The organism is Bradyrhizobium sp. CCBAU 45321, from assembly GCF_028128975.1.
Classification (GTDB): Bacteria; Pseudomonadota; Alphaproteobacteria; order Rhizobiales; family Xanthobacteraceae; genus Bradyrhizobium; species Bradyrhizobium yuanmingense.
In genome coordinates this window covers 1-40,529 of record NZ_LFKZ01000108.1, presented here as the reverse complement: position 1 = coordinate 40,529, position 40,529 = coordinate 1, and the positions used below count along the sequence as shown (strand labels likewise).

Annotated in this window: 30 protein-coding genes and 5 pseudogenes; 30 read left to right on the top strand and 5 right to left on the bottom strand. The window is 58.1% G+C overall.

The window, feature by feature from the left end; genetic code table 11:
• Positions 1–642: 642 nt before the first annotated feature.
• Positions 643–1,467 carry a hypothetical protein gene (locus ACM43_RS12790; protein WP_036031251.1) on the top strand — a complete coding sequence of 275 codons (825 nt, stop codon included), beginning with the start codon at positions 643–645 and terminating at the stop codon, positions 1,465–1,467.
• Between the two features lie 869 nt (positions 1,468–2,336).
• Here the strand turns inward: ACM43_RS12790 and ACM43_RS12785 are convergent.
• From ACM43_RS12785 to dctA, 4 genes are all read right to left on the bottom strand, one after another.
• The gene (locus tag ACM43_RS12785) at positions 2,337–2,723 is read right to left on the bottom strand and encodes a response regulator transcription factor (protein ID WP_036031300.1); all 387 of its coding nucleotides are present in this window, start codon (positions 2,721–2,723) and stop codon (positions 2,337–2,339) included.
• A gap of 87 nt (positions 2,724–2,810) precedes the next feature.
• The gene (locus ACM43_RS12780; RefSeq protein WP_036031254.1) at positions 2,811–3,494 is read right to left on the bottom strand and encodes a response regulator transcription factor; all 684 of its coding nucleotides are present in this window, start codon (positions 3,492–3,494) and stop codon (positions 2,811–2,813) included.
• Complete coding sequence (locus tag ACM43_RS12775) at positions 3,494–6,163, bottom strand: PAS domain S-box protein (RefSeq protein WP_271540366.1); 2,670 nt, start codon at positions 6,161–6,163, stop codon at positions 3,494–3,496. Before ACM43_RS12775 ends, ACM43_RS12780 begins: the two co-directional genes overlap by 1 nt.
• An 819-nt stretch (positions 6,164–6,982) precedes the next feature.
• The gene (gene dctA, locus ACM43_RS12770; protein WP_050996256.1) at positions 6,983–8,305 is read right to left on the bottom strand and encodes a C4-dicarboxylate transporter DctA; all 1,323 of its coding nucleotides are present in this window, start codon (positions 8,303–8,305) and stop codon (positions 6,983–6,985) included.
• Between the two features lie 1,125 nt (positions 8,306–9,430).
• On the opposite strand from dctA, the pseudogene ACM43_RS12765 reads away from it, so the two are divergent.
• From ACM43_RS12765 to fdxB, 28 genes and pseudogenes are all read left to right on the top strand, one after another.
• Positions 9,431–10,051 (top strand): annotated as a pseudogene (locus ACM43_RS12765) (molybdate ABC transporter permease subunit); the annotation flags it as partial.
• Between the two features lie 135 nt (positions 10,052–10,186).
• Positions 10,187–11,444 (top strand): annotated as a pseudogene (locus ACM43_RS38620) (serine hydrolase domain-containing protein).
• A 798-nt stretch (positions 11,445–12,242) separates the two neighbouring features.
• A complete protein-coding gene (locus tag ACM43_RS12745) occupies positions 12,243–13,343 on the top strand; it encodes a hydrogenase small subunit (protein WP_124163592.1) in 1,101 nt (366 codons plus the stop codon).
• 12 nt (positions 13,344–13,355) lie between these two features.
• The gene (locus tag ACM43_RS12740) at positions 13,356–15,146 is read left to right on the top strand and encodes a nickel-dependent hydrogenase large subunit (protein ID WP_271540364.1); all 1,791 of its coding nucleotides are present in this window, start codon (positions 13,356–13,358) and stop codon (positions 15,144–15,146) included.
• 4 nt (positions 15,147–15,150) lie between these two features.
• Positions 15,151–15,846: a Ni/Fe-hydrogenase, b-type cytochrome subunit gene (gene cybH, locus ACM43_RS12735; protein WP_271540363.1), complete on the top strand. Its 696-nt coding sequence runs from the start codon at positions 15,151–15,153 to the stop codon at positions 15,844–15,846.
• 30 nt (positions 15,847–15,876) lie between these two features.
• Positions 15,877–16,461 (top strand): HyaD/HybD family hydrogenase maturation endopeptidase, encoded by a 585-nt coding sequence (locus ACM43_RS12730; protein WP_036031270.1) that lies wholly within the window; start codon positions 15,877–15,879, stop codon positions 16,459–16,461.
• A gap of 16 nt (positions 16,462–16,477) precedes the next feature.
• Complete coding sequence (locus ACM43_RS12725; RefSeq protein WP_036031272.1) at positions 16,478–16,768, top strand: HypC/HybG/HupF family hydrogenase formation chaperone; 291 nt, start codon at positions 16,478–16,480, stop codon at positions 16,766–16,768.
• Between the two features lie 615 nt (positions 16,769–17,383).
• The gene (locus tag ACM43_RS12720) at positions 17,384–18,241 is read left to right on the top strand and encodes a hydrogenase expression/formation protein (protein ID WP_271540362.1); all 858 of its coding nucleotides are present in this window, start codon (positions 17,384–17,386) and stop codon (positions 18,239–18,241) included.
• Positions 18,242–18,326: 85 nt separating this feature from the next.
• Positions 18,327–19,418, top strand: a complete 1,092-nt coding sequence (locus ACM43_RS12715; RefSeq protein WP_158626802.1) for a hypothetical protein — start codon at positions 18,327–18,329, stop codon at positions 19,416–19,418.
• Positions 19,411–19,752, top strand: coding sequence for a hydrogenase maturation nickel metallochaperone HypA (hypA, locus tag ACM43_RS12710; RefSeq protein WP_036031281.1), 342 nt, complete (start codon positions 19,411–19,413; stop codon positions 19,750–19,752). The genes ACM43_RS12715 and hypA overlap by 8 nt, the downstream gene beginning before the upstream one ends.
• Positions 19,752–20,699 (top strand): hydrogenase nickel incorporation protein HypB, encoded by a 948-nt coding sequence (gene hypB, locus ACM43_RS12705; RefSeq protein ID WP_050996257.1) that lies wholly within the window; start codon positions 19,752–19,754, stop codon positions 20,697–20,699. Before hypA ends, hypB begins: the two co-directional genes overlap by 1 nt.
• Positions 20,696–22,951, top strand: a complete 2,256-nt coding sequence (gene hypF / locus ACM43_RS12700) for a carbamoyltransferase HypF (RefSeq protein WP_036031286.1) — start codon at positions 20,696–20,698, stop codon at positions 22,949–22,951. Before hypB ends, hypF begins: the two co-directional genes overlap by 4 nt.
• A 1-nt stretch (position 22,952) precedes the next feature.
• Positions 22,953–23,189, top strand: coding sequence for a HypC/HybG/HupF family hydrogenase formation chaperone (locus tag ACM43_RS12695; RefSeq protein WP_074448267.1), 237 nt, complete (start codon positions 22,953–22,955; stop codon positions 23,187–23,189).
• Positions 23,186–24,328, top strand: a complete 1,143-nt coding sequence (gene hypD, locus ACM43_RS12690; protein ID WP_271540361.1) for a hydrogenase formation protein HypD — start codon at positions 23,186–23,188, stop codon at positions 24,326–24,328. Before ACM43_RS12695 ends, hypD begins: the two co-directional genes overlap by 4 nt.
• Positions 24,325–25,371, top strand: coding sequence for a hydrogenase expression/formation protein HypE (gene hypE / locus ACM43_RS12685; protein WP_036031295.1), 1,047 nt, complete (start codon positions 24,325–24,327; stop codon positions 25,369–25,371). The genes hypD and hypE overlap by 4 nt, the downstream gene beginning before the upstream one ends.
• Positions 25,372–25,752: 381 nt before the next feature.
• Positions 25,753–26,862 (top strand): annotated as a pseudogene (ald, locus tag ACM43_RS12680) (alanine dehydrogenase).
• A 729-nt stretch (positions 26,863–27,591) separates the two neighbouring features.
• On the top strand, positions 27,592–27,795 hold the full coding sequence (locus tag ACM43_RS12675) for a 4Fe-4S binding protein (protein ID WP_036014930.1): 204 nt from the start codon (positions 27,592–27,594) through the stop codon (positions 27,793–27,795).
• Between the two features lie 330 nt (positions 27,796–28,125).
• On the top strand, positions 28,126–28,758 hold the full coding sequence (locus ACM43_RS12670; protein ID WP_225134524.1) for a cupin domain-containing protein: 633 nt from the start codon (positions 28,126–28,128) through the stop codon (positions 28,756–28,758).
• A 32-nt stretch (positions 28,759–28,790) separates the two neighbouring features.
• Positions 28,791–29,105: pseudogene (sufC, locus tag ACM43_RS12665) on the top strand (Fe-S cluster assembly ATPase SufC); the annotation flags it as partial.
• Positions 29,106–29,164: 59 nt separating this feature from the next.
• Positions 29,165–29,821 (top strand): annotated as a pseudogene (locus ACM43_RS38925) (aminotransferase class V-fold PLP-dependent enzyme).
• A gap of 316 nt (positions 29,822–30,137) precedes the next feature.
• On the top strand, positions 30,138–31,640 hold the full coding sequence (nifD, locus tag ACM43_RS12660) for a nitrogenase molybdenum-iron protein alpha chain (protein ID WP_036032034.1): 1,503 nt from the start codon (positions 30,138–30,140) through the stop codon (positions 31,638–31,640).
• 65 nt (positions 31,641–31,705) lie between these two features.
• Positions 31,706–33,262: a nitrogenase molybdenum-iron protein subunit beta gene (gene nifK, locus ACM43_RS12655; protein WP_036032032.1), complete on the top strand. Its 1,557-nt coding sequence runs from the start codon at positions 31,706–31,708 to the stop codon at positions 33,260–33,262.
• Positions 33,263–33,356: 94 nt separating this feature from the next.
• Positions 33,357–35,000, top strand: a complete 1,644-nt coding sequence (nifE, locus tag ACM43_RS12650; protein ID WP_271540360.1) for a nitrogenase iron-molybdenum cofactor biosynthesis protein NifE — start codon at positions 33,357–33,359, stop codon at positions 34,998–35,000.
• Positions 35,001–35,009: 9 nt separating this feature from the next.
• On the top strand, positions 35,010–36,419 hold the full coding sequence (nifN, locus tag ACM43_RS12645) for a nitrogenase iron-molybdenum cofactor biosynthesis protein NifN (RefSeq protein WP_036032028.1): 1,410 nt from the start codon (positions 35,010–35,012) through the stop codon (positions 36,417–36,419).
• Positions 36,416–36,811 carry a nitrogen fixation protein NifX gene (nifX, locus tag ACM43_RS12640; protein WP_036014919.1) on the top strand — a complete coding sequence of 132 codons (396 nt, stop codon included), beginning with the start codon at positions 36,416–36,418 and terminating at the stop codon, positions 36,809–36,811. Before nifN ends, nifX begins: the two co-directional genes overlap by 4 nt.
• Before the next feature lie 6 nt (positions 36,812–36,817).
• Positions 36,818–37,282 carry a NifX-associated nitrogen fixation protein gene (locus ACM43_RS12635; RefSeq protein WP_036032024.1) on the top strand — a complete coding sequence of 155 codons (465 nt, stop codon included), beginning with the start codon at positions 36,818–36,820 and terminating at the stop codon, positions 37,280–37,282.
• 12 nt (positions 37,283–37,294) lie between these two features.
• Entirely contained in the window at positions 37,295–37,495 is a 201-nt protein-coding gene (locus ACM43_RS12630; protein WP_036014914.1) for a CCE_0567 family metalloprotein, read from the top strand.
• An 11-nt stretch (positions 37,496–37,506) separates the two neighbouring features.
• Entirely contained in the window at positions 37,507–37,806 is a 300-nt protein-coding gene (fdxB, locus tag ACM43_RS12625) for a ferredoxin III, nif-specific (RefSeq protein ID WP_124163606.1), read from the top strand.
• A gap of 23 nt (positions 37,807–37,829) precedes the next feature.
• Here fdxB and ACM43_RS12620 read toward each other — a convergent pair whose 3' ends face one another.
• A complete protein-coding gene (locus ACM43_RS12620) occupies positions 37,830–37,988 on the bottom strand; it encodes a hypothetical protein (RefSeq protein WP_157786094.1) in 159 nt (52 codons plus the stop codon).
• A gap of 1,079 nt (positions 37,989–39,067) precedes the next feature.
• On the opposite strand from ACM43_RS12620, the gene ACM43_RS12610 reads away from it, so the two are divergent.
• A complete protein-coding gene (locus ACM43_RS12610; protein ID WP_271540359.1) occupies positions 39,068–39,943 on the top strand; it encodes a host specificity protein in 876 nt (291 codons plus the stop codon).
• The last annotated feature ends 586 nt before the right edge of the window (positions 39,944–40,529 follow it).

Genomic DNA, 40,529 nt, shown 5'->3' with positions numbered 1-40,529 from the left:
CTCTCATCCTGATTGTCGCGCCATACCAACCTCTTCGCCGGTGAAGAAGGTGAGGGCCTCAGCTGATCTGGTCTCGTCCCAAGCTCGGAACGGCGACTGAGCCGATCCGCGACGCTTCGCCCGGCTGGCCCGGGCGGGGCATCGCTAAGCTCAAGAGCTGGCCGCGCAGAGCTTGGCGAGCCGGTGCGCATGCCGGATCGATCCCGATCAGTGAGCGCGAGCCTGACCGCCTTGATCGGCCGTCTTCGATTGGTCTCCAATACGGTTGGACGATGTCTCCCCAGTCGGGGCAGATTGCGACGAGACGATCCAGCACCGTAGGATCCCGCTCGATCTGGCCAAGCGCCTGAGATATGAGGCGACGCGGCGGAACTCCGGCTTCAGCAGGTCAATCATCGGTCGACCCGATTCTAATGAGGAGCATCTCCGAAGTGCTCGCGGCCTCTCATCAAACCTGATGAATGCCAATGGCACGAGCGTGCCGCCGTGTCGCTCAGAAGGAAGCCCTGTGACAAGCCAGCGTGAGGGCGACCGGCAGGACCACGTCAGGTTTTCGTAAGGCAGGTTGCCTATCAGCGCCGCAGGGCCTAGCAAGCCTGAACTAGATGCGGAAAAGAATATCCGACGGGAGCACCAATTGCCATGTATAATCGGATCGATGGCTCGTCCTATTTCACATCCTCTCCGCTTGACGAGGCTGATGAGCAAAACGACGCAGACAGTTTCGCGGATGCGTTTCGGCAACTGCGCTTAGCCCCGCCAAACTCCAGCGGCACTTCGTCTTCGGCAACACGGCCCTATTGGCTTGATTCAAGCCCGCCTGTCGTAGAGATCGATAAGAGGTCGTTCAGAAAAGCAGCAGAGGGCTATCACAGCGACGAAATCAGGAAAATCGCCGATAACCCACAAGAATATTCGGACTTCGTCTCTCAGAAAGCGGCGCGAACTGCAGAGGTTGCTGAGGAGTATGGAACAACTCGAGATTCTGATAACGCGCGATACTTCAGCTATCAATTGGGAAACAAGAGTGTCGGCCTTCTACGAATGGAAGGGGGCGACAGCATGACGAATTTCGACGTGGAAAAGTGGCAGGAGCTGTTTCCCGGGCGACCTGGGACGACCGCCACTGTAGATCTCCAGGTCGTTCATCCGCTTGTCGAGAACGCCGGCGATATTCTGCTCGAGCATCAACTTGGAATGGCCGGTGAACGGCCACTGCTGAATTTGCGTCCGGCTAATCCGGAGGCAAGAGCCCGTGCTGCAAAGATGGGGTTCGTCGAGGTTGACGCCGATAACATGGTTCTCGACCCAGTGAAATCAGACAAGTGGGTGAGGAATGGCGACGGCAAGTGGCAGCGAGAAGGCACCGCTTCGCGGTATCTTCGCAAAGCTGACGACAGCCAAGACCGTAAAATCGAGATGCCAGCGAGTGCTTCAACATACGATTATGAGGATGATTTCATGTGACCATGGAATCACCGGGCATTTGGCCTGGTGGAAAAAATCGATCTAGCCTGCTCCGCACTCCTCTGCGGCGGCGGCGGCGTTTAGCTCAGAGTTCCTCGTTTGGTTCAGAATGCTCTCTCCTCAGTTCACCTTGGCTTAGCAGTTGCTGATTGTTCGCGCTTGGGAAGTAGGGGCCTATTTACAAGCCTATTGCTGAGAATGCTCGCTGCGGCGACGACGTGTTTTGACTCCCGGCCGAGCGGCCGGGACGTGTGGCGCCGAGCACGTTGGACGGCTGGGACCACAACTCTTCCGCAGATGAAGCTTGCGAAGAAATAATGGCGTGGACGCCTGACGATAGTCGGTCGCAACAATGTACAGCGAAGCGGCCGCCCAATGGACAAGCCGGGCCCGCAAGCGTCAACGGACGTAACGATGCGGTGAGCACGAGCATAGTGCAGAACGCTCTCACCAGAACAGGGGTGCCCAATACATGGGGGGCTGCTGAGCGAAGCTCCATTTTCATCGTCACCGCGGTGGGGCTGCACAGTCAATCTCGTGCTTGCCGGGCCATCTCGGCGACTCCGCTCTGCAACGGAATATATAGCCTCGCTCCAGATGGAGCTAAGAAGTGCTTAGGCGCAAAGACGGCTCTGGGTCAGCGTTACCATGAGCGTTGGCGGAATGAGTCGAGTTGGCGTGCCAGCGTCTCTCGCAGGATAGTCTGTTCTGCAGCCGCCCATATCCGTAAAGCGTGGACGGGCAAGAAATTGCTGGTCGCTAGCATATTTAGACTAAGCCGGGGTTCGGACTGCGAAGACGTTGCCAGGTGGCGTGATTGCCGCCCACGAGGTTTTAGATCGGACATGAACTCAAGCTGCAGGTTGGAATCAGATACCGCCTCGGGCGCCATATGCCTTCAGTGCGCTGTCGAGGCACTTAAGTAACTCTTGTCCGCCAAATGGTTTGGCGAGGAAGCCAATTGCTCCCGCGTCCAGGGCTGACGTGCGCACACGCTCGCTGGGGAAAGCGGTAATGAAAATGAAAGGTGCTTCGTAACCACGCGTCCGCATCTGTGCCAGCAGCTCGAGCCCGTTCATAGTCGACATCTGCACATCGGTAATGACACAGGATATCTCGTTCAACTGCGGCGACCGCAGGAGCGCCTCGGCCGAAGCAAATATCTGCACGACGTAGCCACGCGATTTCAAGAGGTTCCCTGTCGCCGCACGGACTGAGGCGTCGTCGTCAACGACGGAAATCAAAGGCGTGGACAAGATGAGCCCTCCTGACTCGGGAACAGCGGCTGCCAAAGCACTAGCCACCTTCGGCGAAAGATGGGCTGGAGAGATGAAGCTGTAAAATCAAACTTGCGTTTGTTCAGGACGATTTGCGCGAAGCCCCAGCGTCTCGCTCATTCTGATCAGCTCGGCGAGCGACCGGGCACGCATCTTTTTCATTACGTGACCCCGGTAGATCTTGACGGTAATCTCGGCGAGCCCAAGTTCGGCGGCTACCTGCTTGTTCATCAGGCCGGCCGTGACCAGTTTCATCACCGCCTGCTCTCGCGGGCTTAAGGTCTCAAATAAAGACTGCAGGTTCGCGACGGTTCGCTGAGCATCCCGTCTTTTGCGATCGCGTTCGGTCGCCGCAACCACAGCATCAAGCAGTTCCTGATCGCGGAAGGGCTTGCTGAGAAAATCGACCGCGCCTCCCTTCATGGCCCTGACGGTCATGGGAATGTCGCCATGACCGGTGATGAAAATGATCGGGATGTGTATGTTCAACCTGGCGAGCTCGGTCTGGTAGTCAAGGCCGCTCAGGCCTGGCAGTCGGACATCAAGAACTAGACAGCTTGGGACGTCCGGAATTGTGCTCTGCAGCATTTCCCGGGCCGATCCGAACGCAACGACCTCCAATCCTACCTGTTTAAAAAGGTTAATAAGCGAGCGGCGCACGGAGATATCATCCTCAACGACAAAGACGATCGTCTTCGTCGAGGCCTCGGCACTGCTACCCTGACCTGGCGAGTCAAATGGTCCTGTCACTAGATGGCCTCCTTATGCACGGGCAGGACAAACTGGAAGGTCGCGCCCGGTTCATTTTTCTGAAGAAACGATAGCCGCCCTCCGTGAGCTTCCACGATAGAACGGCAGATCGAAAGTCCCATTCCAAGGCCACTCGACTTGGTGGTGAAGAAGGGATCCAAGACGTGGTCAGCGTCCTTCTCAGCGATCCCGACGCCGCAATCGGCCACGGCAAGCTGCACGCGCCCCAGATCGTCCTTGGATGATTTAATCAGAAGTTCGCGCGGCCGGTCTGTAATTGCGTCCATCGCCTCGATTCCGTTCATTACCAGATTGATGATCACCTGTTGTAGCTGAATTCGATCACCCAGGATCCTAGGCAGCACGGCCGTCAACTCGGTTCGCAACGTCACCCGGTGGCTCACCAGCTCTCGTGTTATCAGCGCAATGACGTCCCTGACGACATCATTAATGTCGAGCGGCACCATCTCAATCTCGCCTTTCTTCGCGAGTGCGCGAACACTACGGATCACCTCGCTTGCCCGGATCGCGTCTTCGATGATCCATTCCACTGAAGAGCGCGCTTCGGCAAGATCAGGAGCTTCGCGAGCCATCCATCCGATGCACGCATCGGCGTTGGTGAGAATAGCGGCGAGTGGCTGGTTTATCTCGTGCGCGATGGAGGTTGTCAGTTCTCCTAACGTCGTTACGCGCGTCACATGGGCAAGCTCCGCCTGTGCCTTTCGCAGGTCTTGTTCGGCCTGATCGGCGCGAATAATGGCTGTGATGTCAGTGCTGACGCCACGGTAACCCAGAAAATTGCCGTTTCCGTCGAAGAAAGGTTTGCCACTTGTGCGCACGTAGATCGGAGATCCCGTCCTATTCACCGTGCGGTAGACCAGATCCCGAAACGGCTGATGCGCCTGCAACGTCGCCCGGTGCTGCCGCCACTTTTCGGGCTCGTCTTCGACGTCGCACGCAATCTCCCAGCGAAGCAGGTCTATCAATCCTGTGGCCAAAATTCCTGCAGTGCTGGTGTGCTCGGATAAGCGAGTGACCCGATGATCTGGACCGGTCTCCCAGAGCCAGTCGGAAGCTGTCTCGGCGTAGTCGCGAAAGCGCTGTTCGCTTTCGCGCAGCGCGACAAGTGTGTTTTCCAGGCGTTCCCTAGCTGCGTGTTGATCGGTGACATCCATATGTGTTCCAATCAGCTCGCTGACCTTACCATCGCTAGCGACGACAACATGCGCAACGGAGTGTATACGCCGTATCCCGCCATCTGGCAGAAGAACACGGAAATCATACTCGAACCGCTCCTGCTCCTTTTCTCTCGCCTGGCGCTGCACCTCCTGTAACCGCGGCAAGTCTTCCGGATGGATGCGCGAGCGAATGGTCTCTATCGATACCGGCTCTTGCGGGTTAAAGCCAAACAGTCGATCAACTTCCGCGGAGCGATAAACGAAATCTAGACCGTGGACGTCCCAAGACCAGCTGCCTGTGTGGGTGAGATGCTGGGCCTCGGCCAGATAGGCCTCGCTGCGACGCAACTGCTGTTCTGCTCTCCTCGCTGCCGTAATATCGGTAGCTGCCCCAACAAACTCGATTTCACCAGAAGCGGTTCTCGTAAGCCGTGCCTTCGCATGGATGTGCTTCACAGAGCCGTCTGGTAGCCGCAATCGATATTCGTGCTCGAAATCGCTCAACTCCCGCATCGCTCCATCGATAACCTGTTTAACCGAAGCCCGATCATCTGGGTGAGTGCGAGCAACGACAAGCTGCGGCGAGGGAGTCGTTTGAGGATCCAATTGGAAAATCCGAAATGTTTCCTTTGACCAGAACGCCTCGCCAGTGGTGGCGTTCCAGCTGAAGCTGCCTGTATGACTCAACTCCTGCGCTTGAGCCAAATGCGCTTCGCTCCGCTGCAGGGCAAGTTCGGTCTGCTTTCGCTCCGTGACATCTTCGCAGGCGATAAGGACAATAGGCCGGTCGTCGGCCCAAAGCATGGCCTTGGCGTTTTCACGTACCCACAATACGGAGCCGTCCTTCCTGACTTTCTGGACGTCCCACGTGCGCGATTGTCCAATATCCTCAAGGCACGCCCGAATGCATTTGTGAACGAATGCGCGATCCTCCTCAAGAAATATGCAGAGCACGGAGTGGCCGATCAGTTCTGCAGGAGCATAGCCGAGTTGGGTCGCGCCGAATGTATTGACGTTAAGGACAGTGCCGGCTTCGTCGACCATGAAGTACATGGCCGGATTGTGCTCGAAGATTGCTCGCCACCGTTTTTCACGATCCTCCAAATCCGCCGCACTCCGCTGAAGCTTGACCGCAGCCACACGCGCAGCCTCTCTTTCCTGGCGGAGCTTTCCGATCAAGTACGTTCCTACGATTGACACAATAAAGAATGCGACAACCACTCGAAGATCGCGGGGGTCATCGATTTGTAGGCTGAACGCCGGCGGCGCAAAGTAGTATGCGAGAGCAGCGATTGCCATGATGCAAAGCGCGGATGACGCGATGAAGCTGCCCATCAACGAAAATAGCAAGACTACTAACAAATAGGCGAACGCCGTCGCGGCGAAATGGGCATTAAGGTACACGCAACTCAGTGTAACAGCGGCTAAGGTTATGCCGCCGAAGGTCAACTGAGGGGCTGAACGTTTAAGACTGCTGATCTGGATAGACATTTTGAGACCGTCCGGCCTGTTCTCCGGCGGGAGAGCTATAGCATTTTAGGCAAAAATGGGGCAATCCTCGACGCTTGGATCGAGCGTGTCCGAGATTGATCACCCGCGGCCGAACTCAGCACGCGCGGGGAAAAAACGCATCATAAACGTACGTATAGTTGTCCTAAATTTTTCGATGAGGCGTCGCTGACCCTGCGGCAGTCGAAGCTGAAACCTCTGCTTTGCTCCCCTGCCGATAGCCTTGCCGGCAGTCGCTCGAGCCTGCGAGCCGATGCACCCCCTTTAGGCCCGCGGACGAGGACAGCGGTTTTTGTTCAGCCGAGAGGTTGAAGCGAAACGATCAGGCGGGTCTCCGGACCGGCAACGAACAGAAACAAGCGGGCGAACCACTCATCTCGCCGGCACAGTCGGTTCTGCGGAGGAAAGCGCAACGTTCATGTGCCGAGACAGGAAGGCCAAGTTGCGCGAACCACCTGGCGATTAGGCCATCACGCCTAGCTGCGGAGGAGTCGTCTCCAATTGGTTTCGGTGGAATCGAGCGCCGACATGACACCGAACCGACGGTGTGGACGACTCGCCGCATTCAGATGGACGGTAGCCGTGACCACCCAAGGAGGCGCCTTGAAGAAGCCCCTAGTTCTTTGATCGCGTGCTTTTCAGGGGCAGCTGCCTGGCGGCGACGCGGAGCAAGAGCTGTGCACTGGAGAGCGCACGAGACAGTGCCGGCTCACCTTAAGTCGGCTTGGCCGATTCGAAGTACGAGAAATGTGTCTCTTGCATTCAGTTCGTGTTCGGATGGTGGCGGTTAAGATCCGGGACCTACTTCATTGTGCTTGTAGGGTCGATAGTGGTCGAAACTGTGGGCTGGTTGAGCCGAGCCTGCAGCGTTCCGTGCTCTAGCTCGTCTTCCCACCAGGATACGAACACGGCTGCGATACCATTGCCGATGATGTTCGTCAGGGCGCGCACCTCGCTCATGAACTTGTCGATCGAAAATACGATTGCCATGCCCGGCACAAGCGCTGGGTTTACCACCGACAATGTCGCAGCGAGGGTGATGAAGCCAGCCCCGGTGACGCCGCTCGCTCCCTTCGACGTTAGCATTGCCACGAGCAAGATCGTGAGCTGCTGGTTAAAGGAGAGATCGACCCCGAGTGCCTGGGCAATGAACAAGGTTGCAAGTGTCATGTAGATGTTGGTGCCGTCGAGGTTGAAGGAATAGCCAGTTGGCACCACCAGTCCGACGACCGTCTTCGAGCAGCCCAACCGCTCGAGCTTCTCCATCAATTGCGGCAGCGCGCTTTCGGAGGATGACGTACCGAGCACGATCAGAATCTCGTCTTTGATATAGACAAGAAACTTGAAAATCGAAAAACCGACGAGGCGCGCGATCAGGCCGAGCACCACCACAACAAACAGCGCGGCTGTTGCGTAAAACAGCGCGATCAGACCGATCAAATTACCGAGTGCTGCCGGCCCAAACTTGCCGACCGTGAACGCCATGGCGCCGAAGGCGCCGACCGGGGCCGCTTTCATTACAATAGCGATTACGCCGAACACTGCGTGCGCGACGTCGTCAATCATGCCGCGCAGCCGCTCCCCACGTTTTCCCAGAGCCATCAGAGAAAAGCCGAAAAGGATCGCGAACAGTAGAACCTGCAGAACATCCCCGCGAGCGAAGGCGCCGACCACGCTATCGGGAATGATGTTGAGAAAAAAGTCGACGGTCTTCGAAGCTTCCGCCTGCTTGACGTAATTGGCGACCGCCGCAGCATCCGGCTTGACCGCAAGGCCATGGCCGATTTGGACGAGATTGCCCATAACAAGGCCCAACAGCAAGGCAAAGCTGGACACGATCTCGAAATAGAACAGCGCCTTCACGCCGACGCACCCCACTTTCTTCGCATCCTGAATATGCGCAATACCAGATGTGACGGTGCAGAAAATAATCGGCGCGATCACCATCTTGATGAGCTTGATGAACCCGTCACCGAGGGCCTTAATCCAGTCGTTGGTGGCTAGAGATGGCCAGAGGCAGCCGACCACGGCGCCCATAAAGATCGCGATCAGCACCTGAACGTAGAGTATCTTATACCAAGCTTGCGACGCGCGTGCAGGCGCCGCAGTTGCCATGGTGGTCATGACGCTTCCTTCCCGAATATACTCGAATGTGAGCCGCCGCGCTTCAGAGGCGGCAGCGTCATACGAGACTCATCATTTTAGCCGTGTCCGATTGAAGACGGTTCCGGGAGCCGGCGCGTCCTTCCAAAGGCAGGCGTGTAGTTACGTTGTCCATTCTCGTTAAGCAAGATATGCACCAGATGCCTAAGCGGCGGCCGATTGATCAGTCGTGGACAAGTCGTCTGCCTGGGCGGGATTGGCTGAGTCGAGCGCGGACCGCATTCGCAAGGTCGAAAAAATAATTGCAGCGTAGCGCGCATTGGCGGAGTTACGTCTCGACTGGGAGCCTTAGCGTGCTCGATATGCACACAGTGCTGAGATCGATGCAACAACCCGTGGCATCGGTAAAATCGATAGTTTGGATTGCACGCATTTGCCGGATGGAAGCGCGGCTTGGAAAACAAGATTGTTCGTAAAAGCCATTGATGTAGGAACTACCGGCAAAGCTCGATGTGCACGGGGGCGTTTGTCTCCAGGCCTGTGCTGACGATCCGCATTGGCCAGGGCGGTCACGAGGCCGGCTTCGCTCACGGCCCCTCGCGCCTTTTGCGCCGTCGCAGAAGCAGCTTACAACGAGTTATCGGCTACCCGTTCCTGTTGCTGCCAAACGACGGGCTTCCTGCGGTCCGCTCCACTACCGGCGCGGCGAGCCGTCGACCAACCACACAGGGATCTCTTCGGCTGACAATTTCTAACGCTTCCTTGCAGGGCCGTCGCTGTCTGCTCGCAAACAAAGGTGCCGGAAACCTAACAGAGTGTTAGGTCCACTCCAAAGTGACGTCGCCGTCCACGCGAATTTCTCTCGCTGAGCATAGAGCTGCCACTGTTCGTACCCGGCACAGGAATTGCTGATGACAAATGAGAAGTTGCCGCCGTCATATGAACCGAAGCGGACCTGCCACAGGAGTTGTCGATGAGGCTTGCAATGCCGCTCTTGCTTGCACAAACGAAGCGCGTGAATTTGGCGGCCGCCACGAGCTGCCGCGCGACCAACGGGCGATTCGCGCCACCGCGCCGCGTGAGCCGCACGTGCAGGCCATCACTGTCAGGATACGTCGGCCCGCGCTCCCTGGCGGGCTGACGCAGATGGATGTGGTTTGGGCAGAGATTTCGCAATCCCTTGCGCTCACGATTGAGCTCGCCAGCTTGACGACCGTGATCCTTCTCTTGATTGGTGTGCCCCTGGCTTGGTGGCTAGCGCGCTCAAAGACCTTTGCGAGCGAGGCGGTGGCCACGTTGATCGCCCTGCCGCTGGTGCTGCCGCCAACGGCTCTCGGCTTTTGCGTCCTCGTTTTGCTCGGCCCCCACGGACCGGGTGGCGTTCTCGCCTCTTTCTGGGGCGAGCGCACGCTGGCCTTTACTTTCGCCGGAATCGTGGTCGGATCGGTCCTCTCGGCGCTGCCGTTAGTCGTGTAGCCGATCCGTAACGCCTTTGTTGCGATAGGCGATTTCCCCTTGGAGACGACCGGGCGCGTTTCGCCGTTGTATGCCTTCATCCCCATCACCGCGCCACTGGCGCGATTGGAATTTGTTAAAGCCGCCGTGGTTGGCTTTTCTCATACGATCGGCACATTCGGCGTCGTGATGATGATCGGCGGCAATATTCCTGGGCGCACTAAGGTGTTGTCGGCCTACGTCGTAGACTACGTCCAAGCGTCGCGCTGGCGTGAGGCAAGTGTGATTGCTGGTGGTATGGTGATGTTCGCCGACAATCTTCACTTTAGCGCTCATCGACAGACACTGTGCCAGGAGGGGCACCTAATCGTCTTAGGACTGCCGCCCGACATCCTAATGCGGGCGGCAGTCTTGCAAACTGGGCCCATCCATCCTTCCGAGGGTACAATGAACAAGCTTGCTATAGCCACGGCAGCTGCTGCATTCGCTCTCAATTCGGTGCACTCCGCGCCTCTGCCCGAAGCAGCGGCCGATGAGGTCGGCGTTTCTCAGCAGCGCCTTGCCAAGCTAGACGAGTTCTTCGCTCGCGAGATTGCAAGCAAACGCGTGCCGGGCGCGGTGATTGCAATCGCGAGAGACGGCAAGCTGATTCACTACAAAGCGTACGGCCAACTCGACCCCGTAAAAGGAAGCCCGATGCGGCTCGATGCGATCTTCGCGCTTGCTTCTATGACCAAACCGATGGTGGCCGTTGCTGGGCTCATCCTTATGGAGGAAGGTCGCCTTCCTCTACACGCCAAGCTTACGGATTACTACCCGGAATTCGCAAACATGAAGGTGGCAGTGCCACAGCATAAGGGTCATTAATATTTCAAACGCAGAGTTCTGCGATCTGCATCCACGATCTTTATCGCCACACAACCGGACTCACCTACGGTGCGCCCGACAGCTCAGACCAAGTGGCGCGTCTCTATCCCGGTTTCGCCGACCCGCCCCTAAGGGGCGATAAGCAGGCTTTCATCGAAGCGATTACCAAGCTGCCGCTAGCGCACCAACCGGGGACGGAATTCGAATACGGCTTCTCGACCGATGTGCTGGGAGCTGTCATTGAACAGGTCAGCGAACAGCGATTGGGCGACTATCTCATCCGCAACCTATGGAAGCCCATCAAAATACAAGATGCCACTTTCCGTTTGTCGGAATGGCAACGCGAGCGCCTCGCGCGTCCATTTTCGGAGGACCCGCTGACGGGAAAGCCGCAAGACATCGAACTCCTCGAAAGCCAGACGAAGTTTGACCGCGGGGGAGCATGCGCATTTGCGACAGTCGGTGACTACGTGCGCTTTGGACAAATGCTGCTCAACGGCGGGGAGCTCGATGGGCAGCGGATTCTTGGTCCGAGGACGGTGCGCCACATGATCTCCAACCACCTCGGGCCAGGAATCAAAATAAAGTCGCCAATGTGGAAGCGCACCGTGCCGGCTTCGGGTTCGGGCTTGGAGTGGCTGTACGGCTAGCCGGGGGGCTTTCAGCGGTTCCGGGCAATCCAGGAGAGTTCACCTGGACCGGCGCCTACGGCACACAATTTTTCTGCGACCCAAAAGAGCGTCTGGTCGTGGTGGTCGGAACGGCGGCGCCCGGGGAAATCCGGAAGTACTACCGCGAACAAGTCCAGTATATCGTCTATGCCGCGATACTCCGATGATTTCACTTTCCCTCGAAAAGCTCGATGATCCGTTTTGGGTAGCAGACAGGCAGTGTTGCTAATACGGATCGATGTCGAGTGAATGTAGGCGCCGTTGCCTTCTATCCGCGTCGGATGGATCGCACCAATGCTTCAAGACACGATCGCCTCCGCTGTCGCGAAGAAGCTCCTGCAAGCGGGTGAGTGTCGCGATGCGCCACGACGTCGCGCCTTGCCACCGATTGGCTTGTGCGATGAACGCTCCTAGATGATATTAAACGTCCGGTCTCTTGCCCACAGCGCCGTTGCGATGAGGTGCGAGGAGGCGCTTTTACCAAAATCAGATCGAGTTGACCAGCTCCCAAAGCAACGTCAGCGGGGCGCATCGCGGCTCGGTCCATTGCGGCCTCTCTTCCTCGCTCGACGGCCGCTTTTGGACGGGCCGCCTGTGCAGTCGCGATCATGAGAGCTTGAACGCCTCGTTGGTCAGCAATCGGCAGGCCTGATTGGGAGCGGGCAGTGCGGTGCCCGTCCACTGCGCCAATTCTATTCGACAATCGGGCTGACGAGTGTCGCGATTGTAGGTTAGTCCCCGTGCAGTGGTGAACCTTCCTGCTGATTTGTTCAAGTGCTCACATCTTCAAAACTGAACACCATCAGCATGACAGATCCATGGCAAAGGGGCTGGCACGTGGCCGGGTTCACAATTGCGCAAATTTCGGCGGTCGCTTGATGTCTTAAGTGTTTCGCTTCGCTGGCCTGGTTCTTGCTAAACGTCAGTAATTCGTAACGGCCACGACTACTCACTTGGAAGGTTTCATGGATGATGCAACGGAAACGTTCTACAGCGTGATCAGACGTCAGGGTATCACGCGCCGTAGTTTCCACAAATTCTGTAGTGTGACGGCCGCGAGCTTGGGACTTGGTTCGCTCACCGCAAGCAATATTGCCCATGCCCTCGAAACCAAACCGCGTGTGCCCGTCATCTGGTTGCACGGGCTCGAGTGTACCTGTTGCTCGGAAAGCTTTATCCGCTCGGCCCATCCCTTGATTAAAGACGCGCTGCTGTCGATGATTTCGCTCGACTATGACGATACGATCATGGCGGCGGCTGGACACCAGGCTGAGGCCATCCTGGAAGAAACCCGTGCCAAGTACAAAGGCAGGTATGTGCTCGCAGTCGAAGGCAATCCGCCGTTGAAGGAGGGTGGCATGTTCTGCATTGACGGCGGCAAACCGTTCGTTGAGAAGCTCAGGTGGATGGCAGAAGGGGCCATGGCAATCATCGCTTGGGGCACGTGTGCGTCCTGGGGATGCGTGCAAGCGGCCAAGCCCAATCCGACTGGCGCGGCGCCAATCGATAAGGTGATCACCGACAAGCCCATCATCAAGGTGCCCGGGTGTCCTCCTATCGCAGAGATCATGAGTGGTCTCGTGACGTTCATCGTCACGTTCGGAAAGCTTCCGGAGCTCGATCGCCAAGGACGTCCAAGTATGTTTTATTCCGAGCGCATTCACGACAAGTGCTATCGGCGTTCCCATTTCGACGCTGGCCAATTCGTCGAAGAGTGGGACGATAGGTACGCGCGCAAGGGCTATTGTCTGTACAAGATGGGCTGCAAGGGGCCAACCACCTACAATGCCTGTTCGGCCGTTCGGTGGAACGGCGGCGTTTCATTTCCCGTTCAATCCGGTCACGGCTGCCTCGGCTGTTCTGAGGACGGCTTCTGGGACAAAGGGTCATTTTACGACCGACTTACAACCATCAAGCAGTTCGGCATTGAGGAGAACGCCGACAAGATCGGCATGGCCGCTGCCGGGGTGCTCGGGCTAACGGTTGCTGCCCATGCGGCGGTCACCGCCGTGAAGCGGTTGACCCACAAGCCGGATCGCGCGGCCGGTAAAGGCAAACCGAGTTGAGGAGATACGACGGTGGCCATCCAGACGCCGAACGGGTTCAGTCTCGATCGTTCCGGCAGGCGAATCGTCATCGATCCGCTGACGCGGATCGAAGGCCACCTGCGCGTCGAAGCCAATCTCGATTCCGACAATGTAATCCGCAATGCGGTCTCAAGCGGGACAATGTGGCGTGGCATCGAAGTCATCCTGCGCGGGCGCGATCCGCGCGACGCCTGGGCGTTCACCGAGCGGATCTGCGGGGTCTGCACCGGCACCCATGCGCTCGCCTCCGTGCGCGCGGTTGAAAATGCACTAGGAATCGTGATTCCGGAGAATGCCAATTCGATCCGTAACATCATGCAGTTGTGCTTGCTCGTGCATGATCACCTCGTACATTTCTATCACTTGCATGCGTTGGATTGGGTCGACGTGGTTTCCGCGCTCAACGCCGATCCCAAGTCGACCTCCGCACTGGCGCAGTCTATCTCGCCTTGGCCGCTGTCATCCCCCGGCTATTTCAGAGATTTTCAGATCCGGCTCAACAAATTCTTCGGGTCAGGGCAACTCGGTCCGTTCAAGAATGGCTATTGGGGGCATCCGGCCTACAAGCTACCACCGGAAGCAAACCTGATGGCGGTAGCTCATTATATGGAAGCGCTCGACTTCCAGAAGGAGATTGTCAAGATCCAAGCTATCTATGGTGGCAAGAACCCGCATCCGAACTGGCTGGTCGGCGGCGTACCCTGCGCGATCAACATCGACGGAATCGGTGCGGTGGGCGCGATCAATATGGAACGACTGAATATCGTGTCCTCGATCATCGCCCGCTCGATCGAGTTTGTCGAGCAGGTCTATCTACCCGACATTGCTGCAATCTGCTCGTTCTATAAGGACTGGCTCCACGGCGGTGGTCTTTCGAGCAAAAGCGTGATGTCCTATGGCGACATCCCCGAAAACGCCAATGACTGTTCTGCGAAAAGTCTCAAGCTGCCGCGCGGGGTCATTCTTAATGGCAATCTCAAGGAGATACTGCCGATCGACCATGGTGATCCCGAGCAGATCCAGGAATTCGTCGCGCATTCATGGTATAAATACCCCAGCGATTGCGGTGGGCTGCATCCCTGGGACGGCATTACCGAGCCGAGTTTTAAACTGGGGCCAGAATTCAAAGGCAGCAAGACAGATATCAAGGAACTCGACGAAGGCGGCAAGTATTCCTGGATCAAAGCGCCGCGCTGGCGCGGCCACGCCGTCGAGGTCGGGCCGTTGGCGCGATACATCATTGGTTATGCGCAAGGGAAAGCCGAGTTCAAGGATCCCGCCGAGAGACTGCTCAAGCGGCTCAATCTGCCTCTGACTGCGCTGTTCTCGACCCTTGGCCGTACAGCGGCGCGGGCGCTCGAATGCCAGTGGGCGGCGCATCAGATGCGTTATTTTCAGGATAAGCTCGTAGTCCAGCTCAAGGCAGGCAATACGGCAACTGCCGACGTTAGCAGGTGGCGCCCGGAAAGCTGGCGTAAGGAGGCCAAGGGTTACGGGTTCACTGAGGCGCCTCGCGGTGCACTCGGCCACTGGATCAAGATCAAGGACGCTAAGATCGACAATTATCAATGTGTCGTTCCGACGACGTGGAACGGTTCTCCTCGGGATTCCAAAGGCAATATTGGCGCTTTTGAAGCTTCGCTGATCGGTACCCCGATGGCCGATCCGCAGCGGCCCCTGGAGATCTTGCGCACGATCCATTCCTTTGACCCGTGCTTGGCTTGCTCGACCCACGTGATGAGTCCTGAGGGCCAAGAAATGGCTTCAGTTAAAGTGCGTTAGGTCCATGCTGGATAGGGGGAAGCTCCTCACCGCCGACGATGCGGCACCGACTGATCGCAGCATTGGCGGTGGCGTCGCCCACGTTTATGCGCCGGTGCGACTGTGGCATTGGGCTAACGCGGCGGCCATTCTGGTACTAAGTTTAACCGGCTACCTTATTGGGACCGGCACACCAGCGATGAAGGGAGAGGCAAGCGGCAATTTCCTGTTCGGCTATATCCGCTTTGCCCATTTCGCGGCGGGATATGTGGCCAGCGTTGGCTTTCTTCTGCGCATCTACTGGGCCTTGATGGGAAATGCGCATGCCATCCAGATCTTTTGCGTGCCGCTCTGGCGCGGGTGCTTCTGGCGGGAGGTGTATCAGGAGATACTCTGGTATGCGTTCCTTACAGGGGATCCTGACAGGCGCCCCGGGCACGATCGCCTTGCTCAGCTCGCAATGTTCTTGATGTTTACACAGACGATCACGTTCATGGTCGTCACTGGCTTTGCACTTTATGGGCAAGGTGCCGGTACTGACAGCTGGCAGTACAAGGTGTTCGGCTGGCTGTTTTCAATCTGGCCGAACAGTCAGGACGTCCACACCTTGCATCATCTCGGCCTGTGGGTCATCGTGATGTTTGCGCTGGTCCACATCTACGCGGTGATCCGGGAAGACATCATATCGCGGCGCAGCTTCTTTTCCAAAAAGATCGGCTGAGCGCGGGTTTGGCGATTGACCGGGAAGCGAATGCTCAATCCGAAAGACAAAAAACGAATCCTCGTGCTCGGCATCGGCAATATCCTGTGGGCCGATGAGGGCTTCGGCGTGCGAGTGGTCGAAGAGCTTCATAGCCGCTACGCCGTCGATAATAATGTCACCGTCCTCGATGGCGGCACCCAGGGACTCTACCTCGTCAGTTTTCTTGAACAGGCCGATTGCGTGGTCGTGTTCGATGCCATCGACTATCGATTGCCGCCCGGCCAGTTGGAGCTTGTACGAGATGACGAAGTGCCAAAGTTTACTGGTGCCAAGAAAGTGAGCCTGCATCAGACCGGTTTTCAGGAGGTCTTGAGCGCGGCCGATTTTCTTGGCCGCCGCCCGCGAGAGCTCGCTCTCATCGGCTGTCAGCCACTGGACCTGGAGACTTGGGGCGGTCCTCTGACCGCGCCGGTGCGCTTTCAGATTGGGCCTGCGATTGAACTGGCTTGTAAGCTCCTAGCGCAGTGGGGCTCGCCGGCAAAACCGCGGGGCGCGCCGCTGCCTGCATCAGAACGGCTGTTGGCGAACAATATTGACCATGCGAATTATGAGATGAGGGCGCAGCCCGTCTAGCGGCCTGAGACTGACAATGTGCCTTGGCTTGCCAATGACGATTGCCGAGACCGACGGTATCACGGCGCTGTGCGAGTATGGCAATGAACAGCGGCGCGTCTCGGTCATGCTGCTCGCCGATGTACCGGTCGGCGCCAAGGTGCTCGTTCATATCGACAGCGCAGTGCGGGTTTTGGACGACAATGAAGCAAGGCTGATCTCGGAAGCACTTGACGGGCTTGAGGCCAGCCTCAACGGCCAGGACATCGATCGCTTCTTTGCGGACTTGATCGGTCACGAGCCACAATTGCCGGAGCACTTACGCTAGCCGTTCCGCTCACTTGCGCCGACTGAAGGGATCTCACAATTCGAATTCCAATCGCACGTAACGTTTGCCTGGAAAATATCAGGCGTTTCGCCGTTGCTCCGAGCGCGAGTTGCGGCCAGAGCATTTGGCATGCGCCTTGCTAACCGCCTGCTAGCAGAAGCGAACAATATGAGAAAGGCGTCTGATGAAATTGCAGCCGGAGCAGCATGGTTCAGCGCGACCCCCTCCGTTCGACGTGGAGGGCGTCAGCGTCGATGCGCGCCTAGCCGTGCACGCTCAAGCGACGGTGACTGTGATGCCGCTGTCCGCGGCCGAACTCCGGATCATCCAGCTCGCGTTCTTCCTTCCTAAAGTTGTCAAGAAGTTTCGGCAAGGCACGCAAGGCGCAGTGGTGTCCCGCATCGTTAATGGCACACGAGTCGGCAGGCTCGGCCGACGTAGACCGTCGACGCCGAGCCTATGCGCTAGGCACGATGAACTCTGCCTGGTCGGCAAGAGATCGGGCCGTTTGCTCGCGATCAACCGCATCTCCGTACCGATCATTCGGGCACACGCCGCCAGCACTTGGGTCGGCAAGTGCATTGCCTCTCGGTACAGGCAGTGGAACATCGCATCATGAAAACGGCGATCCCCACTGTATCCGGCGGCGCTGAGCGGGCGACGAGCGACCTCGCCACTGGCCCTGCGAGTCTCGATGTATTCCATACCGGCCCCATGAGTGTGCTCGCCCGCCGCGCCTGGGGCGATGCGGACGAGCGTGGAAGGAACTATCCGAACGCCACCTTGCTGTTAGCAAACGCCGCTGCTGCCGTTCGCCGTCAGAGAAGCGGTGCTCGGACACAACTTTACGGGCTCGCAAATCTCAGCGATGGCGAACGCAAGTTGATTGACGAATTGCTCGGAGAAGGTGAGGTGGCCGGCGTGGTTGCGCTGCCAGATGGCTCTTTGGCGCAAATCCGGGAGTCAGTGCTCGCGGGAATCTGGCGCGTGCGCATCGGCGCGGAGCCTGCGCATGAATATGTTGAGGTCGGGTCGATTCCGCAGATTGTGCGGCGTGCCGCAACTGACTTGACGTCCGCCGATCTTGTGATCCGCACGCCGCCGAATGGCGCGATGAACGTTCAACCGGTGCTGGCCGAAATACGCGAGCGGGCGAGGGTCTGGCGATTAGGCATGCACGCCTATGTCATCAATCTGACGTCACTGCCAATGAGCATTATCGACTTGGCATTCCTACAGCAAAGCTTGGGCAATGGACCGGTCCAACTCATGTTGCACGGCTACAGCACCTGCCGAGTGCAGGCGACCGGGATCAGGAATGTCTGGTCCGTGCAGTTCTTCAATTCTACGGACGACATCATCCTTGATACGCTGGAGGTCGGCGGCGTGCCGATTGTTGCGTTGGCTGCTGATGAGGATTTCCAGGACTCAGCCGAGCGCATGCAGGAAATTATCGAGGCGTATTTCACATGAAGACGTCGGCGCATCGGGTGCGATCCCGCAGACGGCGCATGCGCATGGACTATAGCTTGCGCGGGACGATGGCGGAGTGTTGCGCATGAGCCTTGTTGCCCGCAACAAAATCGATGTACGCATATTGCTAGCTGCCGACGTAGTCGCCTCGGTCGAGATCCTGCCGCGAGTCCGGCCGCCGCTGGCGCGCGCGTTCGCCGGAAAGGAGCCCTCGACAGTGCTCAACGTGCTGCCGCGGCTTTTCGCGTTGTGTGTCGCTGCGCAGCAAACTGCATTATTGTCCGCCATCGAGACGGCCCGCGACGAAGTGATCACCCGCGCAACAAGGCAGCAGCGTATTGCACTTATCGTTACTGAGCGCATCGCGGATTTGGCACGGAGCCTTTTTGTCGGACATCTTACGTTAGATGTCGCCAGTGCGGCGGCAATCCGCTCCCTGATGTCGGAATTGTCAGCGTTTGTCCGCTCCGCACAGCCAACCTGGAGCTCCGCTCAACGCGAAGCGACCGCGCGGATTGTCGCTGCGCTGGCCGCGCTAGGTCTATATGAGGGGGAGGCGCTGAGGTCTGGTAGCCCGCTGGCGCTTCGCGTTACGGCGCTTAATGACGTCGACGTGAAGTCAATTCCGGCGGGGCACTCATTCTTGTCTGTTGCTGACGACCCCAACATCACGAAACGGTTGCTCGGGGATGACTCGACGTTCTGCTATTCTCCCGATGTTGACGGACATGTGCCCGAGACGGGTCCATGGGCGCGCCAGATCAGCCGGGATGGGGTCCCGCTGGGACCCTTCGGTGCGGCCGAGCGGCTGATGGCCAGACTTAATGAAATCCTGCGGCTATGTGCCTGGCTCAAGGCCGGCGCTCAGATTGGAGCCGCGGAGCATGGGATTATCGAAAGATATAAGCTAGGGCCGCGCCGTGCAGCGGCCGCGGTCGAATGCGCCAGGGGCCGTCTCTACCACGCGGTTGAACTCGATGCTCAGGGCAGAATATCCCGCTTCGAATTCCTTGCGCCGACGGAGTGGAATTTCCACCGGCGCGGACCGCTTGTTCGGAACCTGCAAGGCGCGGTGCTGACGGCTCGAAGACGCGAAGATGCAGTCCATGCGGTGATTGCATCGCTCGATCCGTGCGTCGCGTTCACCCTCAACCTTAGCGAAGTTCGCGATGCATGAAATGGCGATTTGTCTTGGCATCATTCAGATCGTCGAGGAGAAGGTACACGAGCGATCCTCTTCGCGGGTGCGGAGCATCTGTCTGGAGATGGGAGCGCTGAGTCATGCGGCGCCTGAAGCGATCAGGTTCTGCTTTGCTGCCGCTGCAACGCGGACCGTTGCCGAGGGCGCGGCTCTTAATATCGTCGAACTGCCCGGCGTTGCCTGGTGCATGAGCTGTTCGAAGAGCGTCGAAATTGCTCGGCGCGGTGAGTGCTGCCCTTGCTGCGGCAGCTATCACTTGCAGGTGACCGCGGGCGAACAGATGCGCGTGAAAGAGTTGGAGATCGATTGATGTGTACCATTTGCGGCTGCCACCAAGGGACGCCGTCCACAAAACGCGCCGAGGCGAATGATGCGGAGAGCCATGAGCGATCCCTTCAGGACGATCGCGATTGCCATTCTGCCCTTCCGCCGGGCGACCGACGGCCGCCGCAGTCAAACCACGCTGGTGATCGCTATAAGCGCTGTCCTCGCTCAGCCAATCACCAGGCGCATAACGCGCAGGCGCTTCCGAGCGGCGTCGATCCGCCTGATTTGAGGGGCTGTGGCATGACCAGAACGCGGCTCGTTGAGATTGAGCGCGATATCCTGGACAAGAATAATGGAATTGCGGCGAACAATCGCGGGCTCTTCGTAGCCGATGACCTGCTTGTATTTAATCTTTTGTCCAGCCCCGGTGCCGGTAAAACGACACTGCTCGTCCGCGCGGTGTCCGAGCTCAAGTGCAGCCGGTGGGTCGGGGTCATCGAAGGGGACCAGCAGACCTCGAACGATGCCAAACGTATTCAGGCCGCCGGCGTGCCAGCCGTTCAAATCAATACCGGCAAGAATTGTCATCTCGACGCTGCAATGATTGGCGACGCTTATCGCCGCCTGCCGCTGCTCTCGGGCGGTATTCTCTTCATCGAGAACGTGGGTAATCTGATCTGTCCCGCTGCCTTCGATCTTGGCGAAACCTGCAAGATCGTAGTGTTCTCGATTACTGAAGGTGAAGACAAGCCGCTCAAATATCCTGATGTGTTTGCCGCTTCGTCGCTCATGGTGATTAACAAGATTGATCTAGCGTCGCTGCTCGAATTCGACGTGGGCAAGGCCATCGAATACGCCAGACGGGTCAACCCAAAGATCGACGTGATTGTAGTTTCGGCTCGGACTGGCGAAGGCTTTGCCGCGCTCTACGCCTGGATCGATAGACAGGCGGGCCGTCAGAGGCGCGCCTTCGAGGACAAAGGGCGATGAGCGCCGCAGCCACCTGCGACCGAACACGGCTGCGCGTGGTCGTGAGTGGGGCAGTGCAAGGGGTCGGCTTTCGTCCTTACGTCTATGGACTTGCCGTTCGGTACGGATTGGCGGGGTTTGTCATCAATGGCCCTGAGGGCGTCATCATCGAGGTTGAGGGCCACCGTGCCTCGGAGTTTGTCGCCACGTTGCCGCTCGAGGCGCCTCCATTGGCACGTATAGTCGACATCTGCGTTCGCGAGACTACGGCGCTCGCGGCGAAGGGCTTTTCGATCGGGACGAGCGAAGCCGGCAAATTGTCAACGCAGATCGTCGCTGACGCCGCGGTCTGCCAGCAATGCCTCAAAGAGCTATTCGATCCAGAAAATCGGCATTACCTTTATCCCTTCATCAGTTGCTGCCATTGCGGTCCACGCTACACCATCGCCGAACGGCTTCCGTACGATCGCCGCAACACTGTGATGAGGGCTTTTAGTTTGTGCGCCGCGTGCGCGGCTGACTATGCCGATCCGGCAAGCCGCAGGTTTCACGCGGAGGCGATCGCGTGCCCAGCATGCGGTCCTCGGCTTAGCCATGGGATCAGCGATATTGTCGCGGCAATCGCGCGGGGGCAGATCGTGGCGATAAAGGGGCTGGGCGGATACCAGCTTCTTTGCGATGCGCGTAATCAGGACGCCGTGCAGCGTTTGCGCAGGAGAAAGCACCGCCTTCAGAAGCCGTTCGCGGTTTTGGTCGATTCCGTCGAGCGCGTCAGCGAGATCGCGGCGGCGAACGCGCCCGAGCTAGCGCTGCTAGAATCCGTAGCACGTCCGATCGTCCTCCTGCCATCACGCAACAATCTGGCGCCCGCCATAGCACCTGGTTTATCGCGAGTGGGTGTCATGCTGCCCGTACTGCCGCTGCATCACCTCATCTTCCATGCGCTTCGCTCGCCAGGTACACGTGCGGGGTCTAGCCCCGTCATCGTGGCCACCAGTGCCAATATTTGCGGCGAACCGCTGCTGATTGATAACGCGCAGGCATTGCGGCGGCTCAACGGAATCGCCGATCTTGTCGTGACCCATGATCGCGATATCTTGACGCGTGCTGATGATTCCGTGGTTTCGGTGGTGGCTGGCCGGCCGCAATTCCTTCGTCGTGCCCGTGGCTATGTTCCCGAGCCGATCCGCCTTGCGAGAGCCGTCCCGCCCGTGCTCGCTGTTGGCGGCGAACTGAAATCGACCGTCACCATCACCCGGGACAACCAAGCGTTCGTCTCTCAGCATATTGGCGATCTAAATACGGCCGAAGGCATCCGTGCGTTTGAGAGGACGATCCGACACCTAACATCGAGCCTTGACGTGGAACCTGTCGCTTTCGCCCATGATCTGCATCCCGATATGGCTTCTACCCGCTTTGCGCAAGAAAATGCTCGCGCGCTGATCGCGGTCCAGCATCACCACGCACACGCTGCCGCAGTGATCGCCGAGCATGGCCATGTGGGACCAGCGCTTGCCCTGGTGCTCGATGGCCATGGCTTCGGCTCCGACGGCGGTAACTGGGGTGGCGAACTATTGTTGTGCGAAGGGACGTGGTCCCGACGCATCGGGCACTTAGCGCCCATGCAGATGCCTGGTGGAGATCGTGCAGCCCGCGAGCCGTGGCGCATGGCGGGCGCAGTATTACACGGGCTCGGCAGGGGTAACGAAATCGGGCAGCGCTTTGCGGCGCAACGGCAAGCCGGGTGTGTGTCGGACTTGCTCGATCAGCCGGGCGGGACCACCACGACCAGTGCGGGACGGTTGTTCGACGCAGCAGCGGCGCTGCTGGGGATTGCGCATTTGCAGAGCTATGACGGCGAAGCAGCGATGAAGCTCGAAGCGCTGGTGCGGCGGGCAGCGATTCTCGAAGCCGGCTGGACGATCGATGGCGGCGTGCTGTCGCTTCGTCCGCTATTTTCGCGGTTGATTGCTGATGACATCGATGCCGCAGGCGGAGCTGGGCTGTTTCATGGCACTTTCGTCGCCGCCTGCGTCGACTGGGTCACGCGCGCCGCGCGGACAACCGGCGTCAATACCGTCGTTCTGAGCGGCGGCTGCTTCCTGAACGCGGTGCTGGCGGACGAGATCCCGCGCGGTTGCAGCGCTGCCGGTCTTTCACCGTTGGTGCCGCGGCGGCTGCCGCCCAGTGATGGCGGTTTGAGCCTTGGTCAAGCCTGGATTGCCGCTCTACAGATTGCTCAACAGTCGTCCGCCAGGGGAGGAACTGCCTGACATGTGTCTTTCGGTTCCGGCGAAGATCGCGAAAATTCTACCCGACGACATGGCTCTCGTGTCGATCGATGGCCTCAGCCTGGAGATATCGATTGCCCTCGTCGACGAGCTCGATGTCGGCGATTACGTCCTCGTCCATGTCGGCTACGCGCTCGCCAAGATCGATCCGACAGAAGCCAAACGCACGCTGGAGCTCCTGCAGGAGCTGGGCAGCGCCGCGCAGGAATGCCGGTCATGAAATATTCTGATGAATTTCGCGACAAGATCATCGCGCAGGGACTTGCGCGTGCGATTGACGCTGAGGTCAGTTCGCAAAGAGCCTATCGGTTCATGGAATTTTGCGGCGGACACACTCATGCGATCTCCCGCTATGGCCTCGAGGATCTGCTGCCCGCGAACGTCCGGATGATCCACGGCCCCGGTTGTCCCGTCTGCGTTCTGCCCGCAAGCCGAATCGACATGGCGATCCGGCTCGTCGACCGACCAGAGGTCACTCTCTGCGTCTACGGCGACTTGATGCGCGCGCCCGGGTCGCAAGGACAGTCCCTGTTGCGAGCCAAAGCGCTGGGCGCTGACATTCGGATGGTCTACTCGACGCTCGAAGCTATCCGGCTCGCCGAACAGATGCCGGGCCGCGAGGTGGTCTTCTTTGCCATCGGATTTGAGACCACGACACCCCCAACGGCGAACATGATCCGGATTGCCGAGAGCAAGCGGATGGAGGGGCTGAGCGTGTTCTGCAATCACGTGCTTACACCCTCTGCGATGCACAGCATTCTCGAGAACCCGAAGATCCGCAACACCGGCGGCGTCCCAATTGACGGCTTCATCGGGCCTGCACATGTCAGCACCATTATCGGTACGCAGCCTTACGAGCCGCTGGCAGAACAGTTCGAGAAGCCGATCGTGGTTGCGGGATTTGAACCCCTCGACGTGCTGCAAGCTATATTGATGCTGGTGCGGCAAGTGAATCAACACCGCTATGAGGTAGAAAACCAATACAGCCGTGCAGTGACACGCGAAGGCAATCGGCGCGCCAAGGGCGAGGTGTCGCAGGTATTCGAACTGCGTGATCAGTTTGAATGGCGGGGGCTTGGACTCGTACCCAACAGCGGACTGAAGCTGAAGCGGTCGTATGCAAAATTCGACGCCGAGACGCGTTTTGTGATCCACGACATGCCTGTCGCAGACAATCCGGCGTGCGAGTGCTGTGCGATCCTGCGTGGCGCCAAACGGCCGGTCGATTGCAAGTTGTTTGGAACCATCTGCACTCCGGAAACGGCCATAGGGGCCTGCATGGTGTCATCAGAAGGGGCTTGCGCGGCGTACTGGACCTATGGCCGAGTTCGCGATGAACGGGTGAGGCAGAGGTCATGAGCGTGAAAGCCTATCCACGCAAGCTCGACGTAAAGAACGGGCGCGTTGAACTTTCCCACGGATCTGGGGGCCGTGCCATGGCACAGCTGATCTCCGACCTTTTTCACCAAGCCTTCGGTAATGAATGGCTCGCCCGCTGCAATGATCAGTCGGCGTTTGACGTTTCGGCAGGCAGAATGGTGATGACGACCGACGGCTATGTGGTTACACCACTGTTCTTTCCCGGCGGTAATATCGGGTCATTGGCTGTGCACGGCACGATTAATGATGTGGCGATGTCCGGTGCGCGTCCCCTCTATCTGTCAGCCAGCTTTATCATCGAGGAGGGTTTCCGGTTTTCGGATCTGAGGACGATCGCGGATTCGATGGGCGCGGCAGCACGCGGGGCCGGCGTTTACATCATTGCCGGGGACACCAAGGTCGTCGAGCGCGGCAAGGCAGACGGTCTGTTCATCTCCGTGGCCGGGATCGGGCTTGTGGCCGATGGGCTGGATCTGTCCGCCGACAAGGTAAGGGTCGGGGATCGTGTGCTGGTGTCCGGAAGCCTCGGCGACCATGGGGTGGCGATCATGTCAAAACGTCAGAACGTCGCTTTTCAGACCGAAATCGTCTCGGACTCAGCAGCGTTGCATAATCTCGTAGCGGTCATGATTGCCGCCGGCGGTGGCGGCATCCGGGTGATGCGCGACCCCACGCGCGGCGGGCTAGCTGCGGCTCTCAATGAGATTGCACATCAATCCGACCTTGGGTTCCATCTGCAGGAATCAACCATTCCTGTGAAGCCTGCGGTTGCGGCTACTTGCGAGCTGCTTGGACTCGAGCCGATCCATGTCGCCAACGAGGGCAAGCTGGTTGCGATCGTCGCGCCTGATTCGGCCGATGCCGTGCTTGCTGCCATGAAAGCGCACCCGCTCGCGACCGATGCAGCTGATATTGGTGAGGCGGTGGCTGACGATCACAAGTTTGTGCAGATGACCACCGGTTTCGGCGGTCGACGCGTCGTCGACTGGCTGTGGGGCGAACAATTGCCTCGGATCTGTTGAACAGGGTACGCAGTGTCGATTTTCTGGAAGCCATCAGTGGTCATTGGCCATCAACTCCTGGAGCGCTATCGCTTGATAGGCAATCCTGCCAAACACGCGAAACGCCATCTTTACTGCTTTCGAACTTCGGCAGGCTGTGATTTCGGTCGTTAGCTTCTCTGCGAGCCGAGACCGCAATTCGGAACTATTTATCGCCTATCGCTCAGTGTCGACGGTTAAGCTCAGCGAGCAAGGTCACACGATCCGCTCGGCACCCGTGGGTTTGAAATCCTGCGAAGCCTGTCAAATATCGCTGAATTCCTGCGCCATTTCGGTCGGTTGCGTCGCGATATCGCTGCTCGCTTCCGATAAGAAAGGCCGCGTCAGGCAGGGAGTTATCAAATGAAGGTCGGAGTCCCAAAAGAAATCAAGGCGCACGAATATCGCGTGGGCCTTACTCCTGGAGCTGCCCGCGAATACGTGGCAGCGGGCCACAGCGTGATGATCGAGACCGATGCGGGCGCTGGCATTGGTGCAACCGATGACGATTATCGCAATGCTGGCGCAACGATTCTAACTTCCGCCGTTGAGGTATTCGCCTTGACCGAGATGATCGTAAAGGTCAAGGAGCCTCAGCCGTCCGAATGGTCTCAGCTGCGTGAGAATCACATCCTCTTCACTTATCTGCATCTGGCTCCCGACCTGGACCAGGCTACCGGCCTCCTGGAATCAGGATGCACTGCGACGCCTATGAGACTGTAACTGATGCGCATGGTGGTCTTCCACTGCTGGCGCCGATGAGCGAGGTCGCGGGTAGGCTTGCGATCGAAGCGGCGGGTAGCGCCCTAAAGCGGAGTACAGGCGGACGAGGGCTGCTGATCGGTGGGGTGCCCGGTGTTCAGCCTGCCCGAATCGTGGTGATCGGAGGTGGCGTCGTCGGTACGCACGCGGCACGCATGGCGGTCGGTCTGGGCGCAGAAGTGACCATCATCGATCGTTCGATAATCCGGCTCCGCGAGCTGGACGAGCTATTCGAAGGACGCGTTCGCACCAGATTTTCAACTCGAGTCTGTAGAGGAAGAGGTATTTGCGGCGGATGTGGTGATTGGTGCCGTGCTCGTTCCAGGTGCGAGCGCGCCGAAGCTGGTCCGCCGGAGCATGCTGAGCTCGATGCGCAAGAGGGCGGTACTCGTGGACGTCGCTATCGATCAGGGCGGCTGCTTTGAGACATCACACCCAACCACTCACGCGGATCAAACTTACGAAGTAGATGGCATCATTCATTATTGTGTGGCCAATATGCCCGGCGCCGTTCCGCTGACCTCGAGTCAAGCACTGAATAACGCAACTCTGCCGTTTGGTTTGGCTCTGGCCAACAAGGGTTTTTCCGCCGTGCTCGAAAATCCCCATTTGCGCGCAGGCCTCAACGTCCATCGGGGCCGGCTAACTTACAAAGCGGTGGCCGAAAGCCTCGGGCTGCCCTTCTCACCGATCGAACAGGCTGCGGCCTGATCCCAAAGGCCCTCATGGGCGTTTCCTCCGTGACTAAGCCACCCTTTGGGGTGGCTTTTTTTTCGGCTACACCCATCGACTGACGCCGCCGGCATCTATTTTGAGCGCGGAGCGTAGGTAGGATCACCAAACGAACACCTGGCTTCAGTCGCCCGCACGTGGGGGAGACAGTGTACTTTTGCGGCGGATGTGAATGCCGGTTCTGCCCGCAATACGGGGCAACTGAAAATGCGTTCCGCGGGCCCTGAGAGGGACGCGCATCACGGGTGTGACTGTATCTGGAGCGACCGCCGTGACCTTCTGACTGGCTGTGGCGAGGCAGACTGGTGAGGACCTGCCGGTTGCTGCCCGTGATGCTGTCGCGTAAGCCGCGGCTGTCCCGGTGAGTGGAATTAACAAGATGCGCTCTGGTTTGGACCCGCGGAGAACTTCGTGATGCCGCGCGACGCATCGATCTTAGCCGCGGCACGAAGGCGTTGGGGAGGATCTCAGATCGTCCCCCCTGAGTCTGGAGAAGGTGGTTCACCTGATCTGACTGCTGTGAATCAACCATGCGCAAATCAAAGCATCGAGATCAAGCCGCCACGCCCCTTGTAGGATTTGCGACAGCGTGTCGAGGCGGCGATTTGCGTTATCGAAATTACTCCAGACGAATCAAGTTCAAACTGTCTGGCACAAGACTTGATAGCAAGAAACTGTCCCGCACCTTTTGCTTATGGAATCGCAGTGATGGCTTACAAGATAATCGCATCCCAGTGCACCGTCTGCGGTGCGTGTGAGTTCGAGTGTCCCAATGCTGCGATCAGCCTGAAGAACGACATATATGTGATCAATCCGTCCCAGTGTACCCAATGTGAAGGGCATTTTGACGCGCCACAATGCGCGGTCGTTTGCCCGGTGCCCGATACCTGCGTGCCGGCAAAGGTAGGGTAGCCGACGAGAGGAGCTCCCGCACGAACATAATGAACACGCTCTCGACACCGCCGCCTTTCCTAACCGTCTCCTGTTTTTCTCACTTGCTAGCCGCGAGCTCGTGGTGACTCACGCGAGCCGCTCGCAGAGCTTGCGGCGGAACGAGCGCACCGCCCCGAGACCCCGGCAAAGGGACAGGAGTGAGCTTTAGTTTTTCTAAATTTTTCTGGCAAAATTTCATCACGACTAAATACAACTGTCAATCGGATTGCTAGAATGCGCCAGCTTTTCACTCTGACTGAAGGCACGGGACTCGATACCCGAGGCTGAGATGACGCATGGGAGAGCGACATGGATGGTCGCGGCGATACCAACGGCACCAAGGACGCTTCCACGATCGAAGCCGACGATGCGGTCGACCAGCGCCTGGGTGAAACCGTGCGGCTGCTGCGGCAGCGCGCCGGCCTTTCGATCCAGGACGTCGCCAACAAGACCGGCCTGTCGACCGGCATGATCAGCCAGCTCGAACGCGCACGCGCGATGCCCTCGATCCGCACGCTGCGCCTGCTCTCAATCGCGCTCGACGTTCCCATCTCCTATTTCTTCGAGAGCAGCGATCCTGCCGAAGCGCCGCGCTACACCGTGCGCAAGAACGCCAGGCGGCTGCTGCGGCTCACCGCCAGCGGCGTCGTCAAGGAAGCGCTGACCCCGGAAGGCAAAGGCCAGCTCGAGCTCTACGAGCTCACGCTCAACCCCGGCGCCTCCTCCGGCACCGACTTCCTGCAGCACACCGGCGAGAAGGCGGGCTACATCCTCTCGGGCAGCCTGCGGCTGTGGCTCGACAACCAGGCCCATGTGCTGGAAGCCGGCGACAGCTTTCGTTTTCCGAGCATCGTGCCGCACATGTTCGACAACCCGACCCAGCAGGTGGCGCGCGTGATCTGGGTGACGACGCTGCGCCAGACCGACTCGCCGGCGGGTTGAGGCGCGCCAAGGGGTGTTCCGTATCCCGTTGAGTTTCCGGCGTGACTACAATGAACTTCCTGCGGGCCGCACTGAACGCCCGACGCAAGGCGCGCGGCGAGCAGGAATTCTACACCCGCGAATTTCTGAAATGAGAAGGTTGGCTTAACTTCGCCCAGGACATGCTCAAGCGCGGCTTCAATGTCGGCTTCTTCGGTCGCGAGAAGAAGCGCAACGAAGTTTTGCAGATGGCGCTGTTCGAGCCGAGCCTGTGCGGCCTGGACGAGATCGATGCTGGCCTCGACATCGACGCGCTGCGTATCGTCGCCAACGCAATCAACGGCTTGCGTTCGCCGGGTCGACGGCTCGCAAGGAATGCGTCCATCTGAACGCCGACTTCTGCGAGATCAATTGCGATTTCTAAGTCATGACGGGTCACAAACTGTACAGTCCGACTGGGGTCGGGGTACTTTACGGCAAGTCTGAGCACTGGCCTCGATGTCGCCCTTCAACCGGAAGATGATTCGCGAGGTTGCGTTCCAGTGTCATTTACGGCGATCCGCCACACCAGGTCAAAGCGGGTACGCCGCCGATCGTCGAAGCCCATCGGTTTAGGCGCCGCTGTCGATTACATCAATTCAATAGGCAAGGTGCAGAACCACACGCACGAGAAAATACTGCTCGGTTACCCGGAGGAGTCTCAGGCCATCAACTTCGTGCGCATGATCGGGACTCCGGCCGAGAAGGGCCGATCATTTCGTTTGAAGTGAAGGGAACACATGCGCATGATATTACCGCCATGCTCGACCGCGCCGGTGTAGCCGTTCGGACGGGGGCGCACTGTGCGATGCCGCTGCTCAAGTGTTTCAGCCTGCTGGCGACGTGCCGTGTGTCCCTTGGACTTAAAAATACACCGCGACTGCAGTGCTCTGCGATTGAAGGCGGAAGTCGGCCGCAAGCGGGCTGGCCGACATCACCTGCTGCGATGATGATGACGTGCACGATCCCATGCTGCAGAGCTCAACGCGAGCTGCGTCGCCTCGTTTACGCTCGCCAGGTCACGCGAGCAGTTGCCACGGCCTGATAAGGGCACGCACGGGCACATCGATCTCTTCGCAGCATCTGTAGGTTTCAGTAAGTATAGAAGCATTGGCAAGCCTGTCAGAACTGGGAAGGAATTTCAGGCAGAGCCCGCCTTGTTCCATTTCGAACGGGGCCACACCAAGAGTTCTCTGCGAAAGCGGGATGTCGGATTCGCAACAACGCCCGTGTCACCGCACGAGGCGCGCTAAGTAGCTTTGATTGTTACGGTCTTGGTGCTCACGAGACGCTGGCATGCTGGTTGCAAAAGTCTTGGTCAAGAAGCCGCCCTCGCAACAGCTAACCTTGAAGGACATCAGATGAGCCTCGCCACGACCCAGAGCATCGCAGAAATCAGGGCTCGCAACAAAGAGCTGATCGAGGAGGTGCTGAAGGTCTATCCGGAGAAAACCGCGAAACGGCGTGCCAAGCACCTCAATGTTCACCAGGCCGGAAAGTCAGACTGCGGCGTGAAGTCCAACATCAAATCCATACCTGGCGTGATGACGATCAGAGGCTGCGCCTATGCAGGCTCAAAGGGGGTGGTCTGGGGACCAATCAAGGACATGGTTCATATCAGCCATGGCCCCGTCGGCTGCGGTCAGTATTCGTGGGGTTCGCGTCGCAACTATTACGTTGGCACCACAGGTATCGATAGCTTCGTGACCCTGCAGTTCACCTCCGACTTCCAGGAAAAGGACATCGTATTCGGCGGCGACAAAAAACTGGTCAAAATTCTTGATGAAATCCAAGAGCTGTTTCCACTCAACAACGGCATCACGATCCAATCGGAATGCCCGATCGGATTGATCGGTGACGATATCGAAGCCGTCTCACGAGCGAAATCCAAGGAATATGGCGGCAAGACCATCGTGCCGGTCCGTTGTGAGGGCTTCCGGGGCGTGTCGCAGTCACTGGGCCATCACATTGCGAACGATGCGGTGCGAGATTGGATTTTCGGGCATCTCGAGGGCGATGGCAAACCCAAGTTCGAGCCGACGCCGTACGATGTTGCGATTATCGGAGACTACAATATCGGGGGCGACGCCTGGTCATCACGAATTCTGCTGGAGGAGATGGGCCTGCGGGTAATCGCGCAGTGGTCCGGCGATGGCTCACTGGCTGAGCTCGAAGCAACGCCGAAGGCAAAGCTCAACATTCTGCATTGCTACCGTTCGATGAACTATATCTCACGCCACATGGAAGAGAAGTTCGGTATCCCGTGGTGCGAGTACAATTTCTTCGGACCATCAAAGATCGCAGAGTCCTTGCGCAAGATTGCGGGTTATTTCGACGACAAGATCAAGGAAGGGGCCGAGCGGGTAATCGAGAAGTATCAGCCGCTCGTGAACGCGGTGATCGCAAAATATCGGCCTCGCTTGGAGGGCAAGACGGTGATGCTGTACGTCGGCGGGCTCCGTCCGCGTCATGTGATTGGCGCATATGAGGACCTGGGGATGGAAGTCATTGGCACCGGATACGAGTTCGGTCACAACGATGACTATCAGCGGACAGCTCAGCACTACGTGAAGGACAGCACGCTTATCTACGATGACGTCAATGGCTACGAGTTCGAGCGCTTCGTCGAAAAGCTCCAGCCTGACCTTGTCGGGTCAGGTATCAAGGAAAAGTACGTTTTTCAAAAGATGGGTGTGCCGTTCCGGCAGATGCACTCTTGGGACTATTCGGGTCCATATCACGGCTATGACGGATTCGCGATCTTTGCGCGCGACATGGACATGGCTATCAACTCGCCGATTTGGAAGAAAACGAAGGCCCCCTGGAAGGAAGCTTCGAGGGCCAAGCTCCAGGCTGCGGAATAAAGCAACTCATCTCGCTTGGGAAAGCCGGGCGATACCAATCTCGACGATAGTGAAGGATTTCACCAATGGCGCAGAGTGCCGAGCACGTGATCGATCATGTCGAACTGTTCCGCGGTCCAGAATACCAGCAGATGCTGGCCAAGAAGAAGATATTCGAGAACCCTCGCGATCCCGCCGAGGTCGAACGTATCAAGGAATGGACGAAAACCGCCGAATATCGCGAAAAAAACTTCGCGCGGGAGGCGCTAGCGGTAAATCCAGCCAAGGCGTGCCAGCCGCTTGGCGCCGTATTCGCCTCTGTTGGCTTTGAGCGCACGTTGCCCTTCGTCCACGGCTCGCAAGGCTGTGTGGCCTATTACCGCAGTCATTTGTCGCGGCACTTCAAGGAGCCTAGCTCCTGTGTCTCTTCGTCAATGACGGAAGACGCTGCCGTATTCGGCGGTCTGAACAACATGACCGACGGGCTGGCGAACAGCTACAACATGTACAAGCCCAAGATGATTGCGGTTTCCACAACCTGCATGGCCGAGGTGATCGGCGATGACCTCAACGCCTTCATCAAGACTTCGAAAGAAAAAGGCTCGGTTCCGGCGGATTTCGACGTGCCGTTCGCCCACACGCCGGCGTTCGTCGGCAGCCACGTCACCGGCTATGACAATGCGCTCAAGGGCATTCTGGAGCATTTTTGGGACGGCAAGGCCGGAACAGCGCCGAAGCTTGAGCGCAAACCGAATGGGGCGATCAACATCATTGGCGGATTCGATGGCTATACCGTTGGGAACCTTCGCGAGATCAAGCGCATCTTGGAGTTGATGGGCATCCAGCATACGGTTCTCGCCGACAATTCTGAAGTGTTCGATACTCCGACCGACGGCGAATTCCGGATGTATGATGGTGGTACGACGCTGGAGGATGCGGCGAACGCGATTCATGCCAAGGCGACTATCTCCATGCAACAGTGGTGCACGGAAAAGACGCTGGCATTCGTGGCGGAGCATGGCCAGGACGTCGTATCCTTCAACTACCCGGTGGGCTTATCTGCAACGGATGACTTCATCGTCGCGCTGTCACGCCTCAGCGGCAAGGAGATTCCCGAGCAACTTGCGCGAGAACGTGGCCGCCTGGTGGACGCCATCGCCGACTCCAGCACGCATGTTCATGGCAAGAAGTTCGCGATCTATGGCGATCCGGATCTTTGCTATGGGTTGGCTGCGTTTCTGCTCGAACTTGGCGCCGAACCGACCCATGTGCTGTCTACCAACGGCAACAAGGCATGGCAGGAAAAAATGCAGGCGCTGCTTGCAAGCTCGCCATTTGGACAGGGCTGCCAAGCCTATCCCGGCCGAGACCTCTGGCACATGCGCTCACTTCTGTTTACTGAGCCCGTCGATTTTCTGATTGGCAACACCTACGGGAAGTACCTGGAGCGTGATACCGGAACGCCACTGATCCGCATCGGCTTTCCGATTTTTGATCGGCATCACCATCACCGCTCCCCCCTATGGGGCTATCAGGGCGGCCTGAATGTGCTGGTGAAGATCCTGGACAAGATCTTCGACGAGATCGACAAAAACACCAACGTTCTTGGCAAAACGGACTACAGCTTCGACATCATTCGCTGATGAGCGACTGCGCGTGCCATCGCCCAGGCAATGGGCGATGGCACGAGCACATGGTCATTGAGTTTGCAATTTGTTCGCCCTGAGAGGAAACAGGATGAGTTCACTAGCGGCCACGGTCCAGATTATCTTCGACGAGCCAGGCTGCGCCAAGAATGGCAGTAAGTCAGAGGCTGAACGCAGGAACGGCTGCACCAAACAGCTGCAGCCGGGTAGTGCTGCCGGCGGCTGTGCTTTCGATGGCGCCAAGGTTGCGTTGCAGCCGTTCACCGACGTGGCTCACTTGGTACATGGTCCGATCGCGTGCGAGGGCAATTCCTGGGACAATCGGGGTGCGGTGTCGTCCGGCTCGGATCTGTGGCGCACCGCATTCACAACCGATTTGAGCGAAACCGATATTGTATTCGGAGGCGAGAAGCGGCTTTGCAAAGCGATCAAGGAGATCATCGACAAGTACGATCCGTGCGCCATCTTCGTTTATCAAACCTGCATCCCAGCGATGATCGGCGACGACATCAACGCAGTCTGCAAGGCGGCATCTCGAAGATTTCTAAAGCCGGTGATCCCGATCAATTCTCCGGGCTTCGTCGGTTCGAAGAATCTCGGCAACAAGCTGGCCGGCGAGGCCTTGCTTGACTATGTGATCGGTACACGAGAACCGGACTACACCACCCCGTACGACATCAATCTCATCGGAGAATACAACCTTTCGGGCGAGCTCTGGCAAGTGAAGCCATTACTAGACGAGCTTGGAGTACGAATTCTCTGCTGCATCTCAGGCGACGGCAAATATCGCGAAGTCGCTTCATCTCATCGCGCACGGGCGGCTATGTTGGTGTGCTCAAAGTCCATGATCAACGTCGCACGCAAAATGGAGCAACGCTACGGGATTCCATTCTTCGAGGGTTCTTTCTACGGTATTCAAGATTCGAGCGAATCGCTACGGCAGATTGCCCGCTTATTGGTTGAACGCGGCGCCCCGACAGATCTGCTCGGGCGCACCGAAGCGTTGATCGCGCGCGAGGAAGCGTGGGCCTGGGGTGCGATCGAGCCGTATAAGCCACGGTTCGGAGGCAAAAAGGCCTTGTTAATGACCGGGGGCGTCAAGTCATGGTCGGTCGTTGCGGCACTCCAGGAAGCCGGGCTTGAGTTAGTCGGCACCAGCGTAAAGAAATCGACCAAGGAAGATAAGGAGCGCATTAAGGAGCTCATGGGGCATGATGCCAATATGATCGAGAATATGACGCCGCGCGAAATGTACGAGATGCTGAAGGGCGCAAAAGCGGACATCATGCTATCGGGCGGCAAGTCGCAGTTCGTCGCGCTGAAAGCGGCGGTGCCTTGGCTCGATATCAACCAGGAGCGTTGCCACGCCTATATGGGCTATGTCGGAATGGTCAAGCTGGTGGAGGAGATCGATAAGTCGCTCTCCAGTCCGATGTGGGAGCAGCTACGTCGACCTGCGCCATGGGAGGCGTTGGCCAAGGCGATGGAGCAGATGCAATCGCCCGCGACCGCGCTCGCCGACCCGGCGCTCGCCGAAAAGTCGCGCCGCGCCAGGAAGATCTGCATCTGCAACAGGGTCGATCTGGGCACGATCGAGGATGCAATCTACGCGCATCGCCTGAGGAGCGTCGAAGCGGTCAGGGAGCATACCAATGCGGTCGGTGGCTGCTGTCAAAGACGTATCGACGAGATCTTGGTGTCCGAGCCATCTGCCATGCGACAGGCCGCAGAATAGGGAGGCGTCATGGCCATCGTCACGACGCCGACAAAAGCCTGCGCTGTCAACCCGCTGAAGATGAGCCAGCCGATCGGCGGCGCATTCGCCTTCATGGGGCTGGGCGGGGCGATGCCGCTTCTGCACGGCTCCCAGGGGTGCACATCCTTCGGGCTCACGCTCTTTGTCCGGCATTTCAAAGAGGCTGTACCGCTGCGGACCACCGCGATGAGTGAGGTCACGACTGTACTGGGTGGTTATGAGAATCTCGAGCAGGCGATACTGAACATCTACAAGCGAGCTAAGCCAAAGATCATCGGAATCTGCTCGACTGGCGTCACCGAGACCAACGGCGACGATGTGGATGCCTACCTCAAGCTGATCCGGAGCAAGCATCCGCAACTCGCAAAGTTGCCGCTCGTTTACGTCTCGACACCTGATTTCAAGGGTGCGTTCCAGGACGGCTGGGAGAAGGCTGTCGCGCGCATTGTGGAGGTGCTGGTGGATGGGCCAAATGCCAGTCGCCTGAGGGATCCATCGAGGGTGAATGTTCTGCCGGGATGTCACCTCACGCCCGGCGATCTTGATGAACTCCGTGTCATACTGGAGGATTTCGGGTTGTCTCCGTCCTTCCTCCCTGACCTGGCGGGATCGCTCGATGGGCATATCCCCGATGAGTTTACGCCAACGACCGTCGGCGGCATCGACGTCGGCGAAATTGCGAATATGGGCCGCGCCGGGTGGACGATTGCAATCGGCGCGCAGATGCGGCGAGCTGCAGAGGTCATGCAGGCAAAGACCGGCGTGCCTTTTCGTGTCTTCGAGCGGCTGTGTGGCCTTTGTCCGAATGATGAGTTCATGACGTTTTTGAGCGAGATCAGCGGCCGCCCGATACCCTTGAAATATCGACGCCAGCGCAGTCAGCTCGCAGATGCTATGCTGGATGCGCACTTCCATATTGGCGGTCGCAAACTTGCAATCGGTGCCGAGCCAGATCTTCTGCTCGATTTGTCCGGCATGCTGAGCGACATGGGCACGCAGGTGACCGTTGCCGTGACGACGACTCAGTCGGAGGTGATCGAGCGGATCAAGACCAATGAAGTGATCATTGGCGATCTCGCAGATCTGGAAGACCTTGCCAAAGAGAGGCATTGTGACCTGCTGATCACGCATTCGCATGGAAGGCAAGCGGCGGCGCGGCTGAAGGTGCCGTTCTATCGCGCAGGTTTTCCGATATTCGATCGACTTGGCGCGGGACACCAGCTATCGGTAGGCTACCGTGGTACGCGGAATGTGATCTTCGAAATCGCGAATCTCGTGATTGCGCATCGCGACGAGAACGATCAGCCTACGCCCGATAAGTGGCGGACTGGGCGCGTACTGCCACGATGCGCGGGCCATCGCAGCTCCACCGTCGCGACTGAGAGGTCGGTTGCATGAAAGTTGCGTTTGCCACTCAGGACCTGAGACGCGTCGATGCTCATTTTGGTTGGGCAAAGAATATCGCAATCTACGATGTCGCTCCTGGCGGGCACGTGTTTGTTAAAGCGATCGAGTTTGATGGCGATCTTAAGGAAGACGGCAGCGATGATAAGTTGGCGCCAAAGATCGAGGCTATCAAGGATTGCGCAATCCTTTACGTCGCTGCCATTGGTGGTGCAGCGGCTGCGCGAGTGGTGGCCAACAAAATCCATCCTATCAAGGTGAGCAAACCGGAAAACATTCTAGTGCTCCTAGAAAAACTCGAGCGGGTGCTGAAGGGCACACCACCTCCCTGGCTGCGCAAGGTCATGGCAAAGGACCAGGGGAGAACGTTCGAGTTTGATGAATGAGGTGATATGACCGAAAAAATAGAGCAGCAGGCCAGCCCGGTCGACGCGCCATTCCTCATCGATTTGGTCAAGATTTGGCGTGCTCAGGATACTAACGGAGCCTGGGAAGGGAAGAGCGATCGTGATCTGCTCGAACCCTATATCCTGAACATGGAGAAGCGGCGCGCATTGCCGATTATTGGTGATCCCGATGCCAAGACACTGTGGCGGCTTGAGCTGTTCTTCAATGCAGTTGCGCTGTCAGTAGAGAGGGAGACCGGCGTTATGATTCAGCCGATTCTGAAGCTGCATCATGAAGGCTTCGGGCGCATAGTGCTCATCGCAGGGCGGTTGGTCGCCGTAAACAAGCAGCTGCGCGACGTGCATCGCTTCGGTTTCGACAGTTTCGTCAAGCTGGCTCAGGAGGGGGATAAATATGTCACGGATGGAGTTGACCTGATTCGGAAATTCCCCGACGTGGCGAACTATTGAGGATGCACACTCATGAGCGATCGTGAAACACTGAAGGCCGAACTTAGGAAAGTGTCTGCCAAGGCGATACAGGCCAAGATGGATCTGCACGACCTTTCGGAAGAACTGCCCATCAACTGGACCTCGATCATGGTGGTCGCGCAGAAGGCGTACGATGCTTATGCCGAACTTGAGCGCAAGAGCCTCGCCTTAAAGGCGCTGGAGAATACCTAGAGGGGCAATGCATGTCGTTTCAAACACGAGACGGACGCGACTGGACGCCACAATACTTGATCACGATCGATGCAAAGAAATGCATCGGCTGTGGCCGCTGTTTCAAGGTGTGCGGTCGAGATGTCATGACCTTGAAAGGAATCAACGAGGAAGGCGAACTTATCGAGCTCGACAATGACGACGACGAGGAGATCGAGAAGAAGATCATGGTCCTGGACGATCAGGGTGCCTGCATCGGCTGCGGTGCGTGCGCCAGGGTTTGCCCGGCCGACTGCCAGACCCACGTTTCAGCTGCAGCCGAAACTGCATGAGCGAAGGCAGCTCTCCGCGGCCTTTAAGAGCAGCAGGTCCGGCTCGGTTTAAAGGAGAGCATCTTCAGGAACAGCTGGGCTGCAACGATATCACGTTTGTGGTAGGTCTTCAGGTGCTCATCCGCGTCGAGAACGCGGGCGATATCTTCCTGGAACATCAAATGCGAGAGGACGGCGATCATCCGTTGGTCTTGTCACGTCCTGCCAGGAGAGGCATGGAGCCCGTCTAGCGGAAATGGGTGTTGTTCACGTGGGCCGCAACCATTTAGTGCTTGATCCTAACCAGCACCCCGAAGTGTGGACGAGGAACGAGAACGACAAGTGGAAGCGGGTCGAAAGGCCCACGAGGTAGTCGTCCGTTCTTTTCGCAGGCACGGTGTCAACCCCGATAGTAAACGTGATCCACTGCCGGGTTCATGGTTCTTTCCGCGGTCGTCTCCACAGGGAGCCGCCGCATGATCGCGTTCAAGAGGTCTGCATCTCGACGTGAAGCGTGCGGCGTGTAAAGCCCGCAGGCACGACTTCAAGATGGCCAACACCTTCGTCCCGGCAGGGACGCTTGTTCCGCCGAAGGCGCATCTGGCGCGTTTAAGACTGCCTCATGCGGCGCGCATCTCTGGCCGGAACTCAGTGCCATCGGCGGTCAGGAAGAGACGCCAAAGAGTCTTTAGCTAGGCGCGCAGGATGCCCAACTGCCGGTGCCCGAGCGTGGCGAGCAATTTGCGGCGTTGCATTCGCAGGTTGTGTGGCTCGATCCTGCCCGCTCGAAACAAGCTCGTGGACGTGCGGCGCGCCGGCCGTTCTCGCTGGACAGCGGCGGATGTCGATCCAGTCCCAATCGACGTTGCCGGCGAGCTGAACCGCGCGTGCTTCATATTGACGATCTGGTCCAGCCTGGCCCGGAACAGATTGCCCGATCCCCGTCGTCCTGTGCTTCTTCGGCCGCATCGCCACCTCCGATGCGACGGAATTATGGCTGTCGATTCGAGGGAATCCAGAAAATGAAATTCCAAGACTCCTATGCCCGATGCACCAAGACCGTGCCCTCGCATATCAGTCCACAACGATGAGATGCGGTTCTAGCTCATTTGCTTTAGCCGCTCTTCACTGACGAGGAGTTAGCTTCCTCTCACAAGAGCCGGCGACAGATGCTCAACCTCGGCGCGTCAGCTCGTGGTCAGCTAGACATCTTACCATCCTCGGTAGAGCTCGAGCAACGCGAGCTCTGACCCCCAAACCGTACCGACAGGAGAGCGATCCGATGTATGGCCGAATTGTTGGCTCATCTAGCCAATCCACAAGCGCTACCCAGGCTGATGAAGCAAGGCATTCAGATGACGAGGGCTTTGCGGAAAGGCTTGCAGGCATGGCGCCCGATGCTGGCCCAAGTTCGTCTCAGGCAGCGACACGGCCGTACTCTGTAACTTCCCAACCTCCGATCAAAGAGATCGACAGTGATAAGTTCGGGGAAGAAGTGGAGGCCTTCTATGGCGACGACATCAAGTACATTGCCGAGCGTCCACTGGAGTACTCGGATTTCATATCCACAAAAGCTGAGCGCGCGGCAAACATTGCTAGAACCTATGGTCACACCGACGAAGATACCGACCAGGCGCGATATTACGCCTATCGCTTGGGTGACAAAACTGTCGGGCTTCTGAGGACAGAAGGCGGACTTCGGGTAGGAGGAAGGCGATTCAGCGCCCAGTTTCCCGGTCGCAACGCGGTCACATCCCAAGTAGATCTTCGGGTTACTCATCCGCTCGTTGAGAACGCTGGCGATATTCTACTTGAACATCAGCTTCGGCAAGACGGCGAACAAGCATTGATAATGTCAAAACCTGCGTTCCCAGGCATCGAGTCCCGTCTGGCTCAGATGGGCTTTGTTCCTGTGAGTGATAAGAATCACTGGGTACTTGATCCTCACCAGCATCCCGACAAGTGGACGCATAACGACGAAGGTAAATGGCAACGTGTAGGCAAACCTGAAGGATATCTTGCCGCCGAGAGTAGTGGTGCTCAGGCAAACATCGAGCGAGCTTCGAGTGAAGCAAGTGATGAGACAGAGTCGTCAGGCGATGACACGTCTTGGTACTTCGAGCGCCTCAATCTAGGCCCGGGGTCGGCTGCCGAATAGTTGCTGTTTACGAGGTCGGGCCTGAAAGCGGTGGCTACTCGTGGTCATTGAGTATGTTGCTGCAGGAATGGCTCGCCACTTCAACACGCGCTTGCGTCAGGCGGCGTGATCGCGCCCAGAGTGCTGCCCGATCAGCTCTGGGCCGCTCGCCGCCAACGCGGCTTAGCCCTCAGCTGCCTGCGCTGGCGCTGCGCAGCCCGGTGCTCCCCCACCGCGGTTGGCTAGGGCGGCGGTCTACCGACCAATCCTGCTTGAGTGGGGCATCTTGATACAGTGGGCGACATCGTCAATGCACCAAAGCAGAGCCCGTAAGAGCGGCGACGGCGCTCAAAGAGAGCCATGAAGTGATCATGAATCCGATTGAGAATAAGCAACCTGGAAATGATATGGTCTCTCTGCGGGACGGTCAAACTTGGCCGCGAGCCTGGTCAAGAACCGCGAAACCCTGCTGGCCTTCTACGACTTCCCTGCCGAGCATTGCGATCAACTGCGAACGACGAATGAGATAGACTAGGGTCTGTACCTAATTAGCGAACTCTGATTCCCTGGCAGCGGGTTGATTCCACGCGGGGGACTTCGATGCGCA

What these genes read in the sequence shown, in the direction of transcription:
- ACM43_RS12790 (WP_036031251.1), top strand. Translation starts at nt 643, where the DNA reads ATGTATAATCGGATCGATGGCTCGTCCTATTTCACATCCTCTCCGCTT.
- ACM43_RS12775 (WP_271540366.1), bottom strand. Translation starts at nt 6,163, where the DNA reads ATGTCTATCCAGATCAGCAGTCTTAAACGTTCAGCCCCTCAGTTGACC.
- dctA (WP_050996256.1), bottom strand. Translation starts at nt 8,305, where the DNA reads ATGACCACCATGGCAACTGCGGCGCCTGCACGCGCGTCGCAAGCTTGG.
- ACM43_RS12745 (WP_124163592.1), top strand. Translation starts at nt 12,243, where the DNA reads ATGGATGATGCAACGGAAACGTTCTACAGCGTGATCAGACGTCAGGGT.
- cybH (WP_271540363.1), top strand. Translation starts at nt 15,151, where the DNA reads ATGCTGGATAGGGGGAAGCTCCTCACCGCCGACGATGCGGCACCGACT.
- ACM43_RS12730 (WP_036031270.1), top strand. Translation starts at nt 15,877, where the DNA reads ATGCTCAATCCGAAAGACAAAAAACGAATCCTCGTGCTCGGCATCGGC.
- ACM43_RS12725 (WP_036031272.1), top strand. Translation starts at nt 16,478, where the DNA reads ATGTGCCTTGGCTTGCCAATGACGATTGCCGAGACCGACGGTATCACG.
- ACM43_RS12720 (WP_271540362.1), top strand. Translation starts at nt 17,384, where the DNA reads ATGAAAACGGCGATCCCCACTGTATCCGGCGGCGCTGAGCGGGCGACG.
- ACM43_RS12715 (WP_158626802.1), top strand. Translation starts at nt 18,327, where the DNA reads ATGAGCCTTGTTGCCCGCAACAAAATCGATGTACGCATATTGCTAGCT.
- hypA (WP_036031281.1), top strand. Translation starts at nt 19,411, where the DNA reads ATGCATGAAATGGCGATTTGTCTTGGCATCATTCAGATCGTCGAGGAG.
- hypB (WP_050996257.1), top strand. Translation starts at nt 19,752, where the DNA reads ATGTGTACCATTTGCGGCTGCCACCAAGGGACGCCGTCCACAAAACGC.
- hypF (WP_036031286.1), top strand. Translation starts at nt 20,696, where the DNA reads ATGAGCGCCGCAGCCACCTGCGACCGAACACGGCTGCGCGTGGTCGTG.
- ACM43_RS12695 (WP_074448267.1), top strand. Translation starts at nt 22,953, where the DNA reads ATGTGTCTTTCGGTTCCGGCGAAGATCGCGAAAATTCTACCCGACGAC.
- hypD (WP_271540361.1), top strand. Translation starts at nt 23,186, where the DNA reads ATGAAATATTCTGATGAATTTCGCGACAAGATCATCGCGCAGGGACTT.
- hypE (WP_036031295.1), top strand. Translation starts at nt 24,325, where the DNA reads ATGAGCGTGAAAGCCTATCCACGCAAGCTCGACGTAAAGAACGGGCGC.
- ACM43_RS12675 (WP_036014930.1), top strand. Translation starts at nt 27,592, where the DNA reads ATGGCTTACAAGATAATCGCATCCCAGTGCACCGTCTGCGGTGCGTGT.
- ACM43_RS12670 (WP_225134524.1), top strand. Translation starts at nt 28,126, where the DNA reads ATGGATGGTCGCGGCGATACCAACGGCACCAAGGACGCTTCCACGATC.
- nifD (WP_036032034.1), top strand. Translation starts at nt 30,138, where the DNA reads ATGAGCCTCGCCACGACCCAGAGCATCGCAGAAATCAGGGCTCGCAAC.
- nifK (WP_036032032.1), top strand. Translation starts at nt 31,706, where the DNA reads ATGGCGCAGAGTGCCGAGCACGTGATCGATCATGTCGAACTGTTCCGC.
- nifE (WP_271540360.1), top strand. Translation starts at nt 33,357, where the DNA reads ATGAGTTCACTAGCGGCCACGGTCCAGATTATCTTCGACGAGCCAGGC.
- nifN (WP_036032028.1), top strand. Translation starts at nt 35,010, where the DNA reads ATGGCCATCGTCACGACGCCGACAAAAGCCTGCGCTGTCAACCCGCTG.
- nifX (WP_036014919.1), top strand. Translation starts at nt 36,416, where the DNA reads ATGAAAGTTGCGTTTGCCACTCAGGACCTGAGACGCGTCGATGCTCAT.
- ACM43_RS12635 (WP_036032024.1), top strand. Translation starts at nt 36,818, where the DNA reads ATGACCGAAAAAATAGAGCAGCAGGCCAGCCCGGTCGACGCGCCATTC.
- ACM43_RS12630 (WP_036014914.1), top strand. Translation starts at nt 37,295, where the DNA reads ATGAGCGATCGTGAAACACTGAAGGCCGAACTTAGGAAAGTGTCTGCC.
- fdxB (WP_124163606.1), top strand. Translation starts at nt 37,507, where the DNA reads ATGTCGTTTCAAACACGAGACGGACGCGACTGGACGCCACAATACTTG.
- ACM43_RS12620 (WP_157786094.1), bottom strand. Translation starts at nt 37,988, where the DNA reads ATGATCGCCGTCCTCTCGCATTTGATGTTCCAGGAAGATATCGCCCGC.
- ACM43_RS12610 (WP_271540359.1), top strand. Translation starts at nt 39,068, where the DNA reads ATGTATGGCCGAATTGTTGGCTCATCTAGCCAATCCACAAGCGCTACC.